The sequence below is a fragment of the Micromonospora sp. SL1-18 genome, assembly GCF_047921505.1.
Taxonomy (GTDB): domain Bacteria; phylum Actinomycetota; class Actinomycetes; order Mycobacteriales; family Micromonosporaceae; genus Micromonospora.
Window position 1 is genome coordinate 1 of the sequence record NZ_JBLROA010000035.1, and the last position, 56,316, is coordinate 56,316.

Annotated in this window: 55 protein-coding genes (1 of these 55 only partly in view); 35 read left to right on the forward strand and 20 right to left on the reverse strand. The window is 71.6% G+C overall.

The genetic code is table 11. The annotated features are described in order from the left end of the window. Window positions 1-116 precede the first annotated feature (116 nt). Window positions 117-1,958 (reverse strand): DNA helicase RecQ, encoded by a 1,842-nt coding sequence (gene recQ / locus ACNAW0_RS18090; protein WP_416289071.1) that lies wholly within the window; start codon window positions 1,956-1,958, stop codon window positions 117-119. A 981-nt stretch (window positions 1,959-2,939) separates the two neighbouring features. Here recQ and ACNAW0_RS18095 point away from each other — a divergent pair. Together ACNAW0_RS18095 and ACNAW0_RS18100 are read left to right on the forward strand one after the other, a co-directional pair. Further along, entirely contained in the window at window positions 2,940-3,293 is a 354-nt protein-coding gene (locus ACNAW0_RS18095; protein WP_416289124.1) for a PadR family transcriptional regulator, read from the forward strand. Further along, on the forward strand, window positions 3,290-4,348 hold the full coding sequence (locus ACNAW0_RS18100) for a hypothetical protein (protein WP_416289072.1): 1,059 nt from the start codon (window positions 3,290-3,292) through the stop codon (window positions 4,346-4,348). Before ACNAW0_RS18095 ends, ACNAW0_RS18100 begins: the two co-directional genes overlap by 4 nt. A gap of 235 nt (window positions 4,349-4,583) precedes the next feature. Here the strand turns inward: ACNAW0_RS18100 and ACNAW0_RS18105 are convergent, their stop codons facing one another. Both ACNAW0_RS18105 and ACNAW0_RS18110 read right to left on the reverse strand, forming a co-directional pair. Further along, window positions 4,584-4,862, reverse strand: a complete 279-nt coding sequence (locus ACNAW0_RS18105; protein ID WP_416289073.1) for a helix-turn-helix domain-containing protein — start codon at window positions 4,860-4,862, stop codon at window positions 4,584-4,586. Window positions 4,863-4,898: 36 nt separating this feature from the next. Then, window positions 4,899-5,261, reverse strand: a complete 363-nt coding sequence (locus tag ACNAW0_RS18110; RefSeq protein WP_416289074.1) for a type II toxin-antitoxin system RelE/ParE family toxin — start codon at window positions 5,259-5,261, stop codon at window positions 4,899-4,901. Between the two features lie 617 nt (window positions 5,262-5,878). Here ACNAW0_RS18110 and rapZ point away from each other — a divergent pair. From rapZ to secG, 7 genes are all read left to right on the forward strand, one after another. Beyond that, entirely contained in the window at window positions 5,879-6,817 is a 939-nt protein-coding gene (gene rapZ, locus ACNAW0_RS18115) for an RNase adapter RapZ (RefSeq protein ID WP_416289075.1), read from the forward strand. After that, window positions 6,814-7,806, forward strand: coding sequence for a gluconeogenesis factor YvcK family protein (locus tag ACNAW0_RS18120; protein ID WP_416289076.1), 993 nt, complete (start codon window positions 6,814-6,816; stop codon window positions 7,804-7,806). Before rapZ ends, ACNAW0_RS18120 begins: the two co-directional genes overlap by 4 nt. A gap of 54 nt (window positions 7,807-7,860) precedes the next feature. Then, window positions 7,861-8,841 (forward strand): DNA-binding protein WhiA, encoded by a 981-nt coding sequence (whiA, locus tag ACNAW0_RS18125; protein ID WP_416289077.1) that lies wholly within the window; start codon window positions 7,861-7,863, stop codon window positions 8,839-8,841. Window positions 8,842-9,105: 264 nt separating this feature from the next. Next, window positions 9,106-10,110 carry a type I glyceraldehyde-3-phosphate dehydrogenase gene (gene gap / locus ACNAW0_RS18130; protein WP_416289078.1) on the forward strand — a complete coding sequence of 335 codons (1,005 nt, stop codon included), beginning with the start codon at window positions 9,106-9,108 and terminating at the stop codon, window positions 10,108-10,110. Window positions 10,111-10,162: 52 nt separating this feature from the next. Further along, on the forward strand, window positions 10,163-11,362 hold the full coding sequence (locus ACNAW0_RS18135) for a phosphoglycerate kinase (RefSeq protein ID WP_416289079.1): 1,200 nt from the start codon (window positions 10,163-10,165) through the stop codon (window positions 11,360-11,362). After that, window positions 11,363-12,154 carry a triose-phosphate isomerase gene (gene tpiA / locus ACNAW0_RS18140; RefSeq protein WP_416289080.1) on the forward strand — a complete coding sequence of 264 codons (792 nt, stop codon included), beginning with the start codon at window positions 11,363-11,365 and terminating at the stop codon, window positions 12,152-12,154. 95 nt (window positions 12,155-12,249) lie between these two features. Next, complete coding sequence (gene secG, locus ACNAW0_RS18145) at window positions 12,250-12,510, forward strand: preprotein translocase subunit SecG (RefSeq protein ID WP_416289081.1); 261 nt, start codon at window positions 12,250-12,252, stop codon at window positions 12,508-12,510. A 111-nt stretch (window positions 12,511-12,621) separates the two neighbouring features. Here secG and pgl read toward each other — a convergent pair whose 3' ends face one another. From pgl to tkt, 6 genes are all read right to left on the reverse strand, one after another. Continuing rightward, window positions 12,622-13,392 (reverse strand): 6-phosphogluconolactonase, encoded by a 771-nt coding sequence (pgl, locus tag ACNAW0_RS18150; RefSeq protein ID WP_416289082.1) that lies wholly within the window; start codon window positions 13,390-13,392, stop codon window positions 12,622-12,624. A gap of 87 nt (window positions 13,393-13,479) precedes the next feature. Next, window positions 13,480-14,496, reverse strand: coding sequence for a glucose-6-phosphate dehydrogenase assembly protein OpcA (locus ACNAW0_RS18155; RefSeq protein ID WP_416289125.1), 1,017 nt, complete (start codon window positions 14,494-14,496; stop codon window positions 13,480-13,482). A gap of 102 nt (window positions 14,497-14,598) precedes the next feature. Then, window positions 14,599-16,113 carry a glucose-6-phosphate dehydrogenase gene (zwf, locus tag ACNAW0_RS18160; RefSeq protein WP_416289083.1) on the reverse strand — a complete coding sequence of 505 codons (1,515 nt, stop codon included), beginning with the start codon at window positions 16,111-16,113 and terminating at the stop codon, window positions 14,599-14,601. Window positions 16,114-16,153: 40 nt separating this feature from the next. Next, entirely contained in the window at window positions 16,154-17,800 is a 1,647-nt protein-coding gene (locus ACNAW0_RS18165) for a glucose-6-phosphate isomerase (RefSeq protein WP_416289084.1), read from the reverse strand. Window positions 17,801-17,880: 80 nt separating this feature from the next. Further along, the gene (gene tal, locus ACNAW0_RS18170; protein ID WP_416289085.1) at window positions 17,881-19,059 is read right to left on the reverse strand and encodes a transaldolase; all 1,179 of its coding nucleotides are present in this window, start codon (window positions 19,057-19,059) and stop codon (window positions 17,881-17,883) included. A gap of 16 nt (window positions 19,060-19,075) precedes the next feature. Then, complete coding sequence (gene tkt, locus ACNAW0_RS18175; RefSeq protein WP_416289086.1) at window positions 19,076-21,214, reverse strand: transketolase; 2,139 nt, start codon at window positions 21,212-21,214, stop codon at window positions 19,076-19,078. 265 nt (window positions 21,215-21,479) lie between these two features. Here tkt and ACNAW0_RS18180 point away from each other — a divergent pair, with 265 nt between their 5' ends. From ACNAW0_RS18180 to ACNAW0_RS18190, 3 genes are all read left to right on the forward strand, one after another. Further along, complete coding sequence (locus ACNAW0_RS18180; RefSeq protein WP_416289087.1) at window positions 21,480-22,439, forward strand: heme o synthase; 960 nt, start codon at window positions 21,480-21,482, stop codon at window positions 22,437-22,439. Between the two features lie 143 nt (window positions 22,440-22,582). Beyond that, window positions 22,583-22,915 (forward strand): hypothetical protein, encoded by a 333-nt coding sequence (locus tag ACNAW0_RS18185; RefSeq protein ID WP_416289088.1) that lies wholly within the window; start codon window positions 22,583-22,585, stop codon window positions 22,913-22,915. Window positions 22,916-22,921: 6 nt separating this feature from the next. Further along, window positions 22,922-23,842, forward strand: a complete 921-nt coding sequence (locus ACNAW0_RS18190) for an ATP-grasp domain-containing protein (protein ID WP_416289089.1) — start codon at window positions 22,922-22,924, stop codon at window positions 23,840-23,842. A 33-nt stretch (window positions 23,843-23,875) separates the two neighbouring features. Here ACNAW0_RS18190 and ACNAW0_RS18195 read toward each other — a convergent pair whose 3' ends face one another. After that, complete coding sequence (locus tag ACNAW0_RS18195) at window positions 23,876-25,543, reverse strand: right-handed parallel beta-helix repeat-containing protein (RefSeq protein ID WP_416289090.1); 1,668 nt, start codon at window positions 25,541-25,543, stop codon at window positions 23,876-23,878. Window positions 25,544-25,709: 166 nt separating this feature from the next. After that, window positions 25,710-26,693 carry a COX15/CtaA family protein gene (locus ACNAW0_RS18200; protein WP_416289091.1) on the reverse strand — a complete coding sequence of 328 codons (984 nt, stop codon included), beginning with the start codon at window positions 26,691-26,693 and terminating at the stop codon, window positions 25,710-25,712. Between the two features lie 115 nt (window positions 26,694-26,808). Between ACNAW0_RS18200 and ACNAW0_RS18205 the strand changes: the two genes are divergently transcribed. The 12 genes from ACNAW0_RS18205 to ACNAW0_RS18260 all read left to right on the forward strand — a co-directional run bounded on the left by ACNAW0_RS18205 (window position 26,809) and on the right by ACNAW0_RS18260 (window position 41,038). Beyond that, window positions 26,809-27,579 (forward strand): helix-turn-helix transcriptional regulator, encoded by a 771-nt coding sequence (locus tag ACNAW0_RS18205; RefSeq protein WP_416289092.1) that lies wholly within the window; start codon window positions 26,809-26,811, stop codon window positions 27,577-27,579. Then, window positions 27,576-29,006, forward strand: coding sequence for a Fe-S cluster assembly protein SufB (gene sufB, locus ACNAW0_RS18210; protein WP_416289094.1), 1,431 nt, complete (start codon window positions 27,576-27,578; stop codon window positions 29,004-29,006). The genes ACNAW0_RS18205 and sufB overlap by 4 nt, the downstream gene beginning before the upstream one ends. 441 nt (window positions 29,007-29,447) lie before the next feature. Next, window positions 29,448-30,788 (forward strand): RNA-guided endonuclease IscB, encoded by a 1,341-nt coding sequence (gene iscB, locus ACNAW0_RS18215; protein ID WP_416289095.1) that lies wholly within the window; start codon window positions 29,448-29,450, stop codon window positions 30,786-30,788. Further along, entirely contained in the window at window positions 30,788-31,930 is a 1,143-nt protein-coding gene (sufD, locus tag ACNAW0_RS18220) for a Fe-S cluster assembly protein SufD (protein WP_416289096.1), read from the forward strand. The genes iscB and sufD overlap by 1 nt, the downstream gene beginning before the upstream one ends. Then, window positions 31,930-32,256, forward strand: a complete 327-nt coding sequence (locus ACNAW0_RS18225) for a non-heme iron oxygenase ferredoxin subunit (RefSeq protein WP_416289097.1) — start codon at window positions 31,930-31,932, stop codon at window positions 32,254-32,256. The genes sufD and ACNAW0_RS18225 overlap by 1 nt, the downstream gene beginning before the upstream one ends. Beyond that, window positions 32,257-33,030 carry a Fe-S cluster assembly ATPase SufC gene (gene sufC / locus ACNAW0_RS18230; protein ID WP_387424347.1) on the forward strand — a complete coding sequence of 258 codons (774 nt, stop codon included), beginning with the start codon at window positions 32,257-32,259 and terminating at the stop codon, window positions 33,028-33,030. Between the two features lie 20 nt (window positions 33,031-33,050). Further along, entirely contained in the window at window positions 33,051-34,355 is a 1,305-nt protein-coding gene (locus ACNAW0_RS18235) for a cysteine desulfurase (protein WP_416289098.1), read from the forward strand. Further along, a complete protein-coding gene (sufU, locus tag ACNAW0_RS18240) occupies window positions 34,355-34,837 on the forward strand; it encodes a Fe-S cluster assembly sulfur transfer protein SufU (RefSeq protein WP_416289100.1) in 483 nt (160 codons plus the stop codon). The genes ACNAW0_RS18235 and sufU overlap by 1 nt, the downstream gene beginning before the upstream one ends. Next, the gene (locus ACNAW0_RS18245; protein WP_416289101.1) at window positions 34,834-35,250 is read left to right on the forward strand and encodes a metal-sulfur cluster assembly factor; all 417 of its coding nucleotides are present in this window, start codon (window positions 34,834-34,836) and stop codon (window positions 35,248-35,250) included. Before sufU ends, ACNAW0_RS18245 begins: the two co-directional genes overlap by 4 nt. A gap of 345 nt (window positions 35,251-35,595) precedes the next feature. Further along, window positions 35,596-36,219, forward strand: coding sequence for a LysE family transporter (locus ACNAW0_RS18250; RefSeq protein WP_416289102.1), 624 nt, complete (start codon window positions 35,596-35,598; stop codon window positions 36,217-36,219). Between the two features lie 380 nt (window positions 36,220-36,599). Further along, the gene (locus tag ACNAW0_RS18255; protein ID WP_416289103.1) at window positions 36,600-40,289 is read left to right on the forward strand and encodes a M12 family metallo-peptidase; all 3,690 of its coding nucleotides are present in this window, start codon (window positions 36,600-36,602) and stop codon (window positions 40,287-40,289) included. Window positions 40,290-40,384: 95 nt separating this feature from the next. Continuing rightward, on the forward strand, window positions 40,385-41,038 hold the full coding sequence (locus tag ACNAW0_RS18260; protein ID WP_416289104.1) for an acVLRF1 family peptidyl-tRNA hydrolase: 654 nt from the start codon (window positions 40,385-40,387) through the stop codon (window positions 41,036-41,038). Between the two features lie 154 nt (window positions 41,039-41,192). Here the strand turns inward: ACNAW0_RS18260 and ACNAW0_RS18265 are convergent, their stop codons facing one another. The 3 genes from ACNAW0_RS18265 to ACNAW0_RS18275 form a co-directional block, all read right to left on the reverse strand. Continuing rightward, window positions 41,193-41,624: an NUDIX hydrolase gene (locus ACNAW0_RS18265; protein ID WP_416289105.1), complete on the reverse strand. Its 432-nt coding sequence runs from the start codon at window positions 41,622-41,624 to the stop codon at window positions 41,193-41,195. Window positions 41,625-41,760: 136 nt separating this feature from the next. Continuing rightward, window positions 41,761-42,027: a hypothetical protein gene (locus ACNAW0_RS18270; RefSeq protein WP_416289106.1), complete on the reverse strand. Its 267-nt coding sequence runs from the start codon at window positions 42,025-42,027 to the stop codon at window positions 41,761-41,763. Then, the gene (locus ACNAW0_RS18275; protein WP_416289107.1) at window positions 42,027-42,302 is read right to left on the reverse strand and encodes a DivIVA domain-containing protein; all 276 of its coding nucleotides are present in this window, start codon (window positions 42,300-42,302) and stop codon (window positions 42,027-42,029) included. The genes ACNAW0_RS18270 and ACNAW0_RS18275 overlap by 1 nt, the downstream gene beginning before the upstream one ends. A gap of 235 nt (window positions 42,303-42,537) precedes the next feature. On the opposite strand from ACNAW0_RS18275, the gene ACNAW0_RS18280 reads away from it, so the two are divergent. Next, entirely contained in the window at window positions 42,538-42,777 is a 240-nt protein-coding gene (locus ACNAW0_RS18280; protein WP_416289108.1) for a winged helix-turn-helix domain-containing protein, read from the forward strand. 117 nt (window positions 42,778-42,894) lie between these two features. Here the strand turns inward: ACNAW0_RS18280 and ACNAW0_RS18285 are convergent, their stop codons facing one another. Beyond that, the gene (locus ACNAW0_RS18285; protein ID WP_416289109.1) at window positions 42,895-43,797 is read right to left on the reverse strand and encodes a neutral zinc metallopeptidase; all 903 of its coding nucleotides are present in this window, start codon (window positions 43,795-43,797) and stop codon (window positions 42,895-42,897) included. A 249-nt stretch (window positions 43,798-44,046) separates the two neighbouring features. Between ACNAW0_RS18285 and ACNAW0_RS18290 the strand changes: the two genes are divergently transcribed. The 4 genes from ACNAW0_RS18290 (at window position 44,047) to ACNAW0_RS18305 (ending at window position 49,016) form a co-directional block, all read left to right on the forward strand. Continuing rightward, window positions 44,047-45,654: an ABC-F family ATP-binding cassette domain-containing protein gene (locus ACNAW0_RS18290; protein ID WP_416289110.1), complete on the forward strand. Its 1,608-nt coding sequence runs from the start codon at window positions 44,047-44,049 to the stop codon at window positions 45,652-45,654. Between the two features lie 223 nt (window positions 45,655-45,877). After that, window positions 45,878-46,105: a helix-turn-helix domain-containing protein gene (locus ACNAW0_RS18295; RefSeq protein WP_007462679.1), complete on the forward strand. Its 228-nt coding sequence runs from the start codon at window positions 45,878-45,880 to the stop codon at window positions 46,103-46,105. Between the two features lie 46 nt (window positions 46,106-46,151). After that, window positions 46,152-46,919 (forward strand): enoyl-CoA hydratase/isomerase family protein, encoded by a 768-nt coding sequence (locus ACNAW0_RS18300; protein WP_416289111.1) that lies wholly within the window; start codon window positions 46,152-46,154, stop codon window positions 46,917-46,919. Between the two features lie 114 nt (window positions 46,920-47,033). After that, the gene (locus ACNAW0_RS18305) at window positions 47,034-49,016 is read left to right on the forward strand and encodes an ABC transporter ATP-binding protein (RefSeq protein ID WP_416289126.1); all 1,983 of its coding nucleotides are present in this window, start codon (window positions 47,034-47,036) and stop codon (window positions 49,014-49,016) included. A 41-nt stretch (window positions 49,017-49,057) separates the two neighbouring features. Here ACNAW0_RS18305 and mug read toward each other — a convergent pair whose 3' ends face one another. From mug to ACNAW0_RS18320, 3 genes are read right to left on the reverse strand one after another with little or no spacing between them, the layout of a single operon-like run. Further along, entirely contained in the window at window positions 49,058-49,621 is a 564-nt protein-coding gene (gene mug, locus ACNAW0_RS18310) for a G/U mismatch-specific DNA glycosylase (RefSeq protein WP_416289112.1), read from the reverse strand. Next, window positions 49,618-50,379: an SDR family oxidoreductase gene (locus tag ACNAW0_RS18315; RefSeq protein ID WP_416289113.1), complete on the reverse strand. Its 762-nt coding sequence runs from the start codon at window positions 50,377-50,379 to the stop codon at window positions 49,618-49,620. The genes mug and ACNAW0_RS18315 overlap by 4 nt, the downstream gene beginning before the upstream one ends. Before the next feature lie 49 nt (window positions 50,380-50,428). Then, complete coding sequence (locus tag ACNAW0_RS18320) at window positions 50,429-51,001, reverse strand: TetR/AcrR family transcriptional regulator (protein ID WP_416289114.1); 573 nt, start codon at window positions 50,999-51,001, stop codon at window positions 50,429-50,431. A gap of 105 nt (window positions 51,002-51,106) precedes the next feature. On the opposite strand from ACNAW0_RS18320, the gene ACNAW0_RS18325 reads away from it, so the two are divergent. The 3 genes from ACNAW0_RS18325 to ACNAW0_RS18335 all read left to right on the forward strand — a co-directional run bounded on the left by ACNAW0_RS18325 (window position 51,107) and on the right by ACNAW0_RS18335 (window position 53,797). Next, window positions 51,107-51,949: a carbon-nitrogen hydrolase family protein gene (locus ACNAW0_RS18325; RefSeq protein ID WP_416289115.1), complete on the forward strand. Its 843-nt coding sequence runs from the start codon at window positions 51,107-51,109 to the stop codon at window positions 51,947-51,949. Window positions 51,950-52,005: 56 nt separating this feature from the next. Further along, window positions 52,006-52,713: an HAD family hydrolase gene (locus tag ACNAW0_RS18330; protein ID WP_416289116.1), complete on the forward strand. Its 708-nt coding sequence runs from the start codon at window positions 52,006-52,008 to the stop codon at window positions 52,711-52,713. 154 nt (window positions 52,714-52,867) lie between these two features. Next, a complete protein-coding gene (locus ACNAW0_RS18335; protein WP_416289117.1) occupies window positions 52,868-53,797 on the forward strand; it encodes a serine protein kinase RIO in 930 nt (309 codons plus the stop codon). An 88-nt stretch (window positions 53,798-53,885) separates the two neighbouring features. Here the strand turns inward: ACNAW0_RS18335 and ACNAW0_RS18340 are convergent, their stop codons facing one another. Continuing rightward, window positions 53,886-54,134 carry a DUF2630 family protein gene (locus ACNAW0_RS18340; RefSeq protein ID WP_089006151.1) on the reverse strand — a complete coding sequence of 83 codons (249 nt, stop codon included), beginning with the start codon at window positions 54,132-54,134 and terminating at the stop codon, window positions 53,886-53,888. 618 nt (window positions 54,135-54,752) lie between these two features. Between ACNAW0_RS18340 and ACNAW0_RS18345 the strand changes: the two genes are divergently transcribed. The 3 genes from ACNAW0_RS18345 to ACNAW0_RS18355 are packed head-to-tail and all read left to right on the forward strand — an operon-like array spanning window position 54,753 to window position 56,144. Then, window positions 54,753-55,178: a roadblock/LC7 domain-containing protein gene (locus tag ACNAW0_RS18345; RefSeq protein WP_416289118.1), complete on the forward strand. Its 426-nt coding sequence runs from the start codon at window positions 54,753-54,755 to the stop codon at window positions 55,176-55,178. Then, window positions 55,175-55,555, forward strand: a complete 381-nt coding sequence (locus ACNAW0_RS18350; RefSeq protein ID WP_416289119.1) for a DUF742 domain-containing protein — start codon at window positions 55,175-55,177, stop codon at window positions 55,553-55,555. Before ACNAW0_RS18345 ends, ACNAW0_RS18350 begins: the two co-directional genes overlap by 4 nt. Continuing rightward, window positions 55,536-56,144 carry a GTP-binding protein gene (locus tag ACNAW0_RS18355; RefSeq protein WP_416289120.1) on the forward strand — a complete coding sequence of 203 codons (609 nt, stop codon included), beginning with the start codon at window positions 55,536-55,538 and terminating at the stop codon, window positions 56,142-56,144. The genes ACNAW0_RS18350 and ACNAW0_RS18355 overlap by 20 nt, the downstream gene beginning before the upstream one ends. 63 nt (window positions 56,145-56,207) lie before the next feature. Here the strand turns inward: ACNAW0_RS18355 and ACNAW0_RS18360 are convergent, their stop codons facing one another. After that, window positions 56,208-56,316: the final stretch of an aconitate hydratase gene (locus tag ACNAW0_RS18360; protein ID WP_416289121.1), read on the reverse strand. It continues 2,747 nt past the right edge of the window; the window shows 109 of its 2,856 coding nt (coding positions 2,748-2,856); the start codon falls outside the window, past its right edge; it ends in the stop codon at window positions 56,208-56,210.

The window sequence follows — 56,316 nt, forward strand, 5'->3', positions numbered from 1 at the left end:
AATCCGGTAACAGCAGCAATCACGAAGGGCCGGCCCCACAAAGGGGCCGGCCCTTCGCCATCACCAACGGCCGGCCCGCCCCGGGGCCGGCCGTCGGTCGTCCGCGGGTGCCGGTGTCAGCCCTCGGCGAGTACGCCGAGGATCTGCTCGCCGTACTTGGCGAGCTTGTTCTCGCCGACGCCGTTGACCCCGGACAACTCGGCCAGCGAGGCCGGTGCCTCGGTGGCGATCTGCCGCAGGGTGGCGTCGTGGAAGACGACGTACGCGGGCACGCCCTGCTCCTTGGCGGTGGCCGCCCGCCAGGCCCGCAGCCGCTCGAACACCGGGGCCGCGGCCGGGGTGAGGTCGGCGACGACGGTGGCCGCGCCCCGCGGCTTCGCCGAACGGGCGGACGCCGGCTTCTCCGGCTCCCGCCGCATCGTGACCGTACGCCGGCGGCCCAGCACCTCGGCGCTCGCCTCGGTGAGCGCGAGGGTGCCGTAGTCGCCCTCGACCGCGAGCAGGCCCTCGGCTAGCAGTTGCCGCACCACGCCCCGCCACTCCGCCTCGCGCAGTTCGGTGCCGATGCCGAAGGTGCTCAGCGAGTCGTGGCCGTACTGGTCGACCTTGTCGGTGCGCCGGCCGAGCAGGATGTCGACGCAGTGCCCGACGCCGAACCGCTGGTTGCGCTCCCGGTCCAGCCGGTAGACGGTGGAGAGGAGCTTCTGCGCGGCGACCGTGCCGTCCCAGGACTCGGGCGGTTCGAGGCAGGTGTCGCAGTTGCCGCAGCCGCCCGCGCCGGTCTCGCCGAAGTATTCCAGGAGTTGCGCCCGGCGGCAGCGGACCGTCTCGCAGAGGGCCAGCATCGCGTCGAGGTGGGTGGCCAGGTTGCGCCGGTGCGCGAGGTCGCCCTCCGACGTATCGATCATCTTGCGCTGCTGAACCACGTCCTGCAGGCCGTACGCCAGCCAGGCGGTCGACGGCAGGCCGTCCCGCCCGGCCCGGCCGGTCTCCTGGTAGTAGCCCTCCACCGACTTCGGCAGGTCGAGGTGGGCGACGAAGCGTACGTCTGGCTTGTCGATGCCCATGCCGAACGCGATGGTGGCGACCATGACCAGCCCGTCCTCGCGCAGGAAGCGCTGCTGGTTGGCGGCCCGGGTCCGGGCGTCCAGCCCGGCGTGGTACGGAAGCGCCGGCACGCCGTTCGCCACCAGGAACTCGGCCGTCTTCTCCACCGAGGCGCGGGACAGGCAGTAGACGATCCCGGCGTCGCCCGAGTGCTCGTCGCGCAGCAGGCTCAGCAACTGCTTGCGCGGCTCCCGCTTCGGCACGATCCGATACTGGATGTTGGGCCGGTCGAAGCTGGCCACGAAGTGCCGGGCGTCGGTGAGCTGGAGCCGGGTGGCGATCTCCGTACGGGTGGCCTTGGTCGCGGTGGCGGTGAGCGCGATCCGCGGCACCCCGGGCCAGCGCTCGTGCAGCATCGAGAGGTTGAGGTAGTCGGGGCGGAAGTCGTGCCCCCACTGGGAGACGCAGTGCGCCTCGTCGATCGCGAACAACGCGATCCGGCCCCGCTCCAGCAGGCCGACGGTGGAGCGGACGGCGAGTGCCTCCGGGGCGAGGTAGAGCAGGTCCAGTTTGCCGGCGAGGAAGGCGGCCTCCACCCGTCGCCGCTCGGCCGGCTCCTGGGTCGAGTTGAGGAACCCGGCGCGGACGCCGACCGCGGTGAGCGCGTCGACCTGGTCCTGCATGAGCGCGATCAGCGGCGAGACCACCACCGCGACACCGTCGCGGACCAGCGCGGGGATCTGGTAGCAGAGCGACTTCCCGCCCCCGGTCGGCATCAGCACCAGCGCGTCGCCGCCGGCCCCCACGTGCTCGACGACCTCCTGCTGGAAGCCCCGGAAGGTGTCGTAGCCGAACACCCGGCGCAGCACCCGCAGAGCGTCCTCGGTCCGCTGATCGGTGGGGGAGACCATCCGCGCAGTCTACGAGCGTCCCCCGACAACGGGTGACACGCCGTCACTGTGTGGTCGCGCCGCCCCCGTCGCCCCAGCAGAGCCCGCCGATGCCGGCCGCGCTGTGGAGCCGGGGTGTCCGGTGATGTCCATGCAGACCTCGTTGTCCGGGCCGATGCGCCCGCAGAACACCGGCTCGACGTGGTTCCAGGCGTGCGCGCGGGACAGCAGCGCGGCGCTCGCGGGCAACTCGGGGCGGAGGATCGTCAGGCCTTCCGTGTAGACGACCGCCTGCTCCCGGGCCTCCCGCAGGTCGCCCGCCAGGTAGCTCAGGTGCAGGATCCAGCGCCGGTGCGGGTCGTGCGCGGCGGGTTCGTAGCCGGCGGCGGGCGGCCTGTTGCGCCCCGACCGCCGCTCGCGTTCCGTCCCGTAGCGGGCCGCCAGGGCGCTGCTGCTGGTCGAGCACGCGGCGCGCGCCTGGGACGGCCTCGCCGTATACCTCCACGACGCCTGGGAGACGTACGAGGAGGAGCCGGCGGCGCGTCACCCGCGGATCCGGCATGAAGATCAGGATTCTGAGACTCGCGCTCACAGGCAGCAACCCGGAGTACCCACCGGGGCCGGATCCAGCGTCAATCTGAGGGCCGGACTCAACCCGTACCAAGAACCGTCGACGTCAGCGGGTGACGCCCCCAGTTTCATCCACCCACAAGCGTTGCGCCAGCACCATGACCATCTGAGGGGGCCCCGGCGCAGCAATGCGTCGGGGCTACCCGGCGATGCTTGCCGGACGCGGACGACAATCCCTGTCCCGGGAAACAGCACCCGCGTGCGGCATTGCCTCGCATGCAGGGCGCGAGCGCGATGGGGAGCCAGCAGGCTCCGCAATGGCCTTCGATCAAGAGTGACGCTGGCCGGCCGAAGATCCTCCCATCCCAGCCAGCATTCTGGCTCACCTTGACGGTATATATCGTCCAACGTAATCTACTGCGCATGGCGGCAATGCAAGAGCCAACATTCCTCATCCTCACGGCACTGGCGACAGAGCCGAAACACGGCTACGGCGTGACCCAGGAAGTTGCTGAGCTCTCCGACGGGATGGTGACACTGCGCGCCGGCACGCTCTACGGCGCCCTCGACCGGCTCATCGAGCACGGGCTCATCGAGGTCGACCGCCAGGAGGTGGTCGACGGGCGGCTGCGCCGCTACTACCGGCTGACCGACGCGGGCGCCAGCCGGCTCGCCGAGCAGGCACGCCGTCTGCGCAAGCACGCGGAGGCCGCCGAGAGCCGGTTGCGTGCCCGCCCGGGCAGTGCCTTCGCCTTCACGGCCCGCCGGTTCGGGGCCCTCGCGTGAGCGGCACGGGGGCGCTCACGCGGGAGCTGCCGGCGCACGCCGCATTGGAACGCTGGTACCGGCGGTTGCTCCGGATCTACCCGATCGGCTACCGCCGCGCCTACGGCGACGAAATCGTGGCGACGCTCATGGACGCCGCCGAGCCCGGCCGCCGCCGGCCCGCCGGGGCCGACGTCGCGGACCTAGTCCGCGGTGCACTACGGCAGTGGTTCCGGCTGCCGGTCGGCGTTTCCCCGATCGCGGCCGCAGTGCTGGCCAGCGTGATCCTGGGGGCGATCGGCGCGGCGAGCGGCTCCTGGGTGGCCTGGCAGACCGCCGCGGACCTTCCGTCCGATGCGGCCGCCGGCCGGATCGGCGCCACCGTGACCGGCACCGCGTTGCCGGCGTCCACCATCGACCGGCACGACGGGATGGGCGAGACCTGGCGCACAGTGGCCCTGGCCTACGAGCCCCGGCTCACCGGTTGGTCGCTCGAGGACGCGCAGGCCCGGCTGCGCGCCGACGGATGGACACCCGGCCGGGTGCAACAGACCCAACCCCATGCGTACGCCAACGACAAGCGCCTCGACGGCATCTACCAGGTGTTCGAGGCTACCCGCGACGGCCACACCCTGCGAGGGTACGCGTTGACGATCACCACACCGGGACACGCCGGCACCCACCTCTTGATCGGCATCGGCCCGGCCGAGCCCGGCTGGGCACCCGTGGCGGCCGCACTCGGGTGGCTGGCCGCCGCGATGACCGGCTGGACACTCACCGGCTGGGTCGCGTACCGGCTCCGGCACCGCACGCTGTCCCGCCGGCTCGCCGCCCTCGCGCTCGGCCTCACCGCCGTCGGTCTCGCCGCGCACCCCACCATCGGCCTCTACGAGACCCTCGGCACGCTCGCGTTCGCGGACATCGACATCTACGGCATCGCTCCGCCGTACCGATGGGTGGTGGCCACCCCGGCCGCCTGGCTGGTAACGGCTACGCTCGTGGCCGGTGCCGGCATCGGCCTCCTGGCCACCACGGGCCGCGGCCGGTCCAGCGCCCACCCAGCCCCCGTAGCGTGAAAGACCACCAGGCCGTGAACCCGGAGGGTGCCCGCTCCTACAAGACACGAACCGGCAGCACACACCAGAACGCCCGCCAGCTGCCGAGCCGCCGATAGGCGGTTCGGCGGGTCCGGCACAACCGACAGAAGGACCGGCACCGACTCATCCCCACGCCGCCTCCGCACTCCGGCGCGGTCGCCTGGTGCGCGGATCTGCTGCATTCGGCGCGGTCGTTGTACGGCATGGCGCCGGATCACGAGGCGAGTGGGAACTCCGCATAAGTGCTCGTGCCCGTGATCTTGAGGTTCAGCTCTCCTTCGAGTGCGCCTGCGAGACGGTGCAGCAGCGGCAGGGTCGGAGTGACCGCGCCACCTTCCAGCCGCGAGATGACGGTCTGAGTGGTGCCTGCTCGACGGGCGAGTTCGCTCTGGCTGATACCCAACGCGTTTCGCCGATCGTAGACGGCCTGGCCGAGGGCAATGCGTGCGCCGGCTTCGATGTACTCGGCGCTTTCGCGGTGCTCGTCGGGCACCCTCCACTTGGTGTGATACCCCTTCATGACAGTTGGTCACCCCTCTCGGTCGTAGACATGCGTTGCCGCCTGGTGCTGGTCCTCGCAGACCCGCTGCGCCGCCACCGCTCGTTCCACCTCAGCTGCCTCGCGGCTGCGGGTCTTGCGGAAGACCGTCAGCAGCACGATCCGTCGGTGTGGAGCCAGCCAGTAGCTGATCCGCCAAGCTGAGCGGCCCAGGTGAAAACGCAGTTCCCGGACCGCGCCCCGCAGATGCCTGCTGTGCGGCTCGCCGAGCGTGGTGGGTGCCTCGGCCAGCCGGTCGGCATGGTATTCAACTGTCCGGTAGTCGGCGAGTGACAGCGTGCCAAGCCACTCGCGTACCTCGGGCTCCAGTTCGACGTCGTACCGGTCGCCCATATACGCGAGCATATAGCACGTGGGCTCGCCGTGCCCACCGAACTGCCGTCGGCGCTCGCAGCCGAATGCCTGAGGCCGATGACCGCCATTGACGGCGCGCCGCGAAGATCAACAACGCCAAGCTGCCGCGTTGGCGTGCCGGCGCGCTGCGCTCATCCGTGCCATCTAGCGGACAGGGCCACACCGGACGACACCCCCTGGTCCACTCGCACTGCCAGCGCCGGACAACCGGCGCCCAGAAAAACCCAACGCTGCTCTATGCCTGACACGCCCTCCGGGCTTGCTTGAGCCGTATGCCGCGACGAGTGGCACGTACGGATTTGTGGGCGCCCCGATGCAGCAATGCACCGGGGCTATCCGACCGCGCTACGGCCTGTTACGGCAAGCGGGTCGCGTCGGCGGCCTCGCCGCCGAGGGCGTCACGGGGCTGACCGGGCGGACGAGCCCGGCGCGTGTCGGAACTACGACCGGGGCCGGCGCCCAGGTCCCGGCAAACCGGACAACTCCCTGTTCCCGTCGTCACCCCGTGGAATCCCGTACGGGGCCGGAGCCGTTAGAGTCGCTGATTGACCATTCGCGGCCGAAGCGGCCGCGGCGCCACGGCTTGGGGGTAGCAGGTGAGCGAGGCGCGGACGGCGGGAGACCTGGTGCCGACCGGTACGGAGACAGCCCTGAGCCGGCCGGCGCCGGCCGAGGCGGACACCACCCTGGTGGTGGTCACCGGCCTCTCCGGCGGCGGTCGGAGCACGGTGGCCCGGGCGCTGGAGAATGTCGGCTTCTACGTGGTCGACAACCTGCCCCAGGCCCTCATGCTCGACATGGCCGAGCTGGCGTTCAAGGCGGGCGGCGCGGCCCGGCGTACGGCCATGGTGCTGGACGTGCGGTCGCGTGCGTTCTCCACCGACCTGGCCGGGGCGATCCGGGAGCTGCGCGAGCGCGGCTTCCAGCCCCGGGTGGTCTTCGTCGACGCCGACGACGAGGTGCTGATCCGCCGGTTCGAGAGCGTCCGGCGTTCGCACCCGTTGCAGGGGGACGGGCGGCTGGCCGACGGGATCGCCGTCGAGCGCGCCCTGCTGGAGGAGGCCCGGGACCAGGCCGACGTGATCATCGATACCAGTCACCTCAACGTCAACCAGCTCCGGCGCCGGGTCGAGGAGCTGTTCGGCGGGGAGGACGCGCGCCGGCTGCGGATCACCGTGCTCTCCTTCGGCTTCAAGTACGGCCTGCCCCCGGACGCCGACTTCGTGATGGACGCCCGGTTCCTACCTAATCCGTACTGGGTGCCCGAGCTGCGTGAGCACACCGGGCGGGAGGAGCCGGTCAGCGCGTACGTGCTGGGCCAGGAGGGCGCGGACGCCTTCGTGGCCGGGTACGCCGACCTGGTCAACGCCACCACCGCCGGCTTCGAGCGGGAGGGGAAGCGCTACCTGACCGTCGCCGTCGGCTGCACCGGCGGCAAGCACCGCAGTGTCGCGATCGCCGAGGAACTGGCCGCCCGGCTGCGCCAGTCCGGCATCGCCGCGAACGCCCAGCACCGGGACCTGGGGCGGGAGTGAGCCCGGCCAGGGTGGTCGCCTTCGGCGGCGGACACGGGCTCTCGGCATCCCTGCGGGCGCTGCGGCACTGCGTACCCGAGCTGGACCTGGACATCACCGCGGTGGTCACCGTGGGCGACGACGGCGGCTCCAGCGGCCGGCTGCGGGCCGAGCGTGGCGGGCTGCCGCCGGGGGATCTCCGGCAGGCGCTGGTCGCGCTGGCCGGCGATCACCCGGCCACCCGGCACACCGCCGGCCTGTTCCAGCACCGCTTCGCCGCCGCCGCGGCGGGCCCGGCGGGCGCCGGTGGGGGAGCGGGCGACCCGCTCGTCGGGCACGCGGTCGGCAACCTGGTGCTGCACGGGCTGATGGAGCTGTTCGGCGATCCGGTGGCCGCGCTCGACCACGCCGGGGCGATGCTCGGCGTGGTTGGCCGGGTGCTGCCGATGTCCTGCCAGCCGGTCGGCATCGAGGCCCGGGTGCGCGGCGCCGATCCGGACCACCCCGACGAGGTGAGCACGGTGCACGGCCAGCACCAGGTGGCGGTCACCACCGGTCGGGTCGAGGCGCTGCGGCTCGCCCCGGCCGCGCCGGTCGCCTGCGCCGAGGCGGTGGCCACGGTACGCGAGGCCGACTGGCTGATCTTCGGGCCGGGCAGCTGGTACACCAGTGTGCTGCCGCACCTGCTGGTGCCGGGGCTGGCCGACGCGATCATCTCCAGTTCGGCGCGGCGGCTGGTGACGCTCAACCTGGTGGCGGAGAAGGAGACCCTCGGGCTGTCCCTGGCCGACCATCTGGACACCCTGCGGCGCTATCTGCCCGAGCTGAAGGTGGACATGGTGCTGGCCGACTCCAAGGCGGTGGGTGACCCCGTGGCGGTCGAACGTGCGGCAGAATCGCTGGGTGCCCGGCTGGTCCTCGCTCCCGTCGCCGTCCTCGACGGCACGCCCCGTCATGATCCAGCCGCCCTGGGCGCCGCGCTGGTGCCTGTCCTGGGCGCCGATCGTTAGACACGTACGTAATCACCGGCGACACGCCGGAACCGGTCCGTGAGGGGGCGCACTATGGCGATGACGGCTGCGGTCAAGGACGAGCTGAGTCGGGTCGACGTGCCCAAGCCCTGCTGCCGGCGGGCGGAGATGGCCGCCCTGCTGCGCTTCGCGGGCGGGTTGCACATCGTGTCGGGTCGCGTGGTGGTCGAGGCTGAGCTGGACACCGGCGCGGTCGCCCGGCGGCTCCGCCGGGAGATCGCCGAGGTTTACGGCTACCCCAGCGAGATCCACGTGCTCGCCTCCGGTGGGCTGCGCAAGGGCAGCCACTTCATCGTACGGGTGGTGAAGGACGGCGAGGCGCTGGCGCGCCAGACCGGCCTGCTGGACGTGCGTGGCCGTCCGGTGCGCGGGCTGCCGCCGCACGTGGTCGCCGCCAACGTCTGTTGCGCGGTCTCCGCCTGGCGGGGCGCGTTCATGGCGCACGGCTCGCTGACCGAGCCGGGCCGCTCCAGCGCGCTGGAGATCACCTGCCCGGGGCCGGAGTCGGCCCTGGCCCTGGTCGGCGCGGCCCGGCGGATCGGGATCACCGCCAAGAACCGCGAGGTGCGCAATGTCGACCGGGTGGTGGTCAAGGACGGCGACGCGATCGCCGCCCTGCTCACCCGGATCGGCGCCCACTCCAGCGTGCTGGCCTGGGAGGAGCGGCGGGTGCGCCGCGAGGTCCGGGCCACCGCCAACCGGCTGGCCAACTTCGACGACGCCAACCTGCGCCGCTCGGCCCGGGCCGCGGTGGCCGCCGCCGCCCGGGTCACCCGGGCGCTGGAGATCCTCGCCGACGACGCTCCCGACCATCTCACCTCGGCCGGGCGGCTGCGCCTGGAGCACCGGCAGGCCTCGCTGGAGGAGTTGGGTGCCCTCGCCGACCCGCCGCTGACCAAGGACGCCATCGCGGGCCGGATCCGCCGGCTGCTCGCGCTGGCCGACAAGCGGGCGCGGGACCTGGGCATCCCGGATACGGAAGCGGCCGTCACGCCCGACATGCTCGTGGTCTGATAGGACGGTGGGACGTCGTACTGCAGCGGGATCACCACCCGGCGCAGCGCGATGTCGCACGCTCGGATATGGTCGCTGCGTACGGCAAGGGGGCCGACACCGGCACTCCTCGTCCGTGCTCACCGCCTCGGGCGGTCAGGTCCCCAGGACCGCGGCGGGGTGGCCGAGATGAATCATCAACGGCCGGCTCCAACGGTCGGCGCACACACCTTCGCCGGCTGATGGCCTGACGCCGGCGGACCAGAACGCGAGGAGATGGGACCTGTGACCATCCGGGTTGGCATCAACGGCTTCGGCCGGATCGGCCGCAACTTCTTCCGGGCAGTGCTGGCGTCCGGCGCCGACATCGAGGTCGTGGCGGTCAACGACCTGACCGACAACGAGACGCTCGCCCACCTTGTCAAGTACGACAGCATCCTGGGCCGCCTCCCGCAGGAGGTCAAGGCCAGCGACGACGAGATCACCGTGGGCGGCCACACCATCAAGGCGTACGCCGAGAAGGACCCGGCCAAGCTGCCGTGGGGCGATGTGGGCGCCGATGTGGTGATCGAGTCCACCGGTTTCTTCACCGACGCCACCAAGGCGAAGGCGCACATCGACGGCGGGGCCAAGAAGGTCATCATCTCCGCGCCGGCGAAGAACGAGGACGTCACCGTGGTCATGGGGGTCAACCAGGACCAGTACGACCCTGCCAAGCACACAATCATCTCGAACGCCTCCTGCACCACCAACTGCCTCGCCCCGATGGCCAAGGTGCTGCACGACACGTTCGGCATCCAGCAGGGCCTGATGACCACCATCCACGCGTACACGCAGGACCAGAACCTGCAGGACGCGCCGCACAAGGACCTGCGCCGGGCCCGGGCCGCCGCGCTCAACATCGTGCCGACCTCGACCGGCGCCGCCAAGGCGATCGGCCTGGTCCTGCCGGACCTCAAGGGCAAGCTGGACGGCTACGCGCTGCGCGTGCCGATCCCGACCGGCTCCACCACCGACCTGACCGTCAACGTCAACCGCGAGACCACGGTGGACGAGGTCAACGCCGCGATGAAGGCCGCCGCGGACGGCCCGCTCAAGGGCATCCTGATCTACAACGAGGACCCGATCGTGTCCTCCGACATCGTCACCGACCCGGCGTCGTGCGTCTACGACGCGCCGCTGACCAAGGTCGTCGGCAACCAGGTCAAGGTCGTCGGCTGGTACGACAACGAGTGGGGCTACTCGAACCGTCTGGTCGACCTGGTCAAACTGGTTGGTTCGTCGCTGTGAGTGCGAGGAGTGAGCTTGCGAGCCCCGCAGCCACGAACGGAGGGCTGGCTCTGTGAGCATCCGTAACCTCGACGACCTGCTCGCCGAGGGGGTGTCGGGTCGGCGCGTGCTGGTGCGCGCCGACCTGAACGTCCCGCTCGACAAGCAGACCGGCGAGATCACTGACGACGGCCGGATCCGGGCCGTCCTGCCGACCCTGAGCGCGCTGGTCCAGGCCGGCGCCAGGGTGGTCGTCTGCTCGCACCTGGGACGCCCGAAGGGCACGCCGGATCCGCAGTTCAGCCTCCGCCCGGTGGCCGGTCGGCTCGGCGAGCTGCTCAACGCCCCGGTGCGCTTCGCCGAGGACACCGTCGGCGACTCCGCCCGCTCCACCGTGGACGGCCTCGCCGACGGCCAGGTCGCCCTGCTGGAGAACCTGCGCTTCAACAAGGGTGAGACCAGCAAGGACGACGCCGAGCGGGGCGCCTTCGCCGACCAGCTCGCCGCCCTCGGCGAGGCGTACGTCGACGACGCCTTCGGCGCGGTGCACCGTAAGCACGCCAGCGTCTACGACGTGCCGGGCCGGCTGCCGCACTTCGCCGGCCGGCTGGTGCTGCGCGAGGTGGAGGTGCTCAGCAAGCTGACCCGTGACCCGGAGCGGCCGTACGTGGTGGTGCTGGGCGGCTCCAAGGTCTCCGACAAGCTCGCGGTGATCGAGGCGCTGCTGCCGAAGGTCGACCGGCTGCTCATCGGCGGCGGGATGTGCTTCACCTTCCTGAAGGCCCGGGGCCTGGAGGTGGGCAGCTCGCTGCTGGAGGAGGAGATGGTCGAGACCTGCCGCAACCTGATGGAGCGCGAGCCGGGCAAGATCATGCTCCCGGTCGACGTGGTCGCCGCGGTCGCGTTCGCGCCCGACGCCGAGCACGACACGGTGCGGGTGGACGGCATCCCGAGCAAGCGGGTCGGGCTCGACATCGGCCCGGAGACGGTGGCCGGGTTTGCCGCCGCCCTAAAGCAGGCGCGGACGGTGTTCTGGAACGGCCCGATGGGGGTGTTCGAGATGCCGGCGTTCGCCAACGGGACCTGCGGGGTCGCCGAAGCGATCGCGAAGGCCGGCGCGTTCAGCGTCGTGGGCGGCGGTGACTCCGCCGCCGCGGTCCGTACGTTGGGGCTGGACGAGTCCGCCTTCGACCACATCTCCACCGGTGGCGGCGCCTCCCTGGAGTACCTGGAGGGCCAGACCCTCCCCGGTATCGCGGCTCTGGAGAACTAAATGGCGAGCACCCTTCGCCGGCCGCTGATGGCCGGCAACTGGAAGATGAACCTCAACCACCTCGAGGCCAACCTGCTGGTGCAGAAGCTGGCCGCGAGCCTCACCGAGAAGCAGCTCACCGACGTCGAGACGGTGGTCCTGCCGCCCTTCACCGACCTGCGGACCGTACAGACCGCGGTGGACGGCGACAAGCTGCTGATCGGCTACGGCGCGCAGGACCTGTCGCCGTACCAGTCGGGCGCCTACACCGGGGACATCTCCGGGCCGATGCTGGCCAAGCTCGGCTGCACGTACGTGGCCGTCGGCCACTCGGAGCGGCGGCAGTACCACAACGAGGACGACGCGCTGATCAACGACAAGGTGAGCGCCGCCCTGGCCAACGGGCTCACGCCGATCCTGTGCATCGGTGAGGGGCTGGAGGTCCGCGAGCAGCTCCGGCACGTCCCCCACTGCTGCGACCAGCTCGACGGCGCGCTGCGGGGGCTCACCGCGGAGCAGGTCACCAAGGTCGTCGTGGCGTACGAGCCGGTCTGGGCGATCGGCACCGGCAAGACGGCGACGCCGGAGGACGCCCAGGAGGTCTGCGGCGAGGTGCGCAGGCGCCTGACGGAGACCTTCGGCCAGGACACCGCGGACCAGGTCCGGATCCTCTACGGCGGCTCGGTCAAGGCGACGAACATCGCTGCGATCATGGCCCAGCCGGACGTGGACGGGGCGCTCGTCGGTGGCGCCAGCCTGGACGCCGAGGAGTTCGCTCAGATCTGCCGGTTCCCGGAGCACATCGCCCGCTGATCGCTCGCTATCCTTGACGCTGCCCGTCCGCCGGTCGGTGCCACCGTGCCCGGCAGCGACGGGCAGTGATCGCAACGAGAGGACTGACCCCCGCCATGCCGATCTGGTTCGCGTACACGATGATCGTGTTGCTGGTCATCACGAGCATCCTGCTCACCCTGCTGATTCTGCTCCACCGCGGTAAGGGTGGCGGGCTGTCGAGCATGTTCGGCGGCGGTGTCAGCTCCAGCCTGGCCGGCTCCTCGGTCGCCGAGAAGAACCTCGACCGCTACACCCTTCTGGTCGGGATCATCTGGTTCGCGTGCATCGTCGGGATCGGGCTCTGGCTCCGTCTCCAGCTCAGCAGCGGTGTCTGAGCCCCAGCCCCGCTGAGGGGGCTGATGCACGGAAAGAGTGGCTATTCCGCGACGAATAGCCACTCTTTTCCGTGCATCTGCTGACAGTCGGGGCGAGGAGTGCCGCAGTGGTCAGCGGAGGCTGCGTAGGCGGGGCGGCACGTCGGCCGCCGCCGCCCGGTCGAGCAGCCAGAGGGTACGGGAGACCCCGTGCACCCCGGCCGCCGGCAGCTGCACCGGCCCGGCCCCCGCGAGGGCCATGCCCACCGCCCGGGCCTTGTCCGCCCCCGCGGCCACCAGCCAGACCTCCTCGGCGGTGTTGATCGCCGGCAGGGTCAACGTGGTCCGCACCGGCGGCGGCTTCGGGCTGCCGCGTACCGCGCTGACCGGGCGGTTGTCGTGGTGCACCGGGTGCTCCGGGAAGACCGACGCCACGTGTCCGTCCTCCCCGACGCCGAGCATCAGCACGTCGAAGTGGGGGAGCGCGGCGTGGCCCGGCCGGGCCGCCCGAGCGAGTTCCTCGGCGTATCCGGCGGCGGCCGCCTCCGGGTCGTTGCCGGCCGTCCCGTCCGAGGCCGGCATCGGGTGCACCCGTGCCGGGTCCAGCGGCAGCGCGGCCAGCAGTGCCTCCCGGGCCTGCGTCTCGTTGCGTTGCGGGTCGCCGGCCGGCAGGAACCGCTCGTCGCCCCACCAGAGGTCGACGCGGGACCAGTCGACCGCGTCCCGGGCCGGCAGCTCCGCCACCGCCCGGTACACCGCCGCGGCGATCCGCCCGCCGGTCAGCACCACCGACGCCTGGCCCCGGTCCGCCTGCGCGTCGAGCAGCTTCACCACCAACCGGGCCGCCACGGCCTGGGCCAGCAGGTCGGGGTCGGCGTGTACGGCGACACTCGCCTCACTCATTGTCGTGCCTTCGCGTTCCGGCCGCCCCACGGCGGTCACCTGGGTTGTTGTCCGACGCCGGGTGGTCTCTGCCGTCCGGCCGTCCGCTCACTGCCTGGCGGTCGGGCCGGCGTGCGCGGTGACCCCGGCCTCGGCCCGCTGGGCGGTCGCCGGGTCCTTCCACACGTGCACCCGGGTGGCGGGGCGCTGGTCCAGGCCGGAGATGCCGGCGGCGGCGCCGAGCGCCTCCGCGTACACCTGGTCGGCGTCGAGGCGGCGCAGCTCCTCGGCCAGCTCGTCGCCGAGCGGCCGGCGGACCAGCGGCAGCGTCCGGTCCTCCTGGCCGGTGCGCCGGAAGGTCGCCACGCTGTCCTCCCGGGTCAGGGTCAGCTCGTCGCCGTTGGCGCAGCGCAGCTGCACCTCGCGCATCCGCGGGAACTCGGTGGCGCGTACCCAGGCCGGGTCGATGCCGAGCCGGGCCGCGAGCCAGCCCCGCATCAGCGCCGCCGTCGGGTCGGAGCCGGGCCCCACCACGGTCGCCTCCGTGATCTTGGACTGGGCGGTGTCGAACGCCCCCGCCACCAGGGTGCGCCACGGGGTGATCCGGGTCCAGGCCAGGTCGGTGTCGCCCGGCGCGTAGTCCGCGGCCCGCTGCCGCAGCGCGGCGATCGGGTCGGCCGCCTGCGCGGAGTCGGTGATCCGCCGGTCCGCCACCACGCCGAGGAAGTCGGTGGCGATCTCCTCCGGCGGCTCACCGTGCCACCAGGTCACCACCGGCACGTCCGGCACCAGCAGCGGCATCACCACCGACTCGGCGTGCAGCGCGAGCCGGCCGTACATCCGGGTCACCACCGCCTCGCACGGGCCGAGCCGGCCGCCGACGACGATCTCCGCGTCCAGGCGGTTGCGGTCCCGCTCAACGTCGGTGCGGACCACCACGAGCAGCCGGCACGGGTGGGCGGCGGCCGCGATCGTCGCCGCGGCCTCCGCCTCCCGGACCCGCTTCTCGTCCACCACCACGATCAGGCTGAGCGCCATGCCGCTGGCCACCCCGCCCGCGCTGCGCCGCTCGGCGGCGAGCGCCTTGACCACCTCGTTGCCGGTGGTGTCCCACAGCCCGATCAACGGATCCTCCAGGTCTGCTCGCTCATGCCGGCACTCCGCTTCGCTCCGTGCCGTCATGAGGCACCACGGCGCTGCACTGATGATTCGCTCGCTGACGCTCGCTCATGCCCGCCGCCAGGAACGGCCGTCGCGGGCCAGCATCTCGTCCGCCGGCCGCGGCCCCCACTCGCCGGCCCGGTACGACTCCGGCTTCGTGCCCGCCCAGGCGTGCTCCAACGGGTCGACCACCTGCCAGCTCTGCTCCACCTCGGCGGCGTCCGGGAACAGCGTCCGGTCACCGATCAGCACGTCCAGCACCAGCCGCTCGTACGCCTCGGGGCTGGACTCGGTGAACGCCTCGCCGTACTGGAAATCCATGGCGATGTCCCGGACCTCCATGGCGGTGCCCGGAACCTTGGAGCCGAACTTCAGCACCACGCCCTCGTCCGGCTGGACCCGGATGACGAGCTGGTTGTTGCCGAGCGACTCCACGTCCGCCGGGTTGAACGGCAGGTGCGGGGCCGTCTTGAAGATGATCGCCACCTCGGTGACCCGCCGGGGCAGCCGCTTGCCGGCCCGGATGTAGAACGGCACCCCCGCCCAGCGCCGGTTCTGGATGCCCAGCTTGACGGCGACGTACGTCTCGGTGGTGGAGGCCGGCGGGACGCCCTTCTCGTCCAGGTAGCCGACCGCCCGTTCGCCGCCGACCCAGCCGGGCAGGTACTGGCCCCGGACGGTGTCCCGGGAGATGTCGCCGGGCACCGTGATGGCCTTGAGCACCTTCAGCTTCTCGGTGCGGATCTCGTCGGCGTCGAAGCTGGTCGGCTCCTCCATCGCCACTAGGGCGAGCAGCTGCAGCAGGTGGTTCTGCAGCACGTCGCGGGCGGCGCCGGCCGAGTCGTAGAACCCGGCCCGGGAGCCGATGCCGACGTCCTCGGCCATAGTGATCTGCACCGAGTCGACGTACTTCGAGTTCCACAGCGGCTCGAACAGGTTGTTGGCGAACCGCAGGGCGAGGATGTTCTGGACGGTCTCCTTGCCCAGGTAGTGGTCGATCCGGAAGACGTCCTGGCGGGTGAAGACGTCGTCGACCAGTTCGTTGAGTGCTCTGGCCGAGGGCAGGTCCTGGCCGAACGGCTTCTCCACCACCACCCGGCGCCAGCCACCCGACTTGGCGTTGTCGGCCATGCCGGTGCGGGCGAGCTGCTTGAGCACCACGGGGAAGGCCGCCGGGGGGATGGAGAAGTAGAAGGCGGCGTTGCCGTGGATGCCGTGCGAGTCTCGTAGCTCGTCCAGGGTGGCGGCGAGCTGGTCGAACGCGGCGTCGTCGTCGAACGAGCCGCCGACGAACTTGATGTTGCCGGCCAGCCGCGCCCACACCTCCTCCCGCCACGGGGTGCGGGCGTGCTGCTTCGCCGCCTCGTAGGTCAGCGACTCGAAGTCGCCGTCGCCCCAGTCGCGCCGGGCGAAGCCCAGGACCACGAAACCGGGCGGCAGCAGCCCCCGGTTCGCCAGGTCGTAGACCGCCGGCAACAGCTTCTTGCGGGCCAGGTCACCGGTCACCCCGAAGATCACCAGAGCGCACGGCTCCGGGATCCGTGGCAGCCGTCGGTCTTGAGGGTCGCGCAGCGGGTTCATGCTGCCTCCTCGCTCCGCTGGGGGTTTACGTCAATCATCGTCACGTCCGTGTCCGTCCGGCGGCATCCAGTAGCTGGGCGATACCCGCCGCTCGCTCGGTCAGGTGCAGGCGCAGCACCGGTCGGCCCCGGCCGACCAGGGACTGCCGGTCGCCGGCGGCCTGGGCCGCCTGCAGCTCCCCGAAGGTGTACGGGCGGCCGGGCACCGGCAGATCATCGGTGACCGCGCCGGTCACCTGAAGGTAGCTGCCGGCCGGCGGGCCGCCCTTGTGGTACTGCCCGGTGGAGTGCAGGTGGCGCGGCCCCCACCCGAAGGTCACCGGGCGGCGCGTCGCCCGCGCCAGCACCGGGCGCAGCCCGGCCACCGCCGCGTCACCGAGCCGGTCCAGGTACGCCGTCACCGCCAGGTAGCCGTCGGCGGCGAGCCTGTCGAGCAGCCAGCCCAGCACACCGGTCAGGTCGCCGGGGGCGCCGGCCGGGGCGTACACCTCGATCGCGCCCTCGGTGAAGGAAGGTGTCTCCACCGCCGGACCGGTGGCGAGGATGCGGGCGGTGTGCTCCTTGCTCTCGGTCACGTTCGGCTGGTCGAACGGGTCGACGCCCAGCACCACCGCGGCGATGGCGGTGGCGTACTCCCAGGTCAGGAACTGGGCGCCGAGGGGGCCGTTGACCGCCACGTCCGCGGTGCCGGCCCCGGGCGAGACGCCCGGGGCGAGCGCGCCCCCGTAGCTCACGGTGAGGACGCCCGGACCGGTGGCGCCGGGGGCGCCCGGCGCCTCCAGCACCACGGGCAGGATCCCCACCCCGGCCTTGCCGGTCGACTCGGCGAGCAGCTGCTCCGCCCAGTCACCCAGGCCGTCGACGCCGGTGCCGTCGGAGACCAGGGCGACCATGTCCCGGCCGGTGGTGGCCGCCGCGCCGAGCGCCACCCCGAGCGCGAGTCCCGGGTTGTCCCGATCCCGGCCCAGCGACCCGGACAGCGCGTCGGCGTCGTCCAGCAGATCGGTCACCGCGACCCCGGCCAGCGCCGTGGGGACCAGGCCGAACGCGGTCAGCGCGGAGTACCGGCCGCCCACCTCCGGGTCGGCGACGATGGTGACCACGCCCATCTCGGCGGCGGTGGCCTCCAGCGGCGAACCTGGGTCGGTGACCACGACGAAGTGCCGGGCGGCCTCCGCCTCGGTCATCCCGGTGTCGAGGAACGCGTACCAGTACGCCCGCCGGTGGCTGTCCGTCTCCACCGTCGATCCGGACTTGCTGGAGACCACCACGACGGTCCGCTCCAACCGGTCGGCGAGGGCCGCCCGGATCTGCCCGGGATCGGTGGTGTCCAGCACGGTCAGTGGCCGGCCGAGGGTGCGGGCGATCACCTCCGGGGCGAGCGACGAACCGCCCATCCCGGCGAGCACCACGTGGTCCAGGTCGGCCAGCTCCTCGGCCAGCTCGGCGAGCTGGGGGAGCAGCTCCCGGCTGCGGCGGTGGGTGTCCACCCAGCCGAGGCGCACCTTCGCCTCGGCAGCGGCCTCCGGCCCCCACAGGGTGGGGTCCTTCGCGGCGAGCCGGGCGGGCACGTCCCGGGCGACCAGGGCTTCGCGTACCGACGCGGGCGCGGACCGGTCGACCGTGTCCGCGCCGCGTACGGCCAGGCCGGCCGCGGCGTCCGCCGGGCCGGTGAGCAGGTCGCCCATCGCACCACCGGGGTCCGAATGGTCGACCGAGGCGCGGGGCGCCCCGGGGCGGTGTCCCGGGACGCTTCCGGCGCCGTCCGTCACGCGTTGCCCCCGGCCTGCTCGGCGGCTCGCGCGTTGCCCTTGGCGGCCCGGCCCGGCTGCCCGGTGCCCTTGGCCGCCTCGGCGAGGGACTTCTGCACCCCGTCGAGCAGCTCCAGCCAGCTGGCCTCGAACTTCTCCACGCCCTCGCGTTCGAGGACGGCGACCACGTCGGCCATGTCGACGCCGACCGCCTGCAGGTCGCTGAAGACCTTGCGGGCGTCGTCGTAGCAGCCGGTGACGGTGTCGGCGCGGACCTCGCCGTGGTCGGCGAAGGCGTGGATGGTCGCCTCCGGCATGGTGTTCACCGTGCCGGGCGCGATCAGATCCTCGACGTACATGACGTCCCGGTAGTCCGGGTTCTTGGTCGAGGTGGAGGCCCAGAGCGGGCGCTGCGGGTGGGCGCCGGCGTCGGCGAGGGCCTGCCACCGGTCGGAGCCGAAGACCTCGCAGTAGCGCTGGTACGCCAGCCGGGCGTTGGCGATGGCCGCCTTGCCGCGCAGCGCCTTCGCCTCGGCGGAGCCGATCTTCTCAAGCCGCTTGTCGGCCTCGCTGTCGACGCGGGAGACGAAGAACGACGCGACCGAGCCGATCTTGGACAGGTCGTGCCCGTTCGCCTTCGCCTGCTCCATGCCGGCGAGGAACGCCTCCATGACCTGCGAGTACCGGTCCAGGCTGAAGATCAGCGTGACGTTGACGCTGATCCCCTGGGCCAGGGTGGCGGTGATCGCCGGCAGCCCCGCCTCGGTGGCCGGGATCTTGATGAACAGGTTGGGCCGGTCGATCAGCCACCACAGCGCACCGGCCTCGGCGACGGTCTTCTCCGTCTCGTGGGCCAGCCGCGGGTCCACCTCGATGGAGACCCGGCCGTCGACTCCCGCGCTGGCGTCGTACGCCGGGCGCATCACGTCGCAGGCCCACCGCACGTCGTACGTGGTGAGCATGCGGACCGCCTCTTCGACGTCCACCCCACGGATGGCCAGGTCCTTCAACTGCCAGTTGTACTCGTCGGCGGCGCTCAGCGCCTTGGCGAAGATGGTCGGGTTGGAGGTAACCCCGACCAGGTGCTTCTCGCGGCGCAGTTGGTCCAGCCCGCCGGAGCTCAGTCGTACCCGGGAAAGATCGTCGAGCCAGATCGCCACACCAGCGGCGCTCAGCTCACCCAGCTTGTCGGTCATGCCGTCCACGCTCCCCTCAGTTGCCGGTCGTGTAACCGGTGATGTCGCCCACCCGGGTCAGTGACGCGTGCGCGGCGGCCACGATCCGGTCGGGGGTGAACCCGAACTGCTCGAAGAGCACGGTGTGCGGGGCGCTCGCCCCGTAGTGCTCCAGGCTCACGGTCTCGCCGCTGTCGCCGACGATTCCTCGCCAGGACATGGCGATGCCCGCCTCCACGCTCACCCGTGCCTTTACCCCGCGCGGCAGTACCGACTCCCGGTACGCCTCGTCCTGGGCGAAGAACCACTCCTGGCAGGGCATGGAGACGACCCGGGTGGGGGTGCCACCGGCCTCCAGCCGCTCCCGGGCGGTGAGGCAGAGCTGCACCTCGGACCCGGTGCCGACGAGGATCACCTGCGGCATGCCGGTGGACGCCTCGGCCAGCACGTAGCCGCCCTTGGCGGCGCCCTCGGCGCCGGCCAGGTCGGTGCGGTCCAGCGTGGGCAGCGCCTGGCGGCTGAGCGCCAGCGCGGTGGGCCGGTCGGTGTGCTCCAGGGCCCGCCGCCACGCCCACGCGGTCTCGTTGGCGTCGGCCGGGCGGACCACGTCCAGGCCGGGGATGGCGCGCAGCGCGGTCAGGTGCTCCACCGGCTGGTGGGTCGGGCCGTCCTCGCCGAGGCCGATCGAGTCGTGCGTCCAGACGTAGACCACCGGCAGCTTCATCAGCGCGGCGAGCCGCACCGACGGGCGCATGTAGTCGCTGAACACCAGGAAGGTGCCGCCGTACGGGCGGGTGCCGCCGTGCAGGGCGATGCCGTTGAGGATCGCGCCCATGGCGTGCTCACGGATGCCGAAGTGCAGGGTGCGGCCGTACTCGTCGCCCGGGAAGTCCTTGGTCGCGTGCACCGCCGGGATGAACGACCGCTCGCCCTTCATGGTGGTGTTGTTGCTGTCCGCCAGGTCGGCGGAGCCGCCCCAGAGCTCGGGCAGCAGCGGGGCGAGAGCCTCCAGCACCTTGCCGGAGGCGGCCCGGGTGGCGATGCCCTTGGCGTCGGCGGGGAAGGTGGGCAGCGCGTCGGCCCAGCCGTCGGGGAGCTTGCGGGTGGCCATCCGCTCCCAGAGCGTCTTGCGCTCCGGGTTGGCCTGCGCCCACGCGTCGAACGTGGTGGCCCACGCCGCCTGGGCGGCGGCGCCGCGCTCCATCACCTGGCGGGCGTGCTTGAGGACCTCCTCGTCGACCTGGAAGGTCCGCTGCGGGTCGAAGTCGAGGATCTCCTTGGTGGCCTTCACCTCGTCGGCGCCGAGCGCCGAGCCGTGGATCTTGCCGGTGTTCTTCTTGTTGGGGGCGGGCCAGCCGATGATGGTGCGTAGCGCGATGAAGGAGGGGCGGTCGGTCTCCGCCCGGGCGGCCAGCAGCGCCTGGTAGAGGGCCTCGACGTCCTCGTGGTAGTCGCCCTGGTCGGCGTCGCCGCGGCGCCAGTCGACGGTCTGCACGTGCCAGCCGTACGCCTCGTACCGGGCGGCGACGTCCTCGCTCTTGGCGATCCGGGTGTCGTCCTCGATCGAGATCTCGTTGTCGTCGTAGATCACGCAGAGGTTGCCCAGCTGCTGGTGGCCGGCGAGGGCGCTGGCCTCGTGGCTGATGCCCTCCTCGATGTCGCCGTCGGAGGCGATGCACCAGATGTCGTGGTCGAACGGCGACTCGCCGGCCTCGGCCGCCGGGTCGAACAGGCCGCGCTCCCGGCGGGCCGCCATGGCCATGCCGACCGCGTTGCCGAGGCCCTGGCCGAGCGGGCCGGTGGTGGTCTCCACGCCCGGGGTGTGCCCGTGCTCCGGGTGGCCCGGGGTGAGCGAGCCCCACTGGCGCAGCGCCTTCAGGTCGTCCAGCGACAGCGGGTAGCCGGAGAGGAAGAGCTGGATGTAGAGCGTCAGGCTGGAGTGCCCGGCGGAGAGGACGAACCGGTCCCGGCCGGTCCAGCCCGGGTCGGCCGGGTTGTGCCGCATGACCCTGTTGAAGAGCAGGTACGCGGCCGGGGCGAGGCTCATCGCCGTACCCGGGTGGCCGTTGCCGGATTTCTCCACGGCGTCCATGGCCAGGACGCGGACCGTGTCGACAGCCCTGCGGTCGAGGTCGGACCAGTTGAGAGCGGGAAGCTCGGGTCGGTTGGCAGCCACGATGGTTGTGCTCCTCGGCAGATGGGCGGAACCTCACCGATGACCCTATCGAGCGGCCCTGAACGTGTGCCCGGGGATCTCTGCATGGTGTTCCGTGCGCGTCCGGCCGGATCGGGCGTTCACCTCGCGGTGTGACGGCCCGCACCGTTGTCGGGTCTCGGGGGCAGCGAAAACGACGGCGCGTAGTCTGTGGGTCGGTGTGTGGACCCGGAAGGGGTCCGGGCCGACCCGATCTCCCCCTGCCGAAGCCGGAAGGTGGCAATCCGTGAGCATGATCACCGAGCGCCCCGTCAGCAACTCTGCCGGGCAGCCGCCGGTGCGCACGGTGCCCGAGGAGTCGGCGAACGGCCGTCGGGGCGTGCGGGCGGTGGTGGCCGCGTATGTGGCTCTCACCAAGCCGCGGATCGTCGAGCTGCTGCTGGTCACCACGGTGCCGGCGATGATGCTCGCCGACGGCGGCATGCCCTCGCTCTGGCTGGTGGCCGTGGTGCTGGTCGGCGGCTCGCTCGCCGCCGGCGCGGCCAGCGTGCTCAACTGCTACATCGACCGGGACATCGACCAGGTGATGCGGCGCACCAAGCGTCGACCGCTGCCCGCGCACACCGTGTCGCCACGCAGCGCGCTGATCTTCGGTCTGACGCTGGCGGTGATCTCGGTCGCGCTGATGGCCGCGTTCACCAACCTGCTGGCGGCGGGGCTGACCCTGGCCGCGATCGCGTACTACGACCTGGTCTACACGCTCTGGCTCAAGCGGACCACGGTGGCCAACACCTTCTGGGGCGGCATCTGCGGCTCGGCGCCGGTGCTGATCGGCTGGGCCGCGGTCACCGGCTCGCTGGCCCCCGCCGCGTGGGGCCTGTTCGCGGTGGTCTTCTTCTGGCAGCTGCCGCACTTCTACGCCCTGGCGATCAAGTACAAGGCCGACTACGCCCGGGCCGGCGTGCCGATGCTGCCGGTGGTGGCCTCGGTCCGGCGGGTGAACGCGGAGATCCTGCTCTTCTCCTGGCTGACCCTGCTCTCCTCGCTGGCCGTCTGGCCGCTGGGGATGAGCCCGATCTACGGGGTCACCGCGCTGGTCGTCGGCGGCGTCTTCGTGGTCGAGGCGCACAAGCTCTGCCGGCGTGCGGCGCGCGGCGAGGCGGTCAAGCCGATGCGGCTGTTCCACTGGTCCACCACCTACCTGACCATCCTCTTCGCGGCCGTCGCGCTCGACGCCTTGATCTGATCCGGTCGTCCGATTTGTTTCGGCTTAGTGCGACATAGCCAGTCGAATTACCTGCGGTCTTCCATAACGCCTTAGGTAATTGGTGTCACAATTGAATCATCGTTCTCGCACATGCGGGTGGACGTCTGCCTAGGCTTCGCCTCATGGCAGATGGTTCCGATACGACGCTTACGGCTGAGCAGCAGACCGACCAGGCTCCCAACGGCCTGGTTGCCGGCATCAAGTCGTTCGCCGCCGGGCACGGCGGTGCGAAGGCAGTCATCGAGTACGTCGGTAAGCGCGGCGCGCGGATCGTCCTGGTGGGTTCCGACGGGGAATGGGCCGATCAATTCGCGGACGGCACCGACATCGCGCGGCAGGCCTGCGCCAAGGCGGGGGTCGACGTCGAGAACGCCTGGGAGCGTGAACTGATGGACCAGATGCGTCCGAGCAACGACCTCTGGCGATCCATGGGCCGCCGCACGATGGCCCGTTGACATAAATTGAGCAACCACCACCAGGCGACCCGGGCGGAACCCCGAGTCGCTCTCGCCACCTGTTCCGCCCTGCCCGACCTTGACCCGGACGACCGGCTCGTGCTCGCCCCGCTGGCCGCCCGCGGTGTCGCCGTCGAGGCGGTGATCTGGGACGACCCGGCCGTGGACTGGTCCGGGTACGACCTGGTGGTCCTCCGCTCACCGTGGGACTACGCGCTGCGCCGCGACGAGTTCGTCGCCTGGACGCAGACCGTGCCGAGTCTGGTCAACCCCGCCGACGTGGTCGCCTGGAACACCGACAAGCGCTACCTGGCCGAGCTCTCCGCCGCCGGCGTGCCCACCGTGCCGACCGTCTGGGTCGAGCCGGGGCAGACCTGGGCGCCGCCCGCCGACTCCGGCGAGTACGTGATCAAGCCGGCGGTCAGCGCCGGCAGCCAGGACACCGGCCGGTACGATCTGGCCGATCCGCAGCACCGGGAGCTGGCCGGGGCACACGTGCGGCGGCTCACCGCCGCCGGGCGGGTTGCCATGGTCCAGCCGTACCTGAGCGCGGTGGACACCTCGGGGGAGACCGCGCTGCTGTTCCTCGCCGGGCCGGACGGCCTGACGTTCAGCCACGCCATCCGCAAGGGGCCGATGCTGACCGGCCCCGATCTGGGGGTGGCCGAGCTCTACAAGAAGGAGCAGATCGACCCGCGGACGGCGCTGCCCGACCAGCTCGCGGTGGCGGAGCGGACCGTGGCCGCCGTCCCCGGTGGCCCGGACCGGTTGCTCTACGCCCGGGTCGACCTGATCCCCGGCCCGGACGGCGCACCGGTCCTGGTCGAGCTGGAGCTCACCGAGCCGAGCCTGTTCATCGGGTACGCCGACGCCGCCCCCGACCGCCTCGCCGCGGCGATCACCACCCACCTGGCCCGCCGGTCCTGAACCCGGCGGGCCCGGCCCGCAGGGGGCGGGGGCCTACGTCCCGTCCTCGTGGTTGCGCTCCCAGCGGCCTCCGACCGGCGGTGTCTCCAGCCGGATGCCGGCCTCGTTTCCAGCGAAGTCGTTGTCCTCGATCCGGCAGGAGACGCAACTGCCGGCCGCGGTGACCCAGAGCCCGTAGGTCTGGGTGTGCTCGTCCCGGTTCCAGATCCGGTTGCCCCGCACGGTGGCCGACTCGAATCGCGAGTTGACGGCGATCCCGGCGCGGGCCGTCGGACCGGCCGGCAGCTCGTACGGCGTGCCGGGCGCGGGGGTCGCCTCGTTCCACGCGGTCGCGCCGTCCGGCCGAACCTCGGCGAGGGACAGTTCCGTGGCGGTGTTGGCCGCCACCACGGCCGTCCGCGAATCGACCCGCACCACCTTGCCCCGGTGCCCGTCCCAGGGCCAGTCCACCGCGCCGTCAACCACCGTGCGGGGCCCGTAGCGCACCGCATCGCCACCGCTACGATGAGCCGGCGCGGAACGCCGCCCGTTGTCGCGGAGCCGGTTGCCGAGCACCGCCGCGTCGATCATCGGCCGGTCGATCCGGATGCCGTCGAGCGCGTTGTCCCGGATGTCGTTGCCCTCGATCACCACGTCCGCCGCCGGGCCTGGGTAGCCGTCGCCCAGGGCGTGCTCGTGGTAGCCATACCCGCCGTTGCGGCTGATCCGGTTGCCTCGCACCGCGTAGCCGCCGGGGGTGTTGCCCATGCTTATCCCGTCGCCGACGTTGCGGTCGATGTCGCAGCCGGTCAGCAGCCCGCCCCGGCCGGCCACCCCCGAGGTGCCGTTCGCGGAGACGTCGAACCCGGCCTCCAGGTTGTTGGTCAGGGTGCAGGCGGAAACGATGAGCCCGTCTGCGCCCCAGTCGGAGATGCCGAACCGGTTGGCCTGGCTGTGGCAGCCGACGATGCGGAAGCCGCGTGGGGGCGGCCAGTGGGGCTTCTGCAGCTCCAGGAAGATCCCGTTGGTGCCGTTGCCCACCGTGGTGCAGTTGGCGATGGTGAGCCGCTCCACGTCGCCCCAGCCGCCGATGCCGACGCCGATGCCGGCGCCGCCCATCTGCTCGCCGTTGTCGAGGCGGCCGCAGCCCACCACGACCACCCCGTCGATCAGGCTGTCCTGGAGGAAGTCGCAGCCCAGCCCGGTCGCCCCGGTGTGATGGATGTAGAGGTTGCGGAACACCCCACGCACCACGTACTGCAGGCCGAGCCCCTTGGCGAGGTAGTTGTACTCGGCCATGCCGACGCCGGAGCCGTCGATCTCGAAGTCGGCGAACGTGCAGTCGGCGATGTGCCGGTCCCGGTCCGCGCCGTGCTGCACGCTGGTCCAGTAGGCCAGCGGCACTGGGTCGCCCCGGTTACCGTCGTTGCTGAGCAGGAACCGGGTCGCCGCGGAGCCGGCGCCGACCAGCGACACCCCGCTGCGCCAGACGGTGCCGGCGTCCCGGATCGAGTAGATGCCGGGCGGGCAGTAGATCACCCTGGCCCGCCCGTCGGCGGCGTACCCCTCGCCCAGTCGGTCCACCAGCGCCGCCAGCGCCGGCTGGTCGTTGGTCACCCCGTCGCCGGTGAGCGCGAAGTCACGCGCGTCGCACCACAGCGGCGCACCGGCGACCTGAGCGAGCCGCTGCGGGGCGGTCGTGGACAGGCCCTTGCGGGACACCGGGAACTCCCCTCGGCGCGGACGGTCGCGTCGCGGGACCGCATTCCCGCCGCCGCCGGGGCTTAACGCCCGCGTCGGGCCGCCCAGCCCGGCGCCGGCATCCGGCGGCCCAGCCCGGCGCGGCGCCGGCATCCGGCGGCTCAGCCCGGCGAGGGCGTCCGGTGGCTCAGACGGCCGCCGGGACCGGTTCGGTGGCCGGGACGGGCCGCGCCGCCGGCCCGACCGGGCGGCGCTCCCGGGTCGACCAGAGCATGGCCAGGGTCGCCAGCAGCACCAGGCAGGAGCCGAGCATGTGCGCGGCCACCAGCGCTCCCGGCAGGTGGGTGAAGTACTGCACGAAGCCGATCAGGCCCTGGCCGAGCTCGACGGCGACCAGCACCGCGGCGGCCCGGGTGGCCCGCGCCGCGCCCACGGCGCGGAACGCGAAGAGCAGCGCCACCGACAGGCCGATCAGCAGGAAGACCCCGTCGGCGTGCACCTGGGAGATCGACTCCGGGTCGAGGCCGTTGCGGGCCGCGCCCTTGTCGCCGGCGTGCGGGCCGCTGCCGGTCACCCAGGTGCCGACCAGCAGCACCGCCGCGCTCACCGCCGTGGTGAGCAGCGCGAGGGTACGCAGCGTCGCCGGCACGGTGGGCGTCGCCGGCGCGTCCGGCTCGACGGCGCGGCGCCAGAGGGCGTACGCGGCGGCGATCACCGCCATCGAGGCGAGGAAGTGCAGCCCGACCACCCACGGGTTGAGGTCGGTCAGCACGGTGATCCCGCCGATCACGGCCTGGGCGGGGATGCCGAGGAAGACCGCGATCGCCAGGGGCAGCAGCCCGCGCGGGCGGGGCTGTCGGGCCAGCACGGCGAGCAGCACGGCGAGGGCGATGATGCCCACCGCGAAGGTGAGCAGCCGGTTGCCGAACTCGATCACCCCGTTCACGCCCATCTCGGGGGTGACGACGTACGAGGCGTCGGTGCACCGGGGCCAGGTGGGGCAGCCGAGACCGGAGCGGGTGAGGCGGACCGCCCCGCCGGTGACCACGATCGCCACGTTCGCGATGATCGAGGCGTACGCGAGGCGGCGCAGCAGCGCGGCGGAGACCGGGTATCGGTCGAGGTAGCGCTGCACCACGGCGGGGACCGGGAACCGGGCGGAAGGCTTCACGGAGCGAATCCTACGCACCGTAGTGGTCCCCGATCGGGTGACTCCGGTACCCCGGTGTCGGGAATCACCGGGACCCGGTTTGCGACCCTCCGCCGAATTACGTAACGTTGCCGTTGTGAAAAACGCGGCGGCGCTCTCCCAGCCGGCGACCAGGCAGGTCGCGGGCACGAGCACCGCTGCGTCCACCGATCTTTCCACCCGGGACCGGGTCACCCAGCTGCTGCTGGAGCGGGGGGCGACCACCGCCGCGCAGCTCGGCTCGGCGCTCGGGCTCAGCCCGGCGGCGATCCGCCGGCACCTCGACGCGATGCTCGCCGACGGCGACGTGGTCGCCCGCGAGCAGGTCGTGCGGGGCAGCCGGGGTCGGGGCCGCCCGGCCAAGGTCTTCGTGCTGACCGAGGCCGCGCGGCTGCGCTGCGGCACCCACCACTACGACAACATGGCCACCGGCGCCCTGCGCTGGATCGCCCGCACCGGGGGTGCGGAGGCGGTCGAGGCGTTCGCCGCCGAGCAGGTCTCCGCGCTGGAGGCCCGCTGCCGGGCCGCCATGGAGGACGCCGGCGACGACCCGCTCGCCCGGGCGGAGGCGCTTGCCGGGGCGTTGACCGCCGAGGGCTACGCTGCCAACGCGTCCACGATCGCCTCCGGCGGGCAGCTCTGCCAGCACCACTGCCCGGTGGCGCACGTGGCCGCCGAGTTTCCCCAGCTGTGCGAGGCCGAGACCGAAGTGATCTCCCGTCTGGTCGGCACCCACGTGCAGCGCCTGGCCACCATCGCGCACGGCGACGGGGTGTGCACCACGCACATCCCCGCCCAGCCGCGCAGGAGCCCCCGCGTGGGCTCCACGTCCGGTAACACCGTCACCACTGTGAGGACAGATAGATGACCGAGCAGATCGTCCAGCCCCTGACCCAGGAGGAGCAGCTCGCCGCCCTCGGTCGCTACGAGTACGGCTGGGCCGACTCCGACGTCGCCGGGGCGTCCGCCCAGCGCGGCCTCAACGAGGCGGTGGTGCGGGACATCTCGGCGAAGAAGAACGAGCCGGCCTGGATGCTCGACCTGCGCCTGAAGGGCCTGCGGCTGTTCGGGCGCAAGCCGATGCCGACCTGGGGCGCCGACCTCACCGGGATCAACTTCGACAACATCAAGTACTTCGTCCGGTCCACCGAGAAGCAGGCCACCAGCTGGGAGGACCTGCCCGAGGACATCAAGAACACCTACGACAAGCTGGGCATCCCCGAGGCGGAGAAGCAGCGGCTGATCGCCGGTGTCGCGGCGCAGTACGAGTCCGAGGTGGTCTACCACAAGATCCGCGAGGACCTCGAGGAGCAGGGCGTCGTCTTCCTCGACACCGACACCGCGCTCAAGGAGCACGAGGATCTGTTCAAGGAGTACTTCGGCACGGTGATCCCGGTCGGCGACAACAAGTTCGCCGCGCTGAACACCTCCGTCTGGTCCGGTGGCTCGTTCATCTACGTGCCGAAGGGCGTGCACGTGGAGATCCCGCTGCAGGCCTACTTCCGGATCAACACGGAGAACATGGGCCAGTTCGAGCGGACGCTGATCATCGTCGACGAGGGCGCGTACGTGCACTACGTCGAGGGCTGCACCGCGCCCATCTACTCCTCGGACTCGCTGCACAGCGCCGTGGTGGAGATCATCGTCAAGAAGAACGCGCGCTGCCGCTACACGACCATCCAGAACTGGTCGAACAACGTCTACAACCTGGTCACCAAGCGTGCCGTCTGCCACGAGGGCGCGACCATGGAGTGGATCGACGGCAACATCGGCTCCAAGGTCACCATGAAGTACCCGGCGGTCTACATGACCGGCGAGCACGCCAAGGGCGAGGTGCTCTCGGTGGCCATGGCCGGCGAGGGCCAGCACCAGGACGCCGGCGCCAAGATGGTGCACGCGGCGCCGCACACCTCGTCGACCATCGTGTCGAAGTCGATCGCCCGCGGCGGCGGCCGCACCTCGTACCGCGGCCTGGTGCAGGTGCTGGAGGGTTCCACCAGCAGCAGGAGCACGGTCAAGTGCGACGCGCTGCTGGTCGACACCATCTCCCGCTCGGACACCTACCCGTACGTCGACATCCGTGAGGACGACGTGTCGATGGGGCACGAGGCGACCGTTTCCAAGGTCAGCGAGGACCAGCTCTTCTACCTGATGAGCCGGGGCCTGAGCGAGGACGAGGCGATGGCGATGATCGTGCGCGGCTTCATCGAACCGATCGCCAAGGAGCTCCCGATGGAGTACGCCCTGGAGCTCAACCGCCTGATCGAGCTCCAGATGGAGGGCGCGGTCGGCTGACACCCCGGCCACCCGACTACTCCGGGTCGTGGCACGGTGGCAGACGCGCCGAGCCGGAGTGGTCGCCAGGCGGGCCGTGCCTGGCCGGCTTCGGTTTAACTGAGACCGCCGTCGCAGAACAGCAAGGAAGAGGTCAACTTCTCGGGTCCTGAGGGAGCGAGCTTGCTCGGTTTCTCGGAGTGGTTGACCAGCCCCAGAGACCTCTGAAGGGAGGGATCTACGTTGTACACAGGTGTGAAGACCCACTCCGGGGTGCTTCCTCAGCCCCGGACCCTGGAATCCGTGCCAGCAGACACGGCCCCGAGATGCCACGAAACGGGACGCGGACGCCATCTGGCAGCCGGTGTGCGACATGGGCGAGGGGAGACCGGCGTGAGCCGGCGTCACCCGGAACCCGAGCGATCGGGAACCGGAGCGGGCCGTGAGGCTCACACCCACCCGGTGGTGTTCGTTGTTGACCGACACCACCGGCCGCTCCAACCGTGCACCCCGGCGCGGGCACGCAAGCTGCTTGCCTCCGGGCGCGCGGTGGTACACCGGCACACCCCGTTCGTGATCCGGGTCAGGGATCGTGAGGTCGCCGACTCGCAGGTGGACGGGGTGGAGATCGGCATCGACCCGGGTTCGAAGTTCACCGGTATCGCAGTCTTCCGCGCCGACGACGGGGTCCGGACCGGTCTGTTCGCGGTCGAGGTCCGCCATCGGGGCGGGCAGATCCGCGACAAGCTGACTGCTCGCGCCGCGTTCCGGCGTGGTCGCCGGTCGCGGAGCCTGCGCTACCGGGCACCCCGGTTTCTCAACCGTCGCAGGTCGGAAGGGTGGCTGCCACCGTCGTTGCGGCATCGGGTCGACAACACCATGTCCTGGGTCGGCCGGCTGCGCCGCTGGGCACCTGTGCGGCAGATCCACGTCGAGCGGGTCGCGTTCGACACCCAACTCATGCAGAACCCGAACATCGCAGGGGTGGAGTACCAGCACGGCACCCTTCACGGCTACGAGGTACGCGAGTATCTGCTGGCCGCGTGGGGGCGTATGTGTGTCTACTGCGGTGCGTCCGGGGTGCCGATGAACATCGATCACATTGTGCCGCGTTCGCGGGGCGGCTCGGACCGGGTGTCGAACCTGACGTTGGCGTGCGTGGGCTGCAACCAGGCCAAGGGTGGCACCCCGGTCGAGGCCTTCCTGGCGGATCGGCCAGCCGTGCTGGCCCGGATCCGACGCCAGCAGAAACTGCCACTACGGGACGCCGCAGCCGCGTCGACCACCCGGCGGGCGCTGTGGCAAGCCCTGGTGGCCACCGGCCTACCGGTGCAGGTCGCCACCGGCGGCCGGACGAAGTGGAACCGGCACCGGACTGGTGCGCCGAAGACCCACACGCTCGACGCCCTCCACGTCGGGGTGCTTGCTGCCGTGCGGGCATGGCCGGGGCGGGTGCTGGTGGCAGCCGCGTCCGGTCGCGGCTCGTACGCCCGCACGCGCTGCGACCGATACGGCTTCCCACGACTGCGGCTACCCAGGAGTAAAACCGTACGCGGCTTCCAAACTGGCGACTTGGTGCGTGCTGTCGTGCCTACAGGGAAGAACACCGGCCGGCATACCGGACGGGTCGCCGTACGCAGCAGCGGCTCCTTCAACATCCGAACCCGCCACGCGCTCGTGCAGGGCGTGCACCACCGGCACGTCCACCTGCTGCAACGAGCAGACGGGTGGGCCTACACGCGAGAGGAGAAGCGGCGTTTCCTCCCGGCCCTGAACGGCCGGGTATCCGCGCCGCATATGTAATGACTACCCAGGCTTCCGCGCCGCCCGCCACCAAGTCGCAGGCGCTCCGCTCGTACGACGTCGCCGACTTCCCGGCCCTGACCGGCCTGGAGGAGGAGTGGCGTTTCACCCCGCTCAAGCGCCTGCGCGGCCTGGCCGGCGGGGTGCAGGCCGCGACCGGCACGGTTCGCCACGAGTACGCCGACCTGCCCGAGGGCGTCACCGCCAGCCGGATCGGCAAGGACGACCCGCGAATGGGTAGCGTGCTCACCCCGTTCGACCGGGTCAGCGCGCTGGCGTACGGCGGGGTCGAGCAGGCGCTGCTGGTGCAGGTCGCCCGCGACGCGGTGGTGACCGCCCCGGTGCGCCTGCGCGTGGTCGGCGAGGGCGCGGACGCGCTCGCCTTCGGCCACACCTTCGTCGATGTGGGTCGGTTCGCCGAGGTGACCCTGGTGCTGGAGCACACCGGCTCGGCCACCCTCGCCGACAACGTCGAGGTGGCGGTGGCCGACGGCGCGAAGCTGACCCTGGTCACCGTCGCCGACTGGGCCGGCGACGCCGTGCAGGCGCAGCACCTCAAGGTGCGGCTGGGCCGCGACGCCAAGGTGGTCCACGTGCAGGTGAGCCTCGGCGGCGACCTGGTCCGCCAGTACACCTCGGTGGAATACGGCGACCGGGGCGGCGAGGCCGAGCTGTACGGCGTCTACTTCGCCGACTCCGGCCAGCATCTGGAGCACCGCCAGCTGGTCGACCACACCGTGCCGGACTGCCGCAGCTACGTCGGCTACCGGGGTGCCCTGCAGGGCGACAGCGCGCACACGGTCTGGGTCGGTGACGTGCTGATCCGGGCCGAGGCGACCGGCACCGACACGTACGAGATCAACCGGAACCTGCTGCTCACCGACGGCGCCCGGGCGGACTCTGTACCCAACCTGGAGATCGAGACCGGCGAGATCGCCGGCGCGGGTCACGCCAGCGCGACCGGCCGCTTCGACGACGAGCAGCTCTTCTACCTGATGGCCCGGGGCATCCCGGCGGCCGAGGCCCGCCGCCTGGTGGTGCGCGGCTTCTTCGCCGAGCTGATCAACAAGATTCCGGTCGAGGAGCTGCGCGAGCGGCTCGGCGACGCGATCGAGGCCCGCCTCACCAAGGCGGGTGCCTGATGATCAGGATCTGCGCGACCGAGGACGTGCCGAAGGGCACCGCGATCAGCGCCGACGTCAAGGGCACCCAGATCGCGATCGTGCACGGCGAGGACGACAACTTCTACGCCGTCTACGACGAGTGCTCGCACGCCGCCGTGCCCCTCTCCGAGGGCGAGATCGAGGGGTGCACGCTGGAATGCTGGCTGCACGGATCCCGTTTCGACCTGCGTACCGGTGAGCCCACCGGGCTGCCCGCGACCGAACCCGTACCCGTCTATCCCGTCGAAGTCCGCGACGGCGACATCTACGTCAGCCTGACGCCGAGCAATGGAGTGACCCGCTAAATGAGCACCCTGGAGATCCGCGACCTGAAGGTGTCGGTCAAGCTGCCCGAGGGTGAGCTCAAGCCGATCCTGCACGGGGTCGACCTGACCGTGCGCTCGGGCGAGACCCACGCGATCATGGGCCCGAACGGCTCCGGCAAGTCGACCCTGGCGTACTCGATCGCCGGCCACCCCAAGTACGAGATCACCGGCGGCTCGGTGACCCTCGACGGCGAGGACGTGCTGGCCATGTCCGTCGACGAGCGGGCCCGCGTCGGCCTCTTCCTGGCCATGCAGTACCCGGTGGAGGTGCCCGGCGTCTCCGTCGCCAACTTCCTGCGTACCGCCAAGACCGCCATCGACGGCGAGGCGCCGAAGCTGCGCACCTGGGCCGGGGAGCTGCGCGGCGCCATGGAGAAGCTCCAGATGGACCCGGCGTTCGCCCAGCGCAACGTCAACGAGGGCTTCTCCGGCGGCGAGAAGAAGCGGCATGAGATCGTGCAGTTGGAGCTGCTCAAGCCGAAGATGGCCATCCTCGACGAGACCGACTCCGGCCTCGACGTGGACGCGCTGCGCGTGGTCAGCGAGGGGGTGAACCGGGTCCGCGACACCGGCGACACCGGCCTGCTGCTGATCACCCACTACACCCGGATCCTGCGCTACATCAAGCCGGACTTCGTGCACGTCTTCGTCGCCGGCCGGATCGTCGAGCAGGGCGGCCCGGAGCTGGCCGACAAGCTCGAGGAAGAGGGCTACGAGCGGTACGTCGCCGGGGCCGGTTCGGCGCGGGCCTGACGTACGGAAGGGCTGCGGATATGACCACCATCGCGATCCCGTCGGGGATGCCGCAGTACGGCGATGTGCCGCGTTTCGACGTGGCCACGGTGCGCGCCGATTTCCCGATCCTGGATCGGGAGGTCAACGGGCACCGACTGGTCTATCTCGACAGCGCCAACACCTCGCACAAGCCGCGGCAGGTGCTCGACGTGCTCGCCGAGCACTACGCCCGGCACAACGCCAACGTGTCGCGCTCGGTGCACACCCTGGGCACCGAGGCGACCGAGGCGTACGAGGGGGCCCGGGCGAAGATCGCCGCGTTCATCAACGCGCCGAGCGTCGACGAGGTGGTGTTCACCAAGAACTCCACCGAGGCGATCAACATCGTGGCGTACGCGTTCTCCAACGCCTCGCTGCGGCCCGACGCGGACCCGCGGTTCCGGCTCGCCCCCGGCGACGAGATCGTGATCTCCGAGATGGAGCACCACTCGAACATCGTCCCGTGGCAGCTCCTCGCGGAGCGGACCGGCGCCACCCTGCGCTGGTTCCCGGTCACCGACCACGGGCGGCTGGACGAGTCCGGGCTGGAGGAACTGGTCAACGAGCGGACGAAGATCGTCTCGCTGGTGCACATGTCCAACATCCTCGGCACCGTCAACGCGACCGCGCGGATCACCGAGCGGGTCCGCGAGGTCGGCGCGCTGCTGCTGCTCGACTGCTCGCAGTCGGTGCCGCACCTGCCGATGGACGTGGTCGACTACGACGCGGACTTCATCGTCTTCACCGGGCACAAGATGTGCGGCCCGACCGGCATCGGCGTGCTCTGGGGCCGGGCGGAGCTGCTCGCCGCGATGCCGCCGGTGCTCGGTGGCGGGTCGATGATCGAGACGGTGTCGATGGGACGGTCGACGTTCGCCCCGCCGCCGGCCAGGTTCGAGGCGGGCACCCCGCCGATCGCCGAGGCCGTGGCGCTCGGCGCGGCGGTGGACTACCTCAGCGGGATCGGGATGCGCGCGATCCAGTGGCACGAGAAGGAGCTGACGGCGTACGCGCTGGACGCCCTCGCCACGGTGCCCGGGCTGCGCGTCTTCGGCCCGAACGTGCCGGTCGGCCGGGGCGGGACGATCTCTTTCGCGCTCGGCGACGTGCATCCGCACGACGTCGGGCAGGTGCTCGACTCGCTCGGTGTGCAGGTCCGGGTGGGGCACCACTGCGCGAAGCCGGTGTGTACCAGGTTCGGCGTGCCGGCGATGACGCGGGCGTCGTTCTACCTGTACACCACGGCGGAGGAGATCGACGCGCTGGTGGCCGGTCTCGAGCAGGTGCGGAAGGTGTTCGACTGATGCAGCTCGACCAGCTCTACCAGGAGATCATCCTGGACCACTACAAGCACCCGCACGGCCGCGGCCTGCGGGAGGCGGCGGATCCGGACGCCCGGGTCGGCGAGGCGCACCACGTCAACCCGACCTGCGGCGACGAGATCACCGTACGGGTGGCCACCGACGGCAAGGTGTTCACCGACATCTCGTACGACGGGATGGGGTGCTCGATCAGCCAGGCGTCGGCGAGCGTGCTGCACGAGCTGCTGCGTGGCCGGGCCGCGGACGACGCCACCGTGGTGCACGAGGCGTTCGTCGAGTTGATGTCCGGGCGTGGCCAGGTCACGCCGGACGAGGAAGTGCTCGGTGACGGGGTGGCGTTCGCGGGTGTCGCGCGCTATCCGGCCCGGGTGAAGTGTGCGCTGCTGTCGTGGATGGCGTTCAAGGACGCCGCGGCACGCGCCGGGGTGGGCGTGAGTCCGACGGAGGTAGAGGTAGAGGCATGAGCAGCGAGGAAACCACCACGCCGGAGACCGGCGCCGTGGCGACCGAGGGCGCGGCGACGCCGGCCACCGGCGACGCACCGGCCGGCGGCAAGGCCGCGGTCGCCGACGTCGAGGAGGCGATGAAGGACGTCGTCGACCCCGAGCTGGGCATCAACGTGGTCGACCTGGGTCTGGTGTACGGCGTCCACGTCGACGACGAGAACGTGGCCACCCTGGACATGACGCTGACCTCGGCGGCCTGCCCGCTGACCGACGTGATCGAGGACCAGGCCCGGCAGGCGCTGACCACCGGCCCGGGCGGCGGACTGGTCAACGACATCCGGATCAACTGGGTGTGGCTGCCGCCGTGGGGCCCCGACAAGATCACGGACGAGGGCCGGGACCAGCTCCGCTCCCTCGGCTTCAACGTCTGATTCCGACCGATCAGCGCTGTCGAGCGCGGCGCCCTCAGGGGCGTCGCGCTCGACGCGTCTCGCCGCCTGTCCGCCCGGCCCGCCAAGGTCACGCTCGATCCTGGATGTAGTGGCCTCGGGGCGATGACCTGGCCACTACATCCAGGATTTTGCGCGATCTTGAATGCCGGATGTGCGGGGCGCGGTGGAGTGCGGGCCGGAAATCGGGTGGCGATGCTGGCGGGGGTGGATGCAGGATGGCGGGGTGATCGAGGCGTACCCGAAGCAGGTTTCTGTCCGCGTGGCCACTGCCGCGCGTCGACAGCGCACCTGGCCGGGGTCCGCCTCGACCCGCCGCCCGCCGTCGTGAGTGGGGCGTTCCTCGCCGGTCTGGTGGCCGGCTACGGTGTCGCCGTCCCGGTCGGCGCGATCGCGGTGCTCATCCTCGGGCTCAGCGCGCGTACCTCCTTCCGTGTGGGCGCGGCCGGGGCGCTCGGGGTGGCCACCGCCGACGGGGTCTACGCCGCGGTGGCGGCCCTCGGCGGCGCCGCGGTGGCCGGTCTGCTCGCCCCGTTCGCCGATCCGTTGCGGCTGGTCGCGGCGGCGGTGCTGCTCGTACTTGCCGGATACGGCGCGTGGCGGGGCCTGCGACCTCCGGCCGCGGCCGGCCCGCAGGTGGTGCGGCGCGGGCTGGACACCCCGGCCCGGGCCTATCTCGCGATCCTCGCCCTGACCCTGCTCAATCCGGCGACCGTCGTCTACTTCGCGGCGCTCGTCCTGGGTCGGGGCGATGCGGGCGGCGCCGACGTCGTGGCCGGCGGGCTGTTCGTGCTCGGGGCGTTCCTCGCCTCGGCCAGCTGGCAGCTGCTGATCGCCGGGGGCGGCACGCTGGTCGGTCGGGCCCTCACCGGCCCGCGGGGGCGGCTGGTCACCGCGCTGGCGTCCAGCGCGATCATCGCCGCGCTCGCCGTCGCCGTGCTGCTGGCCTGAGTCCACGACAGTGGACGATCGAAGTATGACAGTCTCATGACAGTTGATCTTCGGTGGTGTCACGACGGCATCGGTCGAACCGGCAGGCCGGGGCGTCGAACGCACGGTCTCGTTCACATTTCCGATCACCGATGCTCGGCCATCGGGACGATCGCCCCCGCGTGCGCGTCCGTCGGCGTGGGCCGACGATCACCTGGCGGACCCGTACGGCCATCGTCCTGTCAGGATGCCATCCCCTGTCCGGCTGATGTCGGGAGTCCGTCGTCCGTTTAGGGTTTCTGACCAATCTGTGGATCAGCCGCGCGGCCCCGCCGACCCGGGGCGGTGCGACGGCTTCACCACTCCTCACCGAGCAGGGAGACGTCTTGAGGATCACCCTGATGCGTCTACCGCGGCACCGTGCACCAGACGGTCGGTCGCGGCGTGGGCGGATCGCAACTCTACTCGCCACCGCGCTGGTAGCGGCGGCACTGCCGGCGCTGGCGGCGCCCGCGGCGGCCAGCGCGGCCCCGTCACCCAACGGCCCGTGGCACAAGGTGGACGGCAAGCCGGCACCGACCAAGGCCGGTAAGAAGGCCACCGTCAAGGCCAAGCGGCTCGCCGCGTTCACCCTCGACCGCGGCAGCCTGAAGAGCACCCTCGACAAGGCTCCGCGGGAGCGCGGCAAGGCGGCGCAGCAGCGGCAGATCGTGTCGCTGCCCGCGCCCGACGGGACGTTCCAGCGCTTCGAGCTGGTGAACTCGCCCGTGATGGAGGCCGGCCTGGCCGCCAAGCATCCCGAGATCACCACGTACGCCGGCAAGGGCCTGGACGACCCGACCGCGACCATCCGAGCGGACCTCACCCCGCTCGGCTTCCACGCCTCGGTCCGCTCGGCGGCCGGGAACTGGTACGTCGACCCGTACTACCACCTCGACCAGAGCCTGTACGCGAGCTACTTCGCCCGCGACCTGGAGAATCCGCACGGCGTGTTCGTCGAGCGCGAGGACGTGGCGGGCGAGGCGCACGCCCTGGCGGACGAGATCGCGGCCGCCGTGGCCGAGGCCCCGGTCGGGCCGCTGGTGAAGCTGCGCACCTACCGGGTGGCGCTGGTGACCGACCCCTCCTACGCCACCTTCTTCGGCGCGGAGAACGTCACCGCCGCCAAGGTCACCCTGATGAACCGGGTCACCCAGGTCTACGAGGACGAGACCGCGATCCGGCTCGTGCTTATCAACGACACCGACAAGACCAACCTGAACACCCCGGTGCTGGCCACCGAGCCGAACGGCCCGTGCGGGGCGGCGGCCTGCTTCACCACAGACCAGCTCAAGTCCTGCGCCAGCAGCACGCTGAGCCGCAACCGGATCGTGCTCGGCCAGATCGTCGGCGCCAGCAACTACGACGTCGGCCACATCGGACTCGGCGTGAACGGTGGCGGCGTGGCCAGCCTCGGCGTCATCGGCGGCAACAGCAAGGCGCAGGGCTGCACCGGCCTGCCGACCCCGATCGGTGACTATTACGCGGTGGACTACGTGGCGCACGAGATGGGCCACCAGTTCGCCGGCAACCACACCTTCAACGGCACCCAGTACAACTGCTCGGGCGGCAACCGGAGCGCGGCCAACTCGTACGAGCCGGGCAGCGGCTCGTCGATCATGGCGTACGCCGGCATCTGCCAGCAGGACAACCTCCAGCCGCACAGCGACCCGTACTGGTCGCACCGCAGCTACACCGAGATCACCACGTACGTCACGTCGAACCGTCCGGCGATCAGCGAGGTGCAGACCGCCTCGCTGTACGGCTTCAACACCAACGGTGCCTCGTTCCGGGTCCGCTACAACGGCAACGACTCGGCGCCGATCGTGCGGGGTGTCAACTACACCACCGCCGGCATCAAGGCCGCCATCGAGGGGATCGCCGGCTGGCGGGCCGGCGCGACCGTCAGCGTGGCCGCCTTCGGCGGCGGCAGCACGCCGGACGACAACGGCTTCCAGGTGACCTTCGGCGGCACGCTGGCCAACACCAACGTCGCCTCGCTGGAGCTCACCGACTTCACCGGCGCCTCCGGTTTCGTCGGTGAGACGGCCAAGGGCGGTGCCATCGACAACGGCGGTTTCCTGGTCGAGGAGACCGCCAACCACGCGCCGGTGGTCACCGTGCCGGGCACCGTCACCATCCCGGTGCGTACCCCGTTCGCGCTGACCGGCAGCGCCACCGACGCCGACGGCGACACGGTGACGTACCTGTGGGAGCAGAACGACCGGGGCGCCACCGCCGGCACTGCGCTGGTGAACAACACCAAGACCAACGGCCCGCTGTTCCGGGTGTTCGGCGAGGCGGCGATCGTGTCGTCGACCGACACCCTGAAGTACCACTCGCCGGGCCAGAACGCGGTGACCACCAACTCGACCCGGGTCTTCCCGGACATGAAGCAGATCCTGGCGGGCAACACGAACGCCAAGACGGGTGCCTGCCCGGCCGCGCCGGCCCCGCCGCCCACCGGCGGTGCCTCGAACGTGCCGGCGGAGCTCGTCGACTGCTACTCGGAGTTCCTGCCCACCAAGGACTGGGTCGGCTTCACCAACGACCGGACCCTGCACTTCAAGCTCACCGCCCGCGACGGGCGGCTGGGTGGCGGCGGTGTCGGCAGCGCCGACGTCGCGCTGGTGCTGGCCCCGAACGCCGGGCCGTTCCTGGTCACCTCGCAGGGCTCCGCCGCCGTCCTCGACGGTGGCTCGAGCCAGACGGTCACCTGGGACGTTGCTGGCACCGACGCGGCGCCGGTGAACGCCAGCCAGGTGAAGATCTCGCTGTCCGCCGACGGCGGGCAGACCTTCCCGTACGTGTTGGCCGAGAGCACCCCGAACAACGGCAGAGCCACGGTGGCCCTGCCCAACGTGGCGACCCAGCGGGCCCGGATCAAGATCGAGGCCGTCGGCAACGTCTTCTTCGATGTCAACGACGCCGACTTCACCATCCGTGCCGTCCCGGTAGTCTCCAACGACGCCCCGGCCGGCGGGGCCCGGGTCCAGTACAGCGACGCCCTCTCGCAGCCGGTGACGGTCACCGCCTCCGACGCCGACACCGCCGGCGCCGCGCTGACCGCGTCCGCCACCGGCCTGCCCGCGGGCCTGTCGCTGGCCGTGTCGGCGACCTCCGGCACTGACACCCTGCCCGGTACGCGCAGCTGGACCGTTGCCGGTACCACCACGGCGGCTCCGGGCGACTACCCGGTCACCGTCACGGTCTCCGACGGCACCGGACTGGCCGGCAGCACCTCGTTCACCATCACGGTCACCGCCGAGGACGCGGCGGCGACCTGGGCCGGTGACACGCTGGTGAGCACCGCGACCAGCGATGCCTCCGGCAATGCGCTGCTGCGGGCCGTCGTCCAGGACAGCTCGGTGCTGCCCTTGGCGACGGACACCACCGCGGGTGACATCCGCAACGCCACGGTCACCTTCACCGAGGGTGGCGTGACGCTCTGCACCGGCACGCTGGAGCTGCTCGGCGCGGCTAGCACGAGCGCCTCTGCGGGGTGCGAGGCCACCCTGCCCGCGGGTACGCACACCGTCACCACGACGGTCGGTGGGTACTACACGGGCAGCACCACCGCGCAGGTGACGGTCGCCGTCTCCGACGGCGGGTTCCTCACCGGTGACGGCGAGATCATGGTCACCCGCTCGGCGGGGGCGTACCCGGTTGACGCGAAGTCGAAGGTCGCGGTGGACCTGACCGCGATGCCCGCCGTGGCCAAGAAGGCCGCGTCGGGCCAGGCCGAGATCGCGTTCCGCTCCGGCGGGAAGTTCTACACGATCAAGGCCGGCACGGTCGACGGGCTCGGCATCACCTCGGCCGGTGCGGTCGCTCAGGTGCGCTACCGGGCCAGCCTGTACGAAAGCAACGGCAAGGTGGTGGCCAGCGGCCTGACGCTGGCCGTGACGGTGACCGACCGGGGGGAGCCCGGGAAGGATGACACCGTCGGCATCACCCTGTGGAACGGCGGTGCCCTGCTCTTCTCGTCCGACTGGACGGGCAACGGGACCGACGAGGTCAACCTGACGGCGGGCAACCTCACCGTCCACTGACCAACGGGTAGCGCGGGAGGACGCCGGTCGCGGTGTCCTCCCGCGTTCCATTTCCCGCCGGGCCGCGGCGAATCCCCGTGCCGTACCGTCGTGTCATGACCAGCCGACCCGCAGCCGGGGGCGGCCGGTGGGTCGAGGTCGACCCGACCCGCGTCGCCCGCTGGGTCGAGGGCTTCGCCGACCGGCACGGCCCGCCCACCACCACCATCCAGGGATACGGCCTGCTGCTCGCCGCCCCGGACGGGGCGACCGCCGAGCTGCACACCCCGCCCGGCGTCCCCGCGAGCGCCGACGTACCCGGGTTCGTGGCCGCCGCCGGCGCGGCGCGTCGGCTCGGCCTGCTGCTGGCGCGCAAGGGCGCGGTGGCGGTCGGCGTGGCCGACGGGACCGAGCTGACCATCTCCAAGGTGGACACCCGCTACGTGCAGGGGCGCACCGCCGCGGGTGGCTGGTCGCAGCAGCGGTTCGCCCGACGGCGGGACAACCAGGCCAAGGCGGCGCTGGGCGACGCGGTGGAGTTGTCCGTACGGCTGCTGCTGCCGGAGGCGGCGACGCTGGCCGCGCTGGTCTGCGGCGGCGACCGGCGGGCGGTGGACGGCGTGCTGGCCGACCGGCGGCTGGCCCCGCTCGCCGCCCTGCGCGCCGACCGGTTGCTCGACGTGCCCGAGCCCCGGCACGCGGTGCTGGTCGATGCGGTGGCCGCCGCCCGCGCGGTGCGGATCCTGATCCGCGACCCTGATCGCGACTGACCCGAGCACTCTCCCTGCCTGCCTACTGGCTCAAGATCGTGCTACAACCAGCATGTTTGGTGTCGAGGTCGCGTGTGATGCCACTACATCCGGACTTGAGCGCGATCTTGGGGTCAACGGCCACCCCGTGAGTTCACGGCCAGCACGCCGGGGATCAAGAGTGGATCCGGTCGAGGAACTCGTTCTGGTGATCGGCGAGGTGGGCTGCCAGCGTCAGCGAGACGAACCGGCAGGCGAACCGCAGCCCATCGTCCTCGCCGTTTCCGGCGACCTGGTGCACCCACCCATCGGCCGGCCGGCCGGGCACGTGGAGCTGGACGTACGTGGTCCGCCGGGCCTGGCCGGTCTCCGGGTGGGGGCGCTCGCTGACCCCCAGTTCGGCGACCGCCTCGACGCCGGTCAGCCCGGTCTCCTCGGCGACCTCGCGGACCGCGGCCTCGGCCGGCGTCTCGCCCGGCTCGATTCCGCCGGCAGGGACCTGAGTGCCCGCCTCGGGGAAGTCGACATGGTCGAAGACGAGCAGTTGCGGGCCGGCCCCCGTGCGGCGGATGACGTACGCGGCGACCCGGAGGCGGGGTGGGATCATCCGGTGACCATACCCGGCGAGGCATTCGTAATCCGCCTCGAAAGATCCTCGCCGGACTCGTGGGCGATGCTGCCCGGCGAGAGGGGGTAAGCCCCTCGATCTTGGAAGGCGTCGGTGTGGGGCTAGGAAAGCCGGCTTAGGCTGTCCTGCCTCGGAATATTCGATGATCGGTCCGTTGAGGACTGGTGCGGCGGAGGCCGGCGAGTTGGACGTAGATCTCGCGTTTGGCGGTGGCGTTGCCGCGTCGGTTGATGACGTAGCCGGTCAGCCAGATCCAGCCAGCGTACGTCGGGCGGTCGCAGACTGAGACGACGCGGAAGGTCAGGGCGCGGTCGCCTGCGAACTGCACGGAGGTCCGGCCGTCGATCCGCAGCAGGTCGCCGGGTTCGGGTCGCCGCACCATTACCAGTGGCCCTCGTTGGGCCGGCATTCCCGGGCGTGCATGGTCTGCCAGTCGCGCAGTGCACGCTTGAGCCGGTCGTTCTCCTCGGTGAGCAGGCGTACCTGGCGGTGCAGGTCGGTCAGCTCGTCGGCGAGCTGGGCCTGAAACTCGCGTACCTGATCGGGGTCGGCGCCGCGGCGGCGCGGGTCGAAGGTGCGGGTGCGTACCTCGTGCGGGGTCAACCGGGCCGGGAGGCCAGTGCCGTAGAGCTGGCCGGATCGGTACACCTGGGCCACGACGGTCCTTTCCGGGGCAGGCGGGAGCGCGGAGGGTCGGTGCGATGGTTTAAGGCAGGCCGGTGGGTCGGGACGGGCACACGCACCCGCCCCGACCAGGGGGATGAGCCGAACTCGTTGCCACGCGAGGAGCGGCTCCACTTCAGACTAACGGCTTAGTCGTTTAAGTCAACCACTGATTGTTGTCGGTCGTGGGCGTTTCGTGATCGAATTGGCGAGCCACGCAAGGAGCGCCATGCCTACAACACCTGACTACATCCGCATCGCCGACGACATCATCGCTGCCGTCAAGGCGAAGAAGCTCAAGCCCGAGGACAAGCTGCCGTCGATTGCCCAGATGGCGGCGGACTACAAGGTGGGCACGTCCACGATCCAGATGGTCTATGTCCGGCTGGAGGCGTTGGGCGTCATCCGTCGGCATCAGGGCAAGGGCATCTTCATCACAGACCCGAAGACCTGGATGCGGAAGCCCTGACCGAGGTTGTCCGCGCTCGTTGAGGCATGTGATCGCCCCGGTGTGCGGCAATGCGTGGTCTCGTCATCGGGTTTGACCACGACATGCCGCACATCGAGTTGATCAAGCGGGGGCGGGCTAGCGGCCGGCGCCGAAGGTGTCGCAGGACTTCGGGTCGCCGGTGGAGTAGCCCGTGGTGAACCACTGCATCCGCTGCTGGGAGGTGCCGTGGGTGAACTCGTTCGGGTTCACCGGTCGGCCGGCGCGCTTGGAGATCGCGTCGTCGCCGATCTTCTCGGCGGCGTCGATCGCCTGCTGGATGTCCTCCGCGGTGATGCTCTTGAAGATCTTCTGGCCCTTCGCGTTGGTGGTGCCGGTGGCGTTCTTCGCCCAGGCGCCCGCGTAGCAGTCGGCCTGTAGCTCCAGCTTCACGGAGAGCGCGTTGGCGTGGGCAGGGTCGCGCTGCTGCTGGCGGCGCATCTGCGCCTCGGTGCCGAGCAGGCTCTGCACGTGGTGTCCGTACTCGTGGGCCAGGACGTACGGCTGGGCGAACTCGCCCTTCGCGCCGAGCTGGTCGGCGAGCAGGCGGTAGAAGGTGAGGTCGATGTAGACCAGGTGGTCGCCCGGGCAGTAGAACGGCCCGACGCCGGAGTCGGCCGCGCCGCAGCCGGTGCGCACGGCCCGGCTGAAGAAGACGGTCTTGGCGGGCCGGTACTGCTGGCCGAAGACCTCCGGCAGGGCGGTCCGCCAGTACGCCTGGATCGAGTTGACGTAGAGGGTGTTGCGGCAGTCGAGCTGCTTGAGGGCGTCCTGGGCCGAGCACTTCTGCTTCAGCGAGGTGTTGTCGCCCTGGTCGGCGCCGCCGCCCATGGCGTTGAGGCCATAGCCGCCACCGACCAGGGCGACGAGGACGGCGATGATGATGCCCACGATCCCGCCCCCGCCGATCGGGATCGGGATGCCCAGTCCGCCGCCTCCGCCGGACCCTCGCTGATCGTCCACCTGGCTGGTATCGATCTCCGCGTTCTCGTTCAGCTCCATGTTGACCCCATCACCGATTTGTCCGAACTGTGGTGGCTGCGGTACCGGACCGGGTCCGGACGGCGTTTCCCGGTACCCGATGATCTTGCACGGTAATCCGCGGGAAAGGGTAGGGGGTGCCCGCTACACTTGCCCCGTGCTGCGCTGCGAAGGCTGAACGGCCCCGCGCCGACGGGAAGTGATGACCCGCCGGCGCTTTCGCGTGCCCTGAGTCAGCCCTTCCGGAACCCCGAGAGCGAGTACCTCGACATGATCACTGCCACCGGCCTGGAGTTGCGCGCCGGTTCCCGGATCCTGCTGTCCGACACCACCCTGCGGGTGCAGCCGGGTGACCGGATCGGCCTGGTCGGCCGCAACGGCGCCGGCAAGACCACCACGCTGAAGGTGCTGGCGGGGGAGGGGCAGCCGTACGCCGGGCAGCTCGACCGGCGCAGCGCCATCGGCTACCTGCCACAGGACCCGCGTACCGGTGACCTGGACGTCACCGGGCGCGACCGGGTGCTCTCCGCCCGTGGCCTGGACGTGCTGATGGCGCAGATGAAGGAGCTGGAGGCCAAGCTCGCCGAGGGCGCCGACGACGAGCGCCTGGTCCGCCGCTACGGCGCGCTGGAGGACCAGTTCGCCTCCCTCGGCGGGTACGCGGCCGAGGCCGAGGCGGCCCGGATCTGCGCCAACCTCGGCCTGCCCGACCGGGCCCTGGCCCAGACCATCGGCACCCTGTCCGGTGGTCAGCGCCGGCGTATCGAGCTGGCCCGGATCCTGTTCCGCGACGCGGGCGACAACGGCGGCGGGATCCTGCTGCTCGACGAGCCGACCAACCACCTGGACGCCGACTCGATCACCTGGCTGCGCAGCTTCCTCGCCAACCACAAGGGCGGCCTGATCGTGATCTCCCACGACGCGTCGCTGCTGGAGGCGGTGGTCAACAAGGTCTGGTTCCTCGACGCCACCCGCTCGGTGGTCGACGTCTACAACCTGGGCTGGAAGGCGTACCTGGAGGCGCGGGAGACCGACGAGCGGCGCCGCCGCCGGGAGCGGGCCAACGCCGAGAAGAAGGCCGGTGCGCTGATGGCGCAGGCGGACAAGATGCGGGCCAAGGCCACCAAGACGGTCGCCGCGCAGAACATGGCCCGGCGGGCCGAGAAGCTGCTGGCCGGCCTGGACGAGGTACGCGTCGCCGACAAGGTGGCGAAGGTGCGCTTCCCCACCCCGGCGGCGTGTGGCAAGACCCCGCTCACCGCGACCGGCCTGTCCAAGTCCTACGGATCGCTGGAGATCTTCACCGACGTCAACGTGGCGGTGGACCGGGGTTCCCGGGTGGCCATCCTCGGCCTCAACGGTGCCGGCAAGACGACCCTGCTGCGGATGCTCGGCGGCCTGCTCGAGCCGGACACCGGCGAGGTGCGCCCCGGGCACGGCCTGCGGCTCGGCTACTACGCGCAGGAGCACGAGACCCTGGACGTGGAGCGGACGATCCTGGAGCACATGCGCAGCGCCGCGTCGGAGCAGACCGACACCGACCTGCGCAAGATCCTCGGCGCGTTCCTGTTCTCCGGCGAGGACGTCGACAAGCCGGCCGGGGTGCTCTCCGGTGGCGAGAAGACCCGGCTGGCCCTGGCCACGCTGGTCTGCTCGGGGGCGAACGTGCTGCTGCTGGACGAGCCGACGAACAACCTCGACCCGGTCAGCCGGGAGCAGGTGCTCGACGCGATCGCCCGCTATCCGGGCGCGATCGTGCTGGTCACCCACGACCCGGGGGCGGTCATGGCGCTCAAGCCCGACCGCGCCATCCTGCTGCCCGACGGCGACGAGGACGCCTGGAGCGACGACCTGCTCGAACTCGTCGAGCTCGCCTGACTCCCACCTGTCACCGCGGCGTACGGGTCCACCGCCCGGTCGGACTGCCATGATCCACCTGGTCGGCCCGGGTTGACCGGTCAGTAGCATCACGGTATCGGGAAGCTGACATTGCATAGCGTGTCGGTTGGCGAAGAGTTGATATCTGGCGCATGATCGTTCGAGGCGGTCTAATAGGTGGGACCGTATCCGAACCGCACAGTCTGGGACGTGAGGAATCAGCATGGCAGCCACCGGCACAGCCACCAGCACTGAGAAGGGTCGCCGGATCGTCGGAGCCGAGCGCCAGACGCTCGCCAAGGACCTGGTAAAGCGGTATACCTCGGGTGAGAGCATCCGTGCGCTCGCGGCCTCGACCGGCCGCTCCTACGGGTTCATCCACCGGGTGCTCACCGAGTCCGGGGTGCAGCTGCGGCAGCGCGGCGGTGCCCGGCGTCGCAAGAAGGCGTGACCCGCGCACCAGCGTCGTCGATCAGCGTCGTGCTCCGGGTGGTCCGGTGACCCCCGCAACGACCGGAGTACGACTCGACTGCGACGGGCCGGTGGCGACGGTCACGTTGTGCCGGCCCGACGTGCTCAACGCGCAGGCCCCGACGATGTGGCGCGCGATGAGCGACTTCTCCCGCGATCTGCCCGGCGACGTCCGGGTCGTCGTGGTGCGCGGCGAGGGGCGGGCGTTCTCCACAGGTATTGACCTGTCCGTGGCCGGTGCCTCCGGCCCCGGCTCCTTCGCCGAGCTCGCCACCCTGCCCGAGCAGGAGTGCGCCGACCGGATCGCCGAATACCAGGGCGGCTTCACCTGGCTGCACCGCCCGGACGTGATCTCCGTCGCCGCCGTGCAGGGGCATGCGATCGGTGCCGGGTTCCAGCTCGCCCTCGCCTGCGACCTGCGGGTGCTCGCCGAGGACGCCAAGCTGTCCATGGCCGAGGTGACCCTCGGCCTGGTCCCCGACCTCGCCGGCACCAAGCGCCTCGTCGAGCTGGTCGGCTATTCCCGCGCCCTGGAGATCTGCGCCACCGGCCGCCGGATGGACGCCGCCGAGGCGGACCGGCTCGGCCTGGCCACCCTCGTCGTGCCGAACGCGGAGCTGGACGCCGCGGTGCGGGACCTGACCGCCGGCCTGCTGGCCAACAACCGCGACGCGATCGTGGAGATCAAGGCGCTGCTCGCGGGCGCGGCCGGGCGCAGCCACGCGGAGCAGCAGCGGGCCGAGCGCGAGGCGCAGACCCGACGGCTGCGCGATCTGGCCGGGCGCGGAGAATAGCCAGGATCGTTCGGGAAGATCCGGGTTACTCGCGAGGTTGTCGTAGTGGTCGGGAGAATTGACCCGACGGTCTAGGGCTGCCCGACGACCCGGAGGTGACGAGTGTCCAACCACATGCCCGGTGGCGGCATGGGCGGCTGGAGCATGCTCCGGTCGATGCGCAACCAGGACGAGGTCGCCACCCACCAGCTCAAGCGCGGCACCGCCAAGCGGATCGTCGCGTTCGCCCGGCCCTACCGGCGCGACATCATGATCTTCCTGCTCACCGTGGTGATCGCCGCGGTGATCGGGGTGGCCACCCCGCTGCTCGCCGGTGACGTCATCGACGCGATCGCCAAGGGCGGCCCCGACGCGCGCTCGACGGTGGTCCGGCTGGCCCTGATCATCGCCGCGCTGGCCGTCGCCGACGCGCTCTTCTCCCTGGCCCAGCGCTGGTATTCGGCCCGGATCGGGGAGGGCATCATCCTCGACCTGCGGACCCGGGTCTACGACCACGTCCAGCGGATGCCGCTGCAGTTCTTCACCCGCACCCAGACCGGTGCCCTGGTCAGCCGGCTCAACAACGACGTGCTCGGCGCCCAGCGGGCGTTCACCTCCACCCTGTCCGGCGTGGTCAGCAACGTCATCCAGTTGGTGCTCACCGCCGGGGCGATGCTGGTGCTGTCCTGGCAGATCACCGTGCTGGCGCTGGTGCTACTGCCGATCTTCATCATTCCCGCCCGCCGGGTCGGCCGGCGGCTTGCCGAGATCACCCGCGAGTCCTACAACCTCGACGCGAAGATGAACGCGACGATGACCGAGCGGTTCGGCGTCGCCGGCGCCCTGCTGGTCAAGCTCTTCGGCTCCCCCGAGGTGGAGGCCCGCCGGTTCGCCCGCCGCGCCGAGCGGGTTCGCGACATCGGCATCCAGTCCGCCATGTACTCGCGGACCTTCTTCGTGGCGATGCTGCTGGTCGCCTCGCTCGCCCAGGCCCTGACTTACGGCCTCGGTGGGTGGCTCGCCGTCACCGGCGCGGTCAGCGCGGGCACCGTGGTCAAGCTCGCGCTGCTGCTCACCCGCCTGTACGGCCCGCTCACCGCGCTGTCCAACGTCCGGGTCGACGTGATGAGCGCGCTGGTCTCCTTCGACCGGGTCTTCGAGGTGCTCGACCTGCGTCCAGGCATCGAGGAGAAGCCCGACGCGGTGCCGGTGCCCCGAGGCATCGGCCGGGTCGAGTTCCGCGACGTGCGGTTCCGCTACCCGAGCGCTGCCGAGGTGTCCCTCGCGTCGCTGGAGGAGGTCACCACCCTCGACCGTACGGTCAACGAGCCGGTGCTCAAGGGCGTCTCGTTCAGCGTCGAGCCCGGGCAGATGGTGGCCCTGGTCGGTTCCTCCGGCGCCGGCAAGTCGACGCTGTCCATGCTGATCTCCCGGATCTACGATGCCACCGACGGCCACGTGCTGGTCGGCGGCGTCGACGTGCGGGACGCCACCCTGGCCTCGCTGCGCGACGAGATCGGCGTGGTCACCCAGGACTCCCACCTGTTCCACGAGACGATCCGGGAGAACCTGCGCTACGCCAAGCCGGACGCCACCGACGACGAGATCTGGGCGGCCCTGGCCGGCGCGCAGGTGGCCGACCTGGTCCGCTCCCTGCCCGACGGGCTCGACACCACGGTCGGCGAGCGCGGCTACCGCTTTTCCGGCGGCGAGAAGCAGCGCATCGCCATCGCCCGGCTGCTGCTCAAGGCCCCGTCGATCGTGATCCTCGATGAGGCGACCGCGCACCTGGACTCGGAGAGCGAGGCGGCCGTGCAGCGGGCGCTGTCCGTGGCGCTGACCGGGCGTACCGCGCTGGTGATCGCGCACCGGCTCTCCACGGTCCGGGACGCCGATCAGATCCTCGTCCTCGACGAGGGGCGGATCGTCGAGCGCGGCCGGCACGAGGAGTTGGTCGCCGTCGGCGGGCTCTACGCCGAGCTGTACCGCACCCAGTTCGCGGTGGCCGACTCGCCGATTCCGTACGCGGAGCCGGACCAGGCGCAGCCGGTGGTCAGCACGGTGCCGCTCGGCACGTACGTCGCGCAGGAGGCGCTCCCGCCCGCCACGGCCAACTAGCGCGGCCGCCCGGCTGATGCTGCCGCCCGGCGGCCGGCCAATTAGGCGATCACGGCCGCGCGCAGCTCCGCGAAGGCGGCGCCGAGCGTTTCCGGGGTGAAGTGCGCGTTCAGGCCGCTGGGGTTGGGCAGCACCCAGAGCCGGGCGCCGCCGAGCGGTTCCGGCTGCGGGCCGAAGCCGGCCTTCGGCCGGGCGAAACCGATCCGGTACGCGGTCACCCCGACCACCGCCACCCAGCGCGGCCGGTACCGCTCGACCTTGCCGGCCAGCTCCGCCGCGCCGGCCACCAGCTCCTCGGCGGTCAGCTCGTCGGCGCGGGCGGTGGCCCGGGCCACCAGGTTGGTGATGCCCAGCCCGAGGCGGGGCAGTTCGTCCTGCTCGCTCGGGTGCAGCTGGCGCGGGGTGAAGCCGCCCCGGCGCAGGGCCGGCCAGAACCGGTTGCCCGGCCGGGCGAAGTGCCAGCCGGTGGCCGCCGACCAGAGGCCCGGGTTGATGCCGACGAGGAGCACATCCAGGCCGGGCGCGATCACGTCCGGGAGCAGCTTGTCGGCCGCCGCCGCGAGTTGCTCCTTCGTCGGCCGGGGATAGCGGCCCGTGTCCGTCACAGGCCGCGCAGGGCGCCGCCGTCGACGGGCACGGTGACCCCGGTGACGTAACCGGCGGCGGGGGAGAGGAGGAAGGCGGCTACCCGGCCGAACTCGCCCGGTTCGCCGAACCGACCGAGCGGGATCGACGCCTCCGCCTCGGCCCGGGCCCGCTCCGGGTCGCCGGTGGCGGCGAGAAGCTGCCGGTTCCGGTCGGTCATGATCCGGCCGGGCAGCAGGCCGAACACGCGTACGCCACGGGGGCCGTACTCGTCGGCGATGTCCTTGGCCACCCCGGCCAGGCCGGGGCGCAGGCCGTTGGAGATGCCGAGGCCGGGCAGCGGTTCCCGCGCCGAGGTGGAGAGGACCAGTCCGATCGCGCCGCCGTCGGTGAGCGCGGCGGCCACCGTACGGAGGGTGCGGACGCTGCCCAGGAAGACCGTCTCGAAGGACTCCCGCCACTGCTCGTCGCTGACCTGGGCGGCGGTGCCCCTGGGCGGCCCGCCCACCGAGATGAGCGCCCCGTCGAGCCGGCCGAATTGTTCGCGGGCGGCGGCGACCAGCCGCTGCGGGGTGCCCGGGTCGGTCAGGTCAGCGGTCAGTCCGATCGCCCGCTCCGGTCCGCCGAGCGCCTCGACCGCGACGGCAACCTGCTCCGGTACGCGGGCCGAGATGACCACCCGGGCGCCGTCGGCGACGAGCTGTTCGGCGGTGGCGAAACCGAGGCCACGTGAGGCGCCGGTCAGCACGTACACCCGGTCGGCGAGTCCGAGATCCATGGGCCGATCCTGCCGTACCCGGAGTCGCCGTGCCACGAGACCCGGGCGGTCAGTGGCGGCGGACCGCCTCCTCGACCAGGTCGAGCACCCGGCCGAGGTCGCCGGCCGGGCGGCCCATCGCCAGGTGCAGCACCAGCCCGTCGTACGCCAGCTCCAGGAACTGGGCCAGCACATCGATCGGCACGTCGTCGCGGAGCACCCCGGCCTCCCGCTGGCGGAGCAGTCGCTCGCGGGTGGCCTCGGCGATCGCCGCCGAGCGTTCCGCCCAGCGCTTGGCGAATGCCGGGTCGGTACGCAGCCGCCGGGACACCTCCAGCTGGCTGCCGAGCCACCCGGTGGTGTCCGGGGAGAGTGCCGTGGCCAGCAGGTCCCGCATCACCTGGACTAGACCGTTGCGGGCGACGGTCTCCACCATGGCCTGCGCGTCGTCCTCGGCCACGGCGAGGAAGAGCGAGTCCTTGTCCCGGAAGTGGTGGAAGATGGCGCCCCGCGACAGCCCGGTGGCCTCCTCCAGGCGCCGGACGGTGGCGCCCTCGTAGCCGTGCCGGGCGAAACACGCGCGCGCGGCGGCGAGGATCTCCTGTCGGCGCGCGTCGAGCTGGTCCTGGCTTACTCTGGGCACGCACCGATCGTCCCAGGTGACTTCCGCTTTCGCAAACCGTACGTACGGCTTGAGATGCGCCCTCACGTGATCGGCATCATGCCGCGAGGCGGTTAGGATCGTTCCATGATCGCGCCCGCCCACCCGCTGACCGTGGCCGCCGTGCAGGCCGAGCCGGTTCCCGGTGATGTCGCCGGCAACGCCACCACGGCAGCCCGCCTCGTCGGCCGGGCCGCCGGTGCCCGGATCGTCGTGTTGCCGGAGCTGTTCCTGCCCGCGTACCACCCGCCGACCCTCGCCGCCGACCCGACCGGCACCGACGTGGCCGCCGACGCGGACGGCCGGGTCGACGATCCGCGGCTCGACCCGCTGCGGCGGGCCGCCCGGGACGGCGGGACGACGGTGGTGGTGGGCGCGGCGGTCCGGCACCCCGACGGGCGGCGCACCATCTCCTCGTTGGTGGTCGACTCGGCCGGCGTCGTGCGGGCGGCGTACGACAAACAGCAGCTCTGGAGCGGCGAGCGCGAACTGTTCACCCCGGGCCGGCGGGGCGCCACCCTGCTGGTCGACGACTGGCGCTTCGGTCTCGGAATCTGCTACGACGGCTGCTTCCCTGAGCACGGGCGGGCCGCGGCCGACGACGGCGCGCACGGCTACCTCTGCCCGAGCGGCTACCTGGCCGGCTCGGAGCACCGGCGGGACGTCTACTACGCCGCCCGCGCCCTGGACAACACCATGTACGTCGTGTTCGCCAACGCCGTTGACGGCGCCGACCCGTGGCGGTTCAACGGCGGTGCCGCGGTGTACGACCCGGAGGGCCGGCCGCTGGCCCGGGGCGCGAACACCGGGACGGATGTGCTGGTCGCGACGCTCGACCCGGCCGCCCTCGCGGCCACCCGGGCGGCGCACACCATGCTCGCCGACCGCCTGCCCGACCAGGGCCTGCCCCGTACGACGGTCGCGGGTTGACAGATCTGGGCCTCCGGCTCTGTCGGTGGTCCGTCCCGGTCCCGTAAGGTTCCCGCGTGCCGTTGCTCCTGCTCGACCTGGACAACACGCTGCTCGACCGTGAGCGGCCGTTTCGTGCCTGGGGCGAGCGCTTCCTGGACACCATCGGCGCGCCGCCCGCCGACCTCGACTGGCTGCTGTCCGTCGACGCGGACGGGCTGACCGACCGGTGGGACCTGGCGGACGCCATCCGGGACCGGTACGGGTTGGGTATCTCCGCCATCGACCTGGTGGCGGACCTGCACGACGGGGTGGTGGCGTACACCCGTCTGGACCCGCTGGTCGCCTGCGCGCTGCGGATCGTCGACGACGCCGGGTGGGTGCCGGTGGTGGTCACCAACGGCACCGTACGCAAGCAGGACGCGAAGATCCGCCGAACTGGCCTGGACCGGTACGTCGCCGACTGGGTGATCTCCGAGGAGGCCGGGGTCAGCAAGCCCAACCCGAGGATCTTCGCGCTCGCGGCGCAGCGGGCCCGGATGCCGCTGCGCGGTGCCTGGGTGATCGGTGACAGCCCGGAGGCGGACATCGGCGGGGCCAGCGCGGCTGGACTGCCCAGCGTCTGGCTGCACCGGGGACGCCGCTGGTCGGACACCCGGTTCGCGCCGACCCGTACGGCCGACGGGTTGATCGCCGCGGTGGCCGCGGTGCTGGCCGCGCTTCGCGGCGGGGCCGGTCAAGCGCCCGCGCCGCAGCCCCGCCGGTCCATTCCGCGCGGGCTGTAATTCGGTTGACCCGCTCGCGCCCGCCGGTGAGCATGGTGCCGCGCGAGGGCGCAGCCGGGCGGAGCCCGGTCGAGGAGAGGAGGTCGGTCATGGCCGTCTTTGCAGGGTCGTTCCACCTGCCTCCATCAGCCTCGATCGAAGGATCAACCCACCCGTGCGTGATCACGACTTCCCGGCGCCGCAGCGCCGTGGCCGCGGCAAGAGCCGCTTTGACGACGACGAACCGTATTTCCTGAAGCGCGGCCGGCACGCCGAGCCGGTCCTCGCCGAGCCCGACGCCGAGCCCGATGCCGAGGACCATTGGTCCTCCTGGGACGAGGCCGTGCACGGGCCCGAACCCCACCCCGAGTGGCTGATCACCGAGTTGGCCGCGAAGGACGCCGAACTCGGTGTGCTGAAGACCGGCAAGGAGGCGGACGTCCACCTGGTCCGCCGGGCCGTGCCGGACACCGACCGTTCGTGCCTGCTGGCCGCCAAGCGCTATCGGGACGCCCAGCACCGGCTCTTCCACCGCGACGCCGGCTACCTGGAGGGGCGCCGGGTCCGCCGGTCCCGGGAGAACCGGGCGATGGCCGGCCGGACCGCCTTCGGCCGGCAGATGATCGCCGGGCAGTGGGCGGCCGCCGAGTTCGCCGCCCTCGCCCGGCTCTGGGAGATCGGCGCCGCCTCCGGGCGGATCGCCGTGCCGTACCCGGTGCAGCTGCTCGGCACCGAGCTGATGCTGGAGTTCGTCGGAGACCCCGAGGAGGGGCAGGCCGCGCCGCGGCTGGCCCAGCTCCGGCCCGACGCCGCCGAGCTGCGTGAGCTGTGGGAGCAACTGGTAGACGCCCTGGTCGTGCTGGCCCGGGCCGGGTACGCGCACGGCGACCTGTCCCCGTACAACCTGCTGGTGGACCGGGGGCGGCTGGTCATGATCGACCTGCCGCAGGTGGTCGACGTGGTGGCCAACCCGCAGGGGCCGGAGTTCCTGGCCCGGGACGTGCGGGTGGTCGGCAGCTGGTTCGCCGCCCGGGGCCTGCCCGCCGGGGACGTCGACCCGACCGAGCTGACCGGGCTGCTGCTGCACGAGGCGGGGATTCGCTGAGCGCGCCGCGTCCCGGGCGGGTGGCCGCCTGCCCCGGGACGCCGCCCGCCCGTCCCGCACCGGCGTGCCGCCGGTCGTCCCGCCGCGGTCACTGGAGGTAGCGCTCGACCTCCGACAGGGGGCGTTCGCCCTGGGCGTCCGGGTCGCCGTGTGCCTGGCGGGCCGCCCGGCGGCGGCGCAGCAGGTCCCAGCACTGGTCGAGGGACTCCTCCAGCGCCCGCAGCCGTTCCCGGGCCGCGTCGTCGGTGCCGGCCTCGTTCTCCTGTGCCGCCGCGCGCAGCCGGTGCTCCTCGTCGACGAGTTCGGAGATCCGGTTCAGGATGGTTTTGTCGTCCATGCCCGAAGCTTGGCACAGGGGGCGGTGGCGCGCCCGCGTTCCTCGCCCCCGGTCCCGCTCCCGGCACCCATCCGGCTTCTGCCCCCCAGATCCTGCCGCTGGTGACCGGCTCCTCGCCGCCGCGATCGCGCGAGTGCGGCTCCCGCCAACCGGTCATGATCAGGATCGCTTGAGTGAAGTTCGGGACGCTGCTAGCGTGCGCCGGGATCGATCGGATCGCCGACGGCCCGAATTCGGGCACGTGATGGAATACCCGGCCAGGAAGTTGTGATGGTTCTCGCAGCACGAAGATTGTCGCCCCTGCTCCACCTCGGACAGTCCGATCCGGACCAGCTCCAGCAGCTGGTCGAGCAGCAGCGGCGGGCCTGCGGTCCACCCCGGACACCGGCCAGGGCGACGACGAAGCGGTGCGCCCGCCCGAGCAGGTGCGCCGTTTGATGAGCTTCAGCCGAAGCGGCACCCGACGCGGCCGGACCGACGCCGCGCGGCCGCTCGACGGGGCGCACGGGATCGGTGACGGGCCCGACCCGGGGGACGGGCAGGCGATATGAGGGGGACGCCGTGGGGGCGGACCTCAGGCGAGTACGGCGACACCAGCCGGGAAGAAGAGGACGACGAGTGGCCCAGAAGACGGCTTCGAGCGCGGACCTGACGTGGTTGCTGGATGACCTGGTCGGCCGGGTCAAGCAGGCGGAACACGCCGTGGCGCTGTCCACCGACGGCCTGTTGATGGCCTCATCGCGGGGGCTGAGCCGGGACGACGGCGAGCACCTGGCGGCGATGGCGGCGGGCATCCAGAGCCTGGCCCGGGGGGCCGGCAAGCGGTTCGGCGGCGGCCAGGTGCAGCAGACCATCATCGAGATGCAGTCGTCGTTTCTCTTCGTCACCGCGGCCGGGCGCAACGCCTGCCTCGCCGTGCTGGCCACCGAGGACGCCGACGTCGGTCTGATCGCGTACGAGATGGCGATGCTGGTGACCCGGGTCGGCCGGTTCGTCGCCTCGCCGACCAGGGAACCGGGTGCCGGCGAGAACCCGGCACGATGACCGGCCAGGCGGAGCCCGCGGAGCAGAAGTGGCTGGACGACCCGGTGGTGCGTCCGTACGCGCTGACCGGCGGGCGAGCCCGCCCGGTCACCGGCACCTTCGACCTGATCTCCCTGGTCACCGCGACCCGGGCGGACGCGAGCACGGAACCCGGGCTGGGCCCGGAACACCTGGCGATCGTCGGCATCTGCCAGCGGATCCAGTCCGTGGCCGAGGTCGCCGCCCACCTTGACCTGCCGGTGGGCACCGTCCGGGTCCTTCTCGGTGACCTGGTGGCCCGCCACCTGGTGCAGGTTCGTGAGCCGCGCGCGACCACCGCCGGCCTTCCCGACGACAGCGTTTACGAGGCGGTAATCAATGGACTACGGGCGCTCTGAGCGGCCGGCGGGAGCGGCGCCGCTGCCCACCGCGATCAAGATCCTGATCGCCGGCGGCTTCGGCGTCGGCAAGACCACCCTGGTCGGCGCGGTGAGCGAAACGCGCCCGCTGCGCACGGAGGAGGTGCTGACCGAGAGCGGAGTCGGCGTCGACGACCTCTCCGGGGTGGAGGAGAAGCAGACCACCACGGTGGCGATGGACTTCGGTCGCATCACCATCAGCGACGACCTGGTGCTCTACCTGTTCGGCACGCCCGGCCAGGACCGCTTCTGGTTCATCTGGGACGAACTGGCGCTCGGCGCGCTCGGCGCGGTCGTGCTCGCCGACACCCGTCGGTTGGCCGACTGCTTCCCGTCGATCGACTACTTCGAGGAGCGGGGCACGCCGTTCGTGGTGGCGGTGAACTGCTTCGAGGGTGCCAGGCGGTACCGGCTCGACGAGGTGCAGACGGCGCTCAACCTCGACCCGGGCGTACCGGTGGTGCTCTGCGACGTGCGGCAGCGGGAGTCGGTCAAGGAGGTCCTGATCACGCTGCTGGAGCACGCCATGAAGCTGCGCGAGGAGCGCCGAAGCGCCGCCGACGGCTGACCTCCCGATGCCACAGGGCCCCTCCCCGCGAGCGCGGGAAGGGGCCCTGTCCGGGGTACGACGTCAGCTGGCGATCATGCGACGCAGTACGTACTGCAGGATGCCGCCGTGCCGGTAGTAGTCCGCCTCACCCGGGGTGTCGATCCGGACCACGGCGTCGAACTCCACGCCG

Excerpts from the sequence above, each read along its gene's own strand:
- recQ (WP_416289071.1), bottom strand. The coding sequence starts at position 1,958 with ATGGTCTCCCCCACCGATCAGCGGACCGAGGACGCTCTGCGGGTGCTG.
- ACNAW0_RS18095 (WP_416289124.1), top strand. The coding sequence starts at position 2,940 with ATGCAAGAGCCAACATTCCTCATCCTCACGGCACTGGCGACAGAGCCG.
- ACNAW0_RS18110 (WP_416289074.1), bottom strand. The coding sequence starts at position 5,261 with ATGGGCGACCGGTACGACGTCGAACTGGAGCCCGAGGTACGCGAGTGG.
- whiA (WP_416289077.1), top strand. The coding sequence starts at position 7,861 with ATGGCGATGACGGCTGCGGTCAAGGACGAGCTGAGTCGGGTCGACGTG.
- tpiA (WP_416289080.1), top strand. The coding sequence starts at position 11,363 with ATGGCGAGCACCCTTCGCCGGCCGCTGATGGCCGGCAACTGGAAGATG.
- secG (WP_416289081.1), top strand. The coding sequence starts at position 12,250 with ATGCCGATCTGGTTCGCGTACACGATGATCGTGTTGCTGGTCATCACG.
- pgl (WP_416289082.1), bottom strand. The coding sequence starts at position 13,392 with ATGAGTGAGGCGAGTGTCGCCGTACACGCCGACCCCGACCTGCTGGCC.
- zwf (WP_416289083.1), bottom strand. The coding sequence starts at position 16,113 with ATGAACCCGCTGCGCGACCCTCAAGACCGACGGCTGCCACGGATCCCG.
- ACNAW0_RS18165 (WP_416289084.1), bottom strand. The coding sequence starts at position 17,800 with ATGGGCGACCTGCTCACCGGCCCGGCGGACGCCGCGGCCGGCCTGGCC.
- tal (WP_416289085.1), bottom strand. The coding sequence starts at position 19,059 with ATGACCGACAAGCTGGGTGAGCTGAGCGCCGCTGGTGTGGCGATCTGG.
- ACNAW0_RS18185 (WP_416289088.1), top strand. The coding sequence starts at position 22,583 with ATGGCAGATGGTTCCGATACGACGCTTACGGCTGAGCAGCAGACCGAC.
- sufB (WP_416289094.1), top strand. The coding sequence starts at position 27,576 with ATGACCGAGCAGATCGTCCAGCCCCTGACCCAGGAGGAGCAGCTCGCC.
- sufD (WP_416289096.1), top strand. The coding sequence starts at position 30,788 with ATGACTACCCAGGCTTCCGCGCCGCCCGCCACCAAGTCGCAGGCGCTC.
- ACNAW0_RS18225 (WP_416289097.1), top strand. The coding sequence starts at position 31,930 with ATGATCAGGATCTGCGCGACCGAGGACGTGCCGAAGGGCACCGCGATC.
- sufC (WP_387424347.1), top strand. The coding sequence starts at position 32,257 with ATGAGCACCCTGGAGATCCGCGACCTGAAGGTGTCGGTCAAGCTGCCC.
- ACNAW0_RS18235 (WP_416289098.1), top strand. The coding sequence starts at position 33,051 with ATGACCACCATCGCGATCCCGTCGGGGATGCCGCAGTACGGCGATGTG.
- sufU (WP_416289100.1), top strand. The coding sequence starts at position 34,355 with ATGCAGCTCGACCAGCTCTACCAGGAGATCATCCTGGACCACTACAAG.
- ACNAW0_RS18245 (WP_416289101.1), top strand. The coding sequence starts at position 34,834 with ATGAGCAGCGAGGAAACCACCACGCCGGAGACCGGCGCCGTGGCGACC.
- ACNAW0_RS18255 (WP_416289103.1), top strand. The coding sequence starts at position 36,600 with ATGCGTCTACCGCGGCACCGTGCACCAGACGGTCGGTCGCGGCGTGGG.
- ACNAW0_RS18260 (WP_416289104.1), top strand. The coding sequence starts at position 40,385 with ATGACCAGCCGACCCGCAGCCGGGGGCGGCCGGTGGGTCGAGGTCGAC.
- ACNAW0_RS18265 (WP_416289105.1), bottom strand. The coding sequence starts at position 41,624 with ATGATCCCACCCCGCCTCCGGGTCGCCGCGTACGTCATCCGCCGCACG.
- ACNAW0_RS18270 (WP_416289106.1), bottom strand. The coding sequence starts at position 42,027 with ATGGTGCGGCGACCCGAACCCGGCGACCTGCTGCGGATCGACGGCCGG.
- ACNAW0_RS18280 (WP_416289108.1), top strand. The coding sequence starts at position 42,538 with ATGCCTACAACACCTGACTACATCCGCATCGCCGACGACATCATCGCT.
- ACNAW0_RS18285 (WP_416289109.1), bottom strand. The coding sequence starts at position 43,797 with ATGGAGCTGAACGAGAACGCGGAGATCGATACCAGCCAGGTGGACGAT.
- ACNAW0_RS18290 (WP_416289110.1), top strand. The coding sequence starts at position 44,047 with ATGATCACTGCCACCGGCCTGGAGTTGCGCGCCGGTTCCCGGATCCTG.
- ACNAW0_RS18295 (WP_007462679.1), top strand. The coding sequence starts at position 45,878 with ATGGCAGCCACCGGCACAGCCACCAGCACTGAGAAGGGTCGCCGGATC.
- ACNAW0_RS18305 (WP_416289126.1), top strand. The coding sequence starts at position 47,034 with ATGCCCGGTGGCGGCATGGGCGGCTGGAGCATGCTCCGGTCGATGCGC.
- ACNAW0_RS18315 (WP_416289113.1), bottom strand. The coding sequence starts at position 50,379 with ATGGATCTCGGACTCGCCGACCGGGTGTACGTGCTGACCGGCGCCTCA.
- ACNAW0_RS18325 (WP_416289115.1), top strand. The coding sequence starts at position 51,107 with ATGATCGCGCCCGCCCACCCGCTGACCGTGGCCGCCGTGCAGGCCGAG.
- ACNAW0_RS18340 (WP_089006151.1), bottom strand. The coding sequence starts at position 54,134 with ATGGACGACAAAACCATCCTGAACCGGATCTCCGAACTCGTCGACGAG.
- ACNAW0_RS18350 (WP_416289119.1), top strand. The coding sequence starts at position 55,175 with ATGACCGGCCAGGCGGAGCCCGCGGAGCAGAAGTGGCTGGACGACCCG.
- ACNAW0_RS18355 (WP_416289120.1), top strand. The coding sequence starts at position 55,536 with ATGGACTACGGGCGCTCTGAGCGGCCGGCGGGAGCGGCGCCGCTGCCC.